This is a genomic window from Micromonospora sonneratiae, from assembly GCF_042679305.1.
GTDB classification, from domain to species: Bacteria; Actinomycetota; Actinomycetes; order Mycobacteriales; family Micromonosporaceae; genus Micromonospora_H; species Micromonospora_H sonneratiae.
Window position 1 is genome coordinate 1 of sequence record NZ_JBHTMP010000004.1, and the last position, 57,671, is coordinate 57,671.

General features: G+C 69.8%; 50 protein-coding genes (1 of these 50 running past the window's edge). 20 read left to right on the top strand and 30 right to left on the bottom strand.

The window, feature by feature from the left end; translation table 11 throughout:
• Positions 1 to 1,311: 1,311 nt before the first annotated feature.
• From ACFQ4H_RS03990 to ACFQ4H_RS04005, 4 genes are all read right to left on the bottom strand, one after another.
• Positions 1,312 to 2,490: an ankyrin repeat domain-containing protein gene (locus tag ACFQ4H_RS03990; RefSeq protein ID WP_377567057.1), complete on the bottom strand. Its 1,179-nt coding sequence runs from the start codon at positions 2,488 to 2,490 to the stop codon at positions 1,312 to 1,314.
• The gene (locus ACFQ4H_RS03995) at positions 2,474 to 3,208 is read right to left on the bottom strand and encodes a DedA family protein (protein ID WP_377567059.1); all 735 of its coding nucleotides are present in this window, start codon (positions 3,206 to 3,208) and stop codon (positions 2,474 to 2,476) included. Before ACFQ4H_RS03995 ends, ACFQ4H_RS03990 begins: the two co-directional genes overlap by 17 nt.
• A gap of 82 nt (positions 3,209 to 3,290) precedes the next feature.
• Positions 3,291 to 3,983 (bottom strand): response regulator, encoded by a 693-nt coding sequence (locus tag ACFQ4H_RS04000; RefSeq protein WP_377567061.1) that lies wholly within the window; start codon positions 3,981 to 3,983, stop codon positions 3,291 to 3,293.
• Positions 3,980 to 5,170: a sensor histidine kinase gene (locus tag ACFQ4H_RS04005; RefSeq protein WP_377567063.1), complete on the bottom strand. Its 1,191-nt coding sequence runs from the start codon at positions 5,168 to 5,170 to the stop codon at positions 3,980 to 3,982. The genes ACFQ4H_RS04000 and ACFQ4H_RS04005 overlap by 4 nt, the downstream gene beginning before the upstream one ends.
• A 131-nt stretch (positions 5,171 to 5,301) precedes the next feature.
• Here ACFQ4H_RS04005 and ACFQ4H_RS04010 point away from each other — a divergent pair, with 131 nt between their 5' ends.
• Entirely contained in the window at positions 5,302 to 5,916 is a 615-nt protein-coding gene (locus ACFQ4H_RS04010; protein ID WP_377567065.1) for a class I SAM-dependent methyltransferase, read from the top strand.
• A gap of 100 nt (positions 5,917 to 6,016) precedes the next feature.
• Positions 6,017 to 7,279: a glycoside hydrolase family protein gene (locus ACFQ4H_RS04015; RefSeq protein ID WP_377567067.1), complete on the top strand. Its 1,263-nt coding sequence runs from the start codon at positions 6,017 to 6,019 to the stop codon at positions 7,277 to 7,279.
• Positions 7,280 to 7,363: 84 nt separating this feature from the next.
• On the opposite strand, the gene ACFQ4H_RS04020 is transcribed toward ACFQ4H_RS04015, so the two are convergent.
• The 10 genes from ACFQ4H_RS04020 to recD2 form a co-directional block, all read right to left on the bottom strand.
• Positions 7,364 to 7,774 (bottom strand): VOC family protein, encoded by a 411-nt coding sequence (locus ACFQ4H_RS04020; protein ID WP_377567069.1) that lies wholly within the window; start codon positions 7,772 to 7,774, stop codon positions 7,364 to 7,366.
• A gap of 97 nt (positions 7,775 to 7,871) precedes the next feature.
• A complete protein-coding gene (locus ACFQ4H_RS04025; RefSeq protein ID WP_377567071.1) occupies positions 7,872 to 8,207 on the bottom strand; it encodes a hypothetical protein in 336 nt (111 codons plus the stop codon).
• Positions 8,208 to 8,214: 7 nt separating this feature from the next.
• The gene (locus ACFQ4H_RS04030; RefSeq protein ID WP_377567073.1) at positions 8,215 to 8,376 is read right to left on the bottom strand and encodes a hypothetical protein; all 162 of its coding nucleotides are present in this window, start codon (positions 8,374 to 8,376) and stop codon (positions 8,215 to 8,217) included.
• The gene (locus ACFQ4H_RS04035; protein WP_120783492.1) at positions 8,373 to 8,579 is read right to left on the bottom strand and encodes a helix-turn-helix domain-containing protein; all 207 of its coding nucleotides are present in this window, start codon (positions 8,577 to 8,579) and stop codon (positions 8,373 to 8,375) included. Before ACFQ4H_RS04035 ends, ACFQ4H_RS04030 begins: the two co-directional genes overlap by 4 nt.
• Positions 8,579 to 9,010: a DUF2975 domain-containing protein gene (locus ACFQ4H_RS04040; protein WP_377567074.1), complete on the bottom strand. Its 432-nt coding sequence runs from the start codon at positions 9,008 to 9,010 to the stop codon at positions 8,579 to 8,581. Before ACFQ4H_RS04040 ends, ACFQ4H_RS04035 begins: the two co-directional genes overlap by 1 nt.
• A gap of 420 nt (positions 9,011 to 9,430) precedes the next feature.
• Positions 9,431 to 9,883: a SitI3 family protein gene (locus tag ACFQ4H_RS04045; protein WP_377567076.1), complete on the bottom strand. Its 453-nt coding sequence runs from the start codon at positions 9,881 to 9,883 to the stop codon at positions 9,431 to 9,433.
• Positions 9,883 to 10,674 (bottom strand): CdiA C-terminal domain-containing protein, encoded by a 792-nt coding sequence (locus ACFQ4H_RS04050; protein WP_377567078.1) that lies wholly within the window; start codon positions 10,672 to 10,674, stop codon positions 9,883 to 9,885. Before ACFQ4H_RS04050 ends, ACFQ4H_RS04045 begins: the two co-directional genes overlap by 1 nt.
• 57 nt (positions 10,675 to 10,731) lie before the next feature.
• Positions 10,732 to 13,065, bottom strand: a complete 2,334-nt coding sequence (locus ACFQ4H_RS04055; protein ID WP_377567080.1) for an FdhF/YdeP family oxidoreductase — start codon at positions 13,063 to 13,065, stop codon at positions 10,732 to 10,734.
• A gap of 79 nt (positions 13,066 to 13,144) precedes the next feature.
• Positions 13,145 to 14,365 carry a hypothetical protein gene (locus ACFQ4H_RS04060; protein WP_377567082.1) on the bottom strand — a complete coding sequence of 407 codons (1,221 nt, stop codon included), beginning with the start codon at positions 14,363 to 14,365 and terminating at the stop codon, positions 13,145 to 13,147.
• Between the two features lie 210 nt (positions 14,366 to 14,575).
• Positions 14,576 to 16,798, bottom strand: a complete 2,223-nt coding sequence (recD2, locus tag ACFQ4H_RS04065) for an SF1B family DNA helicase RecD2 (RefSeq protein ID WP_449289016.1) — start codon at positions 16,796 to 16,798, stop codon at positions 14,576 to 14,578.
• A 268-nt stretch (positions 16,799 to 17,066) separates the two neighbouring features.
• Between recD2 and ACFQ4H_RS04070 the strand changes: the two genes are divergently transcribed.
• Entirely contained in the window at positions 17,067 to 19,148 is a 2,082-nt protein-coding gene (locus tag ACFQ4H_RS04070) for a multicopper oxidase family protein (RefSeq protein WP_377567086.1), read from the top strand.
• Positions 19,149 to 19,245: 97 nt separating this feature from the next.
• Here the strand turns inward: ACFQ4H_RS04070 and ACFQ4H_RS04075 are convergent, their stop codons facing one another.
• The gene (locus tag ACFQ4H_RS04075; protein ID WP_377567337.1) at positions 19,246 to 20,070 is read right to left on the bottom strand and encodes an AfsR/SARP family transcriptional regulator; all 825 of its coding nucleotides are present in this window, start codon (positions 20,068 to 20,070) and stop codon (positions 19,246 to 19,248) included.
• Between the two features lie 504 nt (positions 20,071 to 20,574).
• On the opposite strand from ACFQ4H_RS04075, the gene ACFQ4H_RS04080 reads away from it, so the two are divergent.
• The 10 genes from ACFQ4H_RS04080 to ACFQ4H_RS04125 all read left to right on the top strand — a co-directional run bounded on the left by ACFQ4H_RS04080 (position 20,575) and on the right by ACFQ4H_RS04125 (position 29,570).
• Positions 20,575 to 20,919 carry a TcmI family type II polyketide cyclase gene (locus ACFQ4H_RS04080; RefSeq protein ID WP_377567088.1) on the top strand — a complete coding sequence of 115 codons (345 nt, stop codon included), beginning with the start codon at positions 20,575 to 20,577 and terminating at the stop codon, positions 20,917 to 20,919.
• A complete protein-coding gene (locus ACFQ4H_RS04085) occupies positions 20,916 to 22,613 on the top strand; it encodes an acetyl-CoA carboxylase carboxyltransferase subunit alpha (protein ID WP_377567090.1) in 1,698 nt (565 codons plus the stop codon). Before ACFQ4H_RS04080 ends, ACFQ4H_RS04085 begins: the two co-directional genes overlap by 4 nt.
• On the top strand, positions 22,613 to 23,116 hold the full coding sequence (gene accB, locus ACFQ4H_RS04090) for an acetyl-CoA carboxylase biotin carboxyl carrier protein (protein ID WP_377567092.1): 504 nt from the start codon (positions 22,613 to 22,615) through the stop codon (positions 23,114 to 23,116). Before ACFQ4H_RS04085 ends, accB begins: the two co-directional genes overlap by 1 nt.
• Before the next feature lie 18 nt (positions 23,117 to 23,134).
• Complete coding sequence (gene accC, locus ACFQ4H_RS04095; RefSeq protein WP_377567094.1) at positions 23,135 to 24,514, top strand: acetyl-CoA carboxylase biotin carboxylase subunit; 1,380 nt, start codon at positions 23,135 to 23,137, stop codon at positions 24,512 to 24,514.
• A gap of 27 nt (positions 24,515 to 24,541) precedes the next feature.
• On the top strand, positions 24,542 to 25,294 hold the full coding sequence (locus ACFQ4H_RS04100) for an SRPBCC family protein (protein WP_377567096.1): 753 nt from the start codon (positions 24,542 to 24,544) through the stop codon (positions 25,292 to 25,294).
• Complete coding sequence (locus ACFQ4H_RS04105) at positions 25,287 to 25,760, top strand: cupin domain-containing protein (RefSeq protein WP_377567098.1); 474 nt, start codon at positions 25,287 to 25,289, stop codon at positions 25,758 to 25,760. The genes ACFQ4H_RS04100 and ACFQ4H_RS04105 overlap by 8 nt, the downstream gene beginning before the upstream one ends.
• Complete coding sequence (locus tag ACFQ4H_RS04110; RefSeq protein WP_377567100.1) at positions 25,757 to 27,028, top strand: beta-ketoacyl-[acyl-carrier-protein] synthase family protein; 1,272 nt, start codon at positions 25,757 to 25,759, stop codon at positions 27,026 to 27,028. Before ACFQ4H_RS04105 ends, ACFQ4H_RS04110 begins: the two co-directional genes overlap by 4 nt.
• Positions 27,025 to 28,281: a beta-ketoacyl synthase N-terminal-like domain-containing protein gene (locus tag ACFQ4H_RS04115; RefSeq protein WP_377567102.1), complete on the top strand. Its 1,257-nt coding sequence runs from the start codon at positions 27,025 to 27,027 to the stop codon at positions 28,279 to 28,281. Before ACFQ4H_RS04110 ends, ACFQ4H_RS04115 begins: the two co-directional genes overlap by 4 nt.
• 5 nt (positions 28,282 to 28,286) lie before the next feature.
• Entirely contained in the window at positions 28,287 to 28,646 is a 360-nt protein-coding gene (locus ACFQ4H_RS04120; RefSeq protein WP_377567104.1) for an antibiotic biosynthesis monooxygenase family protein, read from the top strand.
• A gap of 147 nt (positions 28,647 to 28,793) precedes the next feature.
• On the top strand, positions 28,794 to 29,570 hold the full coding sequence (locus ACFQ4H_RS04125; protein ID WP_377567106.1) for a DMP19 family protein: 777 nt from the start codon (positions 28,794 to 28,796) through the stop codon (positions 29,568 to 29,570).
• A gap of 74 nt (positions 29,571 to 29,644) precedes the next feature.
• Here the strand turns inward: ACFQ4H_RS04125 and ACFQ4H_RS04130 are convergent, their stop codons facing one another.
• Positions 29,645 to 30,463 (bottom strand): SGNH/GDSL hydrolase family protein, encoded by an 819-nt coding sequence (locus tag ACFQ4H_RS04130; RefSeq protein ID WP_377567108.1) that lies wholly within the window; start codon positions 30,461 to 30,463, stop codon positions 29,645 to 29,647.
• A gap of 378 nt (positions 30,464 to 30,841) precedes the next feature.
• Here ACFQ4H_RS04130 and ACFQ4H_RS04135 point away from each other — a divergent pair, with 378 nt between their 5' ends.
• The 5 genes from ACFQ4H_RS04135 (at position 30,842) to ACFQ4H_RS04155 (ending at position 38,921) form a co-directional block, all read left to right on the top strand.
• Complete coding sequence (locus ACFQ4H_RS04135; protein ID WP_377567110.1) at positions 30,842 to 31,765, top strand: MinD/ParA family ATP-binding protein; 924 nt, start codon at positions 30,842 to 30,844, stop codon at positions 31,763 to 31,765.
• Between the two features lie 212 nt (positions 31,766 to 31,977).
• Complete coding sequence (locus tag ACFQ4H_RS04140) at positions 31,978 to 34,620, top strand: fibronectin type III domain-containing protein (RefSeq protein WP_377567112.1); 2,643 nt, start codon at positions 31,978 to 31,980, stop codon at positions 34,618 to 34,620.
• A 64-nt stretch (positions 34,621 to 34,684) separates the two neighbouring features.
• Positions 34,685 to 35,656, top strand: coding sequence for an AAA family ATPase (locus ACFQ4H_RS04145; RefSeq protein ID WP_377567114.1), 972 nt, complete (start codon positions 34,685 to 34,687; stop codon positions 35,654 to 35,656).
• Entirely contained in the window at positions 35,653 to 36,792 is a 1,140-nt protein-coding gene (locus ACFQ4H_RS04150) for a DUF58 domain-containing protein (RefSeq protein WP_377567116.1), read from the top strand. The genes ACFQ4H_RS04145 and ACFQ4H_RS04150 overlap by 4 nt, the downstream gene beginning before the upstream one ends.
• Entirely contained in the window at positions 36,789 to 38,921 is a 2,133-nt protein-coding gene (locus ACFQ4H_RS04155) for a transglutaminaseTgpA domain-containing protein (protein ID WP_377567118.1), read from the top strand. The genes ACFQ4H_RS04150 and ACFQ4H_RS04155 overlap by 4 nt, the downstream gene beginning before the upstream one ends.
• Before the next feature lie 81 nt (positions 38,922 to 39,002).
• On the opposite strand, the gene ACFQ4H_RS04160 is transcribed toward ACFQ4H_RS04155, so the two are convergent.
• From ACFQ4H_RS04160 to ACFQ4H_RS04205, 10 genes are all read right to left on the bottom strand, one after another.
• Positions 39,003 to 40,835 carry a protein kinase domain-containing protein gene (locus tag ACFQ4H_RS04160; protein WP_377567120.1) on the bottom strand — a complete coding sequence of 611 codons (1,833 nt, stop codon included), beginning with the start codon at positions 40,833 to 40,835 and terminating at the stop codon, positions 39,003 to 39,005.
• A gap of 307 nt (positions 40,836 to 41,142) precedes the next feature.
• Positions 41,143 to 41,676 carry a hypothetical protein gene (locus ACFQ4H_RS04165; protein WP_377567122.1) on the bottom strand — a complete coding sequence of 178 codons (534 nt, stop codon included), beginning with the start codon at positions 41,674 to 41,676 and terminating at the stop codon, positions 41,143 to 41,145.
• 114 nt (positions 41,677 to 41,790) lie between these two features.
• Positions 41,791 to 43,587 carry an NACHT domain-containing protein gene (locus ACFQ4H_RS04170; RefSeq protein WP_377567124.1) on the bottom strand — a complete coding sequence of 599 codons (1,797 nt, stop codon included), beginning with the start codon at positions 43,585 to 43,587 and terminating at the stop codon, positions 41,791 to 41,793.
• On the bottom strand, positions 43,535 to 45,043 hold the full coding sequence (locus ACFQ4H_RS04175; RefSeq protein WP_377567126.1) for a VWA domain-containing protein: 1,509 nt from the start codon (positions 45,041 to 45,043) through the stop codon (positions 43,535 to 43,537). Before ACFQ4H_RS04175 ends, ACFQ4H_RS04170 begins: the two co-directional genes overlap by 53 nt.
• A 34-nt stretch (positions 45,044 to 45,077) precedes the next feature.
• Entirely contained in the window at positions 45,078 to 47,468 is a 2,391-nt protein-coding gene (locus ACFQ4H_RS04180) for a tetratricopeptide repeat protein (protein ID WP_377567128.1), read from the bottom strand.
• Positions 47,465 to 48,664: a hypothetical protein gene (locus ACFQ4H_RS04185; protein ID WP_377567130.1), complete on the bottom strand. Its 1,200-nt coding sequence runs from the start codon at positions 48,662 to 48,664 to the stop codon at positions 47,465 to 47,467. The genes ACFQ4H_RS04180 and ACFQ4H_RS04185 overlap by 4 nt, the downstream gene beginning before the upstream one ends.
• A gap of 2 nt (positions 48,665 to 48,666) precedes the next feature.
• On the bottom strand, positions 48,667 to 49,707 hold the full coding sequence (locus ACFQ4H_RS04190; RefSeq protein WP_377567132.1) for a transporter substrate-binding domain-containing protein: 1,041 nt from the start codon (positions 49,705 to 49,707) through the stop codon (positions 48,667 to 48,669).
• The gene (locus ACFQ4H_RS04195) at positions 49,704 to 51,020 is read right to left on the bottom strand and encodes a hypothetical protein (protein WP_377567134.1); all 1,317 of its coding nucleotides are present in this window, start codon (positions 51,018 to 51,020) and stop codon (positions 49,704 to 49,706) included. The genes ACFQ4H_RS04190 and ACFQ4H_RS04195 overlap by 4 nt, the downstream gene beginning before the upstream one ends.
• Before the next feature lie 322 nt (positions 51,021 to 51,342).
• On the bottom strand, positions 51,343 to 51,474 hold the full coding sequence (locus tag ACFQ4H_RS04200) for a hypothetical protein (RefSeq protein WP_377567136.1): 132 nt from the start codon (positions 51,472 to 51,474) through the stop codon (positions 51,343 to 51,345).
• A gap of 117 nt (positions 51,475 to 51,591) precedes the next feature.
• The gene (locus tag ACFQ4H_RS04205; protein ID WP_377567138.1) at positions 51,592 to 54,210 is read right to left on the bottom strand and encodes a hypothetical protein; all 2,619 of its coding nucleotides are present in this window, start codon (positions 54,208 to 54,210) and stop codon (positions 51,592 to 51,594) included.
• 82 nt (positions 54,211 to 54,292) lie between these two features.
• Between ACFQ4H_RS04205 and ACFQ4H_RS04210 the strand changes: the two genes are divergently transcribed.
• Positions 54,293 to 55,171, top strand: a complete 879-nt coding sequence (locus ACFQ4H_RS04210; protein WP_377567140.1) for a phosphotransferase family protein — start codon at positions 54,293 to 54,295, stop codon at positions 55,169 to 55,171.
• A gap of 16 nt (positions 55,172 to 55,187) precedes the next feature.
• Here ACFQ4H_RS04210 and ACFQ4H_RS04215 read toward each other — a convergent pair whose 3' ends face one another.
• On the bottom strand, positions 55,188 to 55,832 hold the full coding sequence (locus ACFQ4H_RS04215; RefSeq protein ID WP_377567142.1) for a response regulator transcription factor: 645 nt from the start codon (positions 55,830 to 55,832) through the stop codon (positions 55,188 to 55,190).
• 192 nt (positions 55,833 to 56,024) lie between these two features.
• Between ACFQ4H_RS04215 and ACFQ4H_RS04220 the strand changes: the two genes are divergently transcribed.
• On the top strand, positions 56,025 to 56,273 hold the full coding sequence (locus tag ACFQ4H_RS04220) for a hypothetical protein (RefSeq protein ID WP_377567144.1): 249 nt from the start codon (positions 56,025 to 56,027) through the stop codon (positions 56,271 to 56,273).
• Positions 56,274 to 56,302: 29 nt separating this feature from the next.
• Here ACFQ4H_RS04220 and ACFQ4H_RS04225 read toward each other — a convergent pair whose 3' ends face one another.
• The 3 genes in view from ACFQ4H_RS04225 to ACFQ4H_RS04235 are tightly spaced (at most 50 nt apart) and all read right to left on the bottom strand, a layout consistent with a single transcriptional unit that may run on beyond the window.
• On the bottom strand, positions 56,303 to 56,731 hold the full coding sequence (locus ACFQ4H_RS04225) for an ASCH domain-containing protein (RefSeq protein WP_377567146.1): 429 nt from the start codon (positions 56,729 to 56,731) through the stop codon (positions 56,303 to 56,305).
• A gap of 50 nt (positions 56,732 to 56,781) precedes the next feature.
• Positions 56,782 to 57,465, bottom strand: coding sequence for an HIT family protein (locus ACFQ4H_RS04230; protein WP_377567148.1), 684 nt, complete (start codon positions 57,463 to 57,465; stop codon positions 56,782 to 56,784).
• On the bottom strand, positions 57,443 to 57,671 hold the final stretch of the coding sequence (locus tag ACFQ4H_RS04235; RefSeq protein WP_377567150.1) for a hypothetical protein. Its footprint extends 434 nt past the window's final position; 229 of the gene's 663 nt are visible here — the last part of the coding sequence; its start codon lies beyond the right edge, outside the window — the gene reads right to left on this strand; it ends in the stop codon at positions 57,443 to 57,445. The genes ACFQ4H_RS04230 and ACFQ4H_RS04235 overlap by 23 nt, the downstream gene beginning before the upstream one ends.

A 57,671-nucleotide genomic window follows, 5' to 3' on the forward strand; every position in this document is an offset into this window, starting at 1 on the left:
GCCAACCCCCGACCCTTCACCTGGACCGCCACCGCAGACGACATCCTCGCCAAAGTCCAACTCGTTCAAACCAACATCAAGAAACTCGTGGCAAACAACTCAAAGTAAACCGATCAGGATCACGAAACACTAGTGGTAGGTGAGTGGTATTCGGGTAATGCTTTCAAGGATGCTGATGTCCACCGTGGATGGCTGATTGGTCATTTTATGCGACCGGCAGAGAGCGTTCGGGCAACCGGCGATCTCGAAGTAAAATGGGGCGTGCATCCTGCGGGGCAGATACGGTCTCAGTGGTCAACGGGTGAGCTGCGGACGACGTTGGTGATTCTGGTTAGTGGGGTGTTTAGAGTTGATCTTTCCATAAAGGCTGTCCTGCTTCAGAGGCAAGGTGATTACGTGGTCTGGGGGCCGGGCGTTGACCACTCCTGGCAGGCAGAAGAAGATTCGGTGGTGATTACGGTCAGGTGGCCATCTACTCCGGGCTGACGTGCTTGAATCATGACGCCCTATGTAGTTTGTGGTAAAGCTGCAAGCGTTCGGATGCCGGTATGTCCGGTGGGAAGGCGATCGACGAGGGGAACTGATAGGGGGCAGTCGTGTGGTAGGTGCCGGTAAGGGTGGATTCTTCGATGGAATGGGATCGATGGAAGATTATCGACGGTGACGCCCTCAATTTGTTTTGTGGAATGAGTGCCGTCTGTCCTTGCTGGAGTAGGGCTGGTCCAGAGGATTGATTTTGAAAGCCTCGCCAGTGAATTGAAGATCGGAGACTCTTGTGGTCGAACCGAAGGTGGTCGGTGGTGTTCCGCCCAACTATAGGCGGACGATCTTCTATCGGTTAACTGTCTGGTTCTTGCGCCTCATGCCCTTGGCTCTCGCTTGCTTCCCGATGTGGTCAGGTGGTTGGTTTCTCCTGCTTGTCGTAATTGTGTTTGGATTGATCGTTTCGTTACCGCTTCGGTATGTAGCCCATTTCGAATGGGGGATGTCGACGGGTGATTTGAACTGGGCGCTTCTTGGGGATGCGGTAAATATTCGTTACGGATGATATGCCAGAATGCCGTATTTTACTTGTCGTTGCTAACGAGAAGTTTGCGGACTCAGTGTGGATCCAGCAGACCTTGCCAGAATCTCATCGGCGGTGACGGTCCAGGTAAACGGCTTGGCGTCAGCGTTTCAGATGGTGACGTGGTGGGTGACGGCCCTGGTCAGGCGTATGGTCGGGGTGAATGTGGCACGTCGGACGGCCCGCCGGGTGATGATCCCGAACCAGACGACGCTGAACCGAACTGTGGCAGTGGCTACCTCGGCTTACCGGCCAAGTTGCCGGTTGACTTCTTCAAGAAGGTCGACGATCTCCAGTCGGTCGGTGCCGTCCGGCATCACGCGTGTGGTGCCGTACGCGAGTTCCACCAGGGCCGATCGTGCGGTGGCAATCTCGTCCACAGACGCGTCGAGTTGGTGCCAGGACGCGTTGTCCGCTGGGACGACCTCGTCGCGCAGCCGTACGGCGAAGCCCTGAGCGTCCTCGGCGGTCGTGCCGGTCCGGGTCTGCCACTCGTTGTCGCCGAGGTCGTCCAGGGCGATGTCGATGACACTCGCCAACAGTTGGAACATCTCCGGGTCGCCGGTGAGCCGGACGCTGGTTGGGGTGATGCGTACGGTGGTCCGGGTGATCGGCATATCGTCCAGGCCGACCTGGTTTTCGCCCAGCATGAACTGGATGTTCTGGCGCTGCCAGCCACGGGCCAGTCGTAGCGCTGTCATACCGTCGGAACTGACCATGTCGATTGCGGCACCAGCAAGCAGCAGGGCTGCGACTACCCGCCGTTCGTTGCGTTCGACCGCATGCATCAGCGCTGTTCGCCCCTGCGCGTCGCAGGCGTCGACGTCGGCGCCGGCCTGTAGGAGTACGTCCACCGTGGCGTGATCGCCTCGTCGGGCGGCCACGACGATCGCCGGTGTCCCGTCCGACCGTTGCTGGTTGGCGTCCGCGCCGTGGTCGAGAAGCAGACGCAGCACCACCGGCGCGACCGGTCGCATGACTGCGGTGATGAGCAGTGCCTCATCGGTCGGCCCAGGGACTGCGCCCGCCTCTAGCAGCACTCGTAACGTCTCGGTAGCCGCCGGTGTCGGGCGGAACGCGGTTTGGGACACCGCCTGCGTCAGCACGCTCGACCTGTTGGCCGGTTCCGCCGCGAGTGCCCCGTGGGCGACGAGCGACAGGACCACGTCGGGGTGTGCCTCGACAACAGCGGCCCGCAGTGGTGACGCATCGTAGGGATTGGCCGGTCCGACGTTGGCACCGGCGGTCAACAGCAGCCGTACGATGCCGGACCGGCCACTGCGCGCGGCCTCGGCCAACACGGTTCCACGGAATCGGCCAACCGGCACATTCGGGTCCGCGCCCCGGGCCAGCGCCTGCGCTACTGCGGCCTCGTTGCCGGCCGTTACCGCCTCGACGAGGCGCTGATCAATCTCGTGAACCATCAATCCTCACCATTGACATCGGCGAACGCTCGCAGGTGCAGCCGCCGTACCGCCCACTGGTCGACCGGCGGCGTGCCCGGACCGACCCCCTACAGGCCCGGCCGACCGGGCCCGGGCGGAGCGTCCGGCGCAGCCGGACCCGATGGCCGACATACCCGGCGGCGATCACCACGACCAGCACCCCTGCGGCGGTCGGCAGCATCGTCGTAGCCGAACCCAGCGCCCAGCCGAGCAGCACCGTCCCCGGTATCCAGACCGCCACCGCCAGCCCGTCGAAGAGTACGAACCGTCGGTACGGCAGTCCGGCCGCCCCGGCCACCCGGGGTACCAGTGTGCGGACGACGGCGGTCCAGCGGCCGAGCAGCACCGCCGGCCCGCCACGAGCCATGACGAGGGTCTCGGCCTGCCGCCAGCGCCGTTCCCCGATCCATCGGCCGAGTCGACCGCGCTGGAGCCGGGGCCCGAGCAGCCGCCCCTCCAGGTAGCCGAGCTGGTCCCCGGCGAACGCCGCAACGGTGGTGACGGCGAGCGTGACGCCCAGGTCGAGGTCACCGGCCCGGGCCAGCACACCGACCGTCAACATGGTGGTGGCGGCCGGCAGCACCACACCGGCCAGCAGGCCCACCTCGGCGGCGAGCACCGCCGCAGCAGTCAGCAGGACGTAGCCCGGCGGCAGGCTGCCGAGCCGGTCCAGCAGCAGGGAGTCCAGGGGAGTCACGTCTCCAGCGTGCCGCGCCAGGGGGTAGCGTCGCCGTCCTTCCGGTGGCCGGTCCGGGTCCTCCGGGTGGCCGACCGTCTCCCTAGGGTCTGCCCGCGTACGGCAAGGGGTTGAAGTCGTCGTCGACCAGGCCGAGCCGGTGGGCCAGCACCGCCGCCTGGACCCGGTTGCGCAGTTCCAGTTTCTCCATCGCGGCGGACACGTGGGTCTTGACGGTGGTTATCCCCAGGTGCAGTCGCGTGCCGATCTCCGCGTTCGACAGCCCGGCGCCGACCAGGGCCAGAACCTCCTGCTCCCGGGCGCTGAGTAGCCGCAGCGCCGCAGTCGGCCGGTCCGGCTCGCGTTCCCGGTCATGGGCGGCGAGCGCCCGGCGCAGGACGCGGGCCAGCACCGGTGGCGACAGCAGCGCCTCCCCCCGCGCTGCCCGGCGTACGGCATCCACCAGGTCCTCGGGTGCACTGTCCTTCACCAGGTAGCCGATCGCGCCCGCGCCGAGCGCGCCGTACACGTTGACGTCGTCGGCGAAGGTGGTCAGCACCAGCACCCGGGCGGACGGCTGCCCGTCCAGGATCCGCCGGGTCGCCTCGATGCCGTCCACCCGGGGCATCCGCAGATCCATGAGGATCACGTCGGGGCGCAGCCGCTCGGCGAGGCGTACGGCGTCGTGGCCGTCTCCCGCCTCGCCCACCACCTCGAAGTCACCGGCCGTCCGCAGCAGCAGACCGACGCCGGCCCGGACGAGCTTCTGGTCGTCGACCACGAGCACCCTGATCATGCGTTCTCCCTGATCGGCAGTTGGGCACGTACCCGCCACCCACCGTTGGCCGTGGCCGTCGCGGTGAGCCTGCCACCGAGCAGGCCGACCCGTTCCCGCATCCCGTCCAGCCCGTAACCGGATGCGGGCAGCACGGGACGCTCCTTCACCGGTCCGCTGTCCAGCACCTCCAGCAACAGTGCCCGGTCGACCACCCGGATGTCCACGGAGGCGATCGCCCCGGGGCCGGCGTGTTTGAGGGTGTTGGTCAGCGCCTCCTGCACCACCCGGGCGGCTGTCGTCCCCACCACCAGCGGCACCCGGGCCAGCGCGGACGGGACGCTCACCTGGACCGCGACGCCCGCCTCGCGTACGCGTCGGGCGGTGTCCCGGATCACCTGCTCCGGCTCCACCGGCGGCCCAGCCGACTCGACCGCCTCCGATTCGACGGCATCTGGGTCGCGGAGCACCTCCAGCAGTTCCCGCAGCTCGTCCAGCACCTGCCCGGCGGTGTCGCGCAGCTCACCGAGGGCGGACACCGCCACCTCGGTCTGGCCGGTGTGCTGGACGGCGTACCGCGCCGAGCCGGCGCGCAGGGCGATCGCTGCGATGTGGTGGGCCACGATGTCGTGCAGGTCCCGGGCGATGGCCGTACGCTCCGCGAGGCGGGCCGCCCGGGTCTCCACCGCGCGACGCTCCTTCACCTCCCGGGCACGCTCCTCAGCAGCTACCGCCGCAAGCCGCACGCCCCGCAGATATCGGCCGAACGCGACCGGTGCAGCGGTGATCCCGGCCAGCTCGATCAGGCTGACCATCCCCGCAATGTTCAAGATCGCGGCCAGCTCGACCTGCGTCAGGATGTTGGCCGACACTGCTCCGAGAAACAGGGCGTACGCTGCCCCCGTCGAGGCGCGACTGGACCGGTACGCGACGTATCCCAGCGCCACCGCTCCGGCGATCTGGGTGGTGCCTCCGGCGGCCGGGGTCACCAACCCGGCAACGAGCAACAGCGCCGACTCCGCGAGCAGGACCGGCCAGGGCCACCGCCGTACGGCCACCAGGGCGAGCCCGGTGAGAACCGCGAAGACCCCCGCCCACTCCTCGCCAGCTACCCCGGAACGGGCGAACCAGGTGCCGGTCAGCCCCAAGCCAGCCGTGACCAGCCCGAGCAGCAGGTACGGCCACCAGCTGCGTCGCCCCTCCGTCACCTGGCCAACCATACGGGGGGTTGGTGCCCCCAACGGCCCTCCCATCGGCCGCTGCGTCTCCTCCGGGTGGCCGGTACGCCGACCGCCGGCACGAAGGCATCCCCACTGTTGCGGGCCTAGCGTCGACGGACATGATCAGCGATGCCTCGACCTTCTTTGCGCAGTTCATCCGGCACCCGCTTGCCACCGGAGCGGTACTGCCCAGCGGGTCCACACTCGCCCGGGACATCACGGCGGCGGTGCCCCGGGTCGGGCATCCCCTGGTGGTCGAGCTCGGGCCCGGGACCGGGGTGTTCACCCGGGCGATCCAGCGACGGTTGGCCGGCCGGGGCCACCACCTGGCGGTCGAGGTCAACCCGAAGTTCGCCACCGACCTGGCCCGCCGGCACCCCACCGTCGAGGTGGTACGCGCCGACGCCACCAACCTCGGGCAGATGCTGGCGCAACGCCAGTTGGTCACCGCCGACGTGGTGATCAGCGGGCTGCCCTGGGCCGCCTTTCCCGCCGGACGGCAGCGGGCGATCCTCGATGCCGTGATCGGGGCGCTCGGCGCCGACGGAGTCTTCACCACCTTCGCGTACCGACACGCACTGCCGACCCGCCCGGCCCGGCGCTTCCACTCGCTGCTGACCGGGGCGTTCGACGAGGTGACCGTGGGCCGCACCGTCTGGACCAACCTGCCACCGGCCCTGGTCTACCACTGCCGTCGCCCGCTCAACCCCGACGCCGGGCCGTTGACCTCCTGATGGCGCGGACCAGGTGGCACCGGACCCACCGGTCTCCATTTGAACTTGCGGGACGCTGGCAGCATTGCGCGTGGCTCGGTCCGATCGTGAGGGGGAGATCGTGAGACTCATCCGCCGTCTGTCGGTAGTCGTCGCTGTGGTCCTCGTAGCGTCCACCCTTGCCCCGCTGCCGGCGTCCGCGTGGACAGCCACCGTCTCGTCGTCCGGGGTTCCGCTGCCCAACGGGGTGTATCCGGGGCAGGCCGGCTACCAGAGCGCCGGCTACTACCAGTACGCGCCATCCATCGTCCAGACCTCCAACACCCAGCGGATCATCTACTACTGCGCGAACCGGGTGGCGTACGACCGGAACGCCGGCAACGCGGTCGCCGCCACGCACGACCATGTCCTGTTCAACGTCGGCACCCGGCAGGCGAACGGGTCGTACAACTGGGGTCCGACCCAGGTGGCGCTGCGACCACGCCTGAACCCGGGCGACCCCAACTACCATCCGGCGACGCCTGGCTGGGCCGCGTACCACATCTGCGACCCGGAGGTCGTCGCCGGGCGCTTCACCTACACGATGCCGCAGACCGGGCAACAGACGTACACCTGGGCGATGTTCTTCACCGGCGCGGACAACGACGACGGCGGTGCCGACGGGCGGTTCAACGTCGTCGGTGTCGCCCTGGCCACCTCACCCCTGGGACCGTGGACCATCGTCGGCTCGCCCATCATCGACATCACCGAGCCCGACTACAACCCCGCCGGGTACGGAGTCGGCCAACCCAGTGTGACCAGCGTCGACGGTCAGGGAAACATGCTGCTGTTCTACAGCGGACTGGACTGCGCCGCCCTGGACACCCCGGATCCGTCCTGCAACGGTCTCGACCGGGGCACCGCCGTACGCACCCTGAACCTGAGCAACGCCAACGCGCCGGTCCTGGGGGCCAGGTCGTTCATCACCACGGCCGGACTGACACCCGAGCCGTTCCTGCCCAACTCGGGCCGGTTCCTACACAACGCCTCCTGGACCTACGACGCCAGCAGGGACGTTTTCTTCGTCTCCCGGGACACCGGAGCGCTCGACGGCAACGAGGTGCAGGCGAACATCGAGGTCGACCGGATCCCCGGAGTGCATGTCTGGACGGGCGGTGGCACCTGGACCGTCATCGGACAGATCACCAGTGCCCAGACCGGATACAGGTGGAACCACAACTCGGGCCTGGTACGTGACGCCTACGGTGGCCTGGCCTACCAGAGGCCGGGGGACTACTCCGGGGTGGACGTGTACTTCGCGACCGAGCCGGGCACCGGAAGCACACCACCGCCCTGGGACGGCTACTTCAGCTACCGTATGCAGCACTGCACCTCGCCCCTGTGAGAGTCGTCGGTGAATCCGTTGCCTGCCTTGCCGGGCTTCCGCACTTGGTCAGGTGGTGTATGAGCTGCACGTAGGGCAAGGGGATCAGGATGGCAGCGTTTCGGTGTTGACCATCCAGAGGTGGCCGTCGGGATCGGCGAACGTGCCGACGAAACCCCAGGGCTGCTGCTCAGGCTCACTGAGGACGCGCCCCCCAGCCCTCCGGGCCCGCTCGATGAACTCGACGACCGCCTCCCGGTCCGAGGCGTCGACGCTGACGACACACTCACTTTGACCGGGTGCCGCGACCTTGTGGTCCCCGATGACCCAACCGAACCCACCGGTGGGGATCAGCATGATTCGTACACCCTCGTTGAGGGCGAACTGTAGCGGCTCCGGATATCCGTCTCCGGCAACCTCGCCGACGGGTTCCAGCCCGAGCCCGTCGCGGTAGAACCGGTAGGAGGCTCCCCGGTCGGCGATGGGCAGACTGAGTACTACGGGCGAAAACCTCACTTTGGCAACCCCCAATGGCCAGTGCGGACGTCAGCGGCAGGCTATCCCGCCGCACCGACAGAGTGGCGGCAACTGGCTGGGGGTCTCCGGGCAGTGGTCAGCCGTCCAGTGCCAGGAGCTGCCGACGTCCCCGCAGGTAGGGCTCGACATCGGTGATCCGGTGCAGTCGCACCCCCGGCGGATCCACGCCGCGTACCCGAAGCACGACCTGATAGCCGTCAGTCGCAGTCTTTTTGGCTATCCATCCGCCCGGGTGTTCCCAGAGTTGGAAGGTGTGCGGCTGGTCGTCAACGGGGATGACGACCAGTTCTGGTGACTCCGTCCGTAGCTCCGCCTCGATCCGCCGGAAGGCCGCCTCGTCCCGGGGCGGCTCGATGCCGTACCGCCGCTCCCGCCGGACATCGAGCGCGACATCCCCGATGGAGGGTGACACCGGCAGCTTAGGGCGTCCTGCTGCGTCGGGCGGCCCGCACGCCGAACACGATCGCGCCGATGACGAGTAGGACGCCCAGGAGTTGGAGGCCCGGGGAGTCGTCGGCCCCTCCGTACACGATGCCGGCGACGCCGATCGCCAGGGCGAGGATGGCCAAGAAGTATCTCATTCATCGACCCATTCGAGCAGGTCACCGGGCTGGCATTCGAGCACCCGGCACATGGCTTCCAGGGTGCTGAACCGAACAGCTTTGGCGCGACCGTTCTTCAACACCGCTACGTTCGCTGGCGTGAGCCCGACCCGCTCGGCGAACTCGCCGACGCTCATCTTGCGTTTGGCCAGCTCGACGTCGATGCGTACGACGATGGGCATCAGATCACCGCTTCCATGTCGGTCCGCAGCGTAGTGGCCTGCCGCAGCAGGGCACGCATGACCACCATCAGGAGCCCCAGCACGGTGATAGCAACCAGGATCAGGAGCAGCAGCATCGGTAATCCGGGGTCGTCTGCGTTGAAGCCGACGTAGAGGAACGCGCTCAGGACTACCACCCACACGGCGAAGATCGCCCACACGATCGCATCCACCCACTTCAGGGAAGCCTCGGTGAAGATGCGGTCGTTCTTGACCAGGGTGAGCAGCTTCCAGGTGGCCACGATCACCACCTGGACGCACAGCACCAGGAACACCGCCACGGCGGTCGCCGGCCACCTCAGGTGCGCGTCGTTCGGGGATTCCTTGGCCATGTGCGCGAACTGTCCGGGCAGCGAGAGGGTCTGGAACACGACCAGGATTCCGAACAGCAATACGAGAAAGACTCTGAGAGGGGCTACGGCCCGATGCTCCTTCAACATGTATCGACTATCACTCGCTACCTATCGAAAGTCAATAGGCTGCTCGTGGCGGTCTCTGTGTCCGGGACAGGGTTTCCCAGGCTGTCGAGCTGGGCGCGTAAGCGGGGCGGGCGTCGTTGTGGTGGGGCGGGAGCGTCGTTGCGGTGGGGTGGGAGCGTCGTTGTGGTGGCGTGGGAGCGCAGACGAGGCAGCTCGACAGTCTCCATCGCCGGCCTTCCCGGCCGTTTCGAAGCGCAGACTCGTCCCGGCGGGGCCGGAGCCTCGGGCGGGAGCTAGGGGGTAGAGCTTCGGTCGGGCGCCAAGCCTGCCCGCCGCCTTGGTCGATCGTTCGGCCGCATCGTCGAAAGGGCGGTCTACCAGAGCGCGGCCCGGTCAGGCTCGCTTCGGAAGCGCACGCATCTCGTACGCCTCGACGATCGGTTGCAGTGCGGGCACCTCTTCCCAGCCGGGCCAGTCGCTGTTCAGTTGCAGGCTGGTGCCGACGCGGCGGAGCACGATCCAGGAGTCGAAGGTGAGTACGGCGTCACCGGGGTAGTGGTCCAGCAGGCCGAGTACGGCTCGGATGGCGGCCTGCAGATCGTCGTCGGCCTGCGCCAGGTCCAGCGACCGGATTCGGATCAGTCCGCTCAGTCGGGTGCCGGCGATGCCGAGTCCGAGTCCGCGCTCCACGTCGTCGGAGTCGGCGGCCAGTACGGACATGGTCAGCGTCTCGCCACGTAGCAGACCGATCTCGGTGCGCTGCGCGTCGAGTGCCGTTACGAGGAAGTCGATCGCCTCCTCGGGCGACGCCTCGACAGAACTGTAGAGAAAATATTCCTCAGCCATCAGCCGTCCTCGGGTCGGGGATGAACCTGAACTATTCGGCCGTTTTTGATAGCCAGCACCTCGTGCATATCGGTAATCTGTCGTCGGGTGAGGGCAGCCCGGATCTGTTCGACGTCGACGATGCAGTCGTCGAGGTTGACGATGAAGCGGTCCGCCTGCCCTTTCTTGGTCTTCTCGCTCAACTCCTTGCGAATCTCGTCCGGGTTCGTCGTACTCGGCGCGTAGCAGTCGAAGTACCGACCCTCGAGTAGGTAGTCGGGGTTGCGGCCGTTGGAACGAGTTGGCGGGTTTTGCTGAATCTGATAGCCATGCCGTGCCAATGTGATGGCTGACTCGTTTTCCCGCCGTTTGCCACGGTCCTTGTTCCGGGTTGGGTGCACCTCGGTCGGATTCCCGGACGGAAGACGGTTGTCGTCGGGCGGCAGCGAGGGTCTGGTCAGCGGGCCTGCTCGGGCCTGCTGCCGTCGGTCGGCCCGGGCACCCGCCGAGGAATCCGCCTGCTCCGGTGGCGCGCCGGAGGACGTCAGCGGGATGCCGAGCAACGCGGCGTATTTGATGATCGCTGATGCGGCTTCCGAGAGCAGATCGTCGGCGTTGTCCAGTCGGTCGCCGGTGGCCTGATGCTGGGCGAGCGCCCGGATCACCTGCGGGTGGGCGCTGCCGCGGGTCAGGCCACGCAGCAGCGTACGGGACTCGGCCAGTGCCTTGTTGGAGGCGGCAATCTCGTCCCGGGCAATGGCGAGCCGCTCGATCAGCCGCCGTAACTCCGCGCCGACCTCGCCGAGGCTCACCGATCCACTATGTCATCGACAAATGCAATTTAGAAGCGTCGATCAGGAAAGGAAGTGTCATTTTCCGGCAGGTGATCTTTCCGGTCCGGCGGGCTCGAGACGTACCACGACGGACTTGGAGGCCGGGGTGTTGCTGATTTCGGCGGTCGAGTCCAACGGCACGAGGACGTTCGCCTCGGGGAAGTACGCCGCCGCGCAACCCGGTGCGGTGGGATAGGCGACCACCCGGAAGCGCGGAGCGCGACGCTCCTGGACCCCACCCGCGCCATCCGGCCACTCGCTGACCAGATCGACGTACGCACCATCGGCGAAACCGCGTTCGGCGAGGTCGTCCGGGTTGACGAAGACCACCCGCCGACCGCCGGTCACGCCCCGGTAGCGGTCGTCCAATCCGTACACCGTGGTGTTGTACTGGTCGTGCGACCGTACGGTCTGCAGGATCAGCCGGCCCGGCGGCACCCGGAGTACGTCGAGGTGGTTGGCGGTGAACATGGCACGACCGGTGACGGTGCCGAAGGTACGGCTGTCCCGGGGGCCATGGGGGAGCTGGAACCCACCGGGCTGGCGTACCCGGGAGTTGAAGTCCGTGAACCCCGGAACCACCCGGGCGATCCGGTCCCGGATCAGGTCGTAGTCGCCGGCGAGTTCCCGCCACGGGACCGACACCCGATCACCCAGCACCCGTTCGGCCAGTTCGCACACGATCGAGACCTCGGAGCGCAGCGCCTCGTGCGCCGGGGCCAGCCGACCCCGGGACGCGTGCACCATGCTCATCGAATCCTCGACCGTGACGAACTGCTGTCCGCCGGCCTGTACGTCCCGCTCGGTACGTCCCAGCGTGGGCAGGATCAGCGCGGTCTCGCCGACGGCCGCGTGTGAGCCGTTGAGCTTGGTCGACACCTGCACGGTCAGCGCGCACCGGCGTAGTGCCGCCCGGGTCACGTCCGTGTCCGGGGTGGCCCGTACGAAGTTGCCCCCCACGGCGAAGAACACGGATGCCCGGCCGTCCCGCATCGCCCGGATCGCCTCGACCACGTCGTAGCCGTGCCCCCGGGGCGGGGCGAAACCGAACTCCCGCTCGATGGCGTCGAGGAACGCCGCGGGCGGCTTCTCGTTGATGCCCATCGTCCGGTCACCCTGGACGTTGCTGTGCCCCCGTACCGGACACACCCCCGCGCCGGGGCGGCCGATGTTGCCCCGGAGCAGCAGGAAGTTGACGATCTCCCGGATCGTCGGTACGGAGTTGCGGTGCTGGGTGAGCCCCATCGCCCAGCAGACGACGATGCGCCGGGAGCCGAGCACGAGCCGGTGCACCTGCTCGATCTCCTCGCGGGCCAGCCCGGTCGCCTCGGCGACATCGGCCCAGGACAGTTCGGCCAGGTGCGCGGCGTACGCCTCGAAGCCGTGGCAGTGCTCGGCGATGAACTCGTGGTCCAGCACCGTGCCGGGCGCGGCCTGCTCGGCGTCGAGCAGCAGCCGACCGAGCGCCTGGAAGAAGGCCAGGTCACCGTTGATCCGGATCTGGCAGTACCGGTCGGCCAGGGTCGTGCCCCGGCCCAGCAGACCGGAGGCCGTCTGCGGGTTGTTGAACCGGACCAGTCCCGCCTCGGGCAGTGGGTTGACCGCGACGATTCGTGCCCCGTTGCGCTTGGCCCGTTCCAGCGCCATCAACATCCGGGGGTGGTTGGTGCCCGGGTTCTGCCCGACCACCATGATCAGGTCGGCGGTGTGGATGTCGTCGAGGGAGACGCTGCCCTTGCCGATGCCGATCGTTTCGATCAGCGCCGAGCCGCTGGACTCGTGACACATGTTGGAGCAGTCCGGCAGGTTGTTGGTGCCGTACGCCCGAACCAGGAGTTGGTAGAGGAAGGCGGCCTCGTTGCTGGTCCGGCCCGAGGTGTAGAAGATCGCCTCGTCGGGGGAGTCGAGCCCGCGAAGCGCCTCGGCCACCAGGTCGTACGCCTCGTCCCAGTCGATCGGCTGGTAGTGGTCGCTACCGGGGCGCTTGACCACCGGCTCGGTGAGCCGCCCCTGCTGGCCCAGCCAGTAGTCACTCTTGGTGGCCAGTTCCGAGACCGGGTGTCGGGCGAAGAACTCCGGGGTCACCCGACGCAGGGTGGCCTCCTCCGCCACCGCCTTCGCGCCGTTCTCGCAGAACTCGGCGACGTGCCGTTGTCTGCCGTCCGGCTCGGGCCATGCGCAGCCGGGGCAGTCGAAGCCGTCGGCCTGGTTGACCCGCAGCAGGGTGAGCGCGGTCCGGGTGACCCCCATCTGCGCGACGCCGTGCCGGACCGAGGAGACCACCGCAGGAAGCCCGGCGGCCTGCCTCATTGGTGGTCCGACCTTGAGTTGGTCGTCCTGCGGGTCCTCGACCGGGGGCTTGCGCGTCATGTGGACAGTCTCCGACAGCCAGGGCCCTGAGCGCCACGGTCGGCGTGCCACGAGCTGCGTGGCCCGGCCGCTCCGGGGATCACCTCATGAAGCCCAGGGCGTCGCGCATGGCCGACGCCAGCGACTCCTGACTGGCCGGTCTGATCGGCAGCAGGCTGAGCACCGCCGGGACGACGAGGCTGAGCCGGACGGTGAACAGCGTGTCCGGTGGGAGGGCGAAGCCCGGCAGGTAGCCGATGCCGACAGCCATGCCCAGCAGCACCACCGGTACGCCGAACCGGCCGAGCCGGCGCAGCAGACTGGGTCGGCCCTGCGTGTCGATGCCGCCGTCGATCGTCGACCAGTCGCCCCGGCACAGCATCACCGTCTGCTCCCGCACCTCGGCCAGGAGTTCGGCGTACTGCGGGTGCAGGTCCATCCGCAGCAGGCGACTGCGGTGCTCGGTGATCGTACGGCCCAGGTGCCAGGCGAGGTCCGCTGCCCACCGCCGGTCCGCCGTACGGCCACCATTGGCGCGTACACATCTTTCCAGTCGTGTGGACGCCGAATGTGCCAGCCGGGCCAGGGCCTTCGACAGCTCTCGGCGGCCGGTCGGCGTACGCCAACGCCGTCGGTGGGCGACCAGCGTCTCCCACTCCTCCAGCAGCAGCAGTGCGGCGATGTGGTCGACGCCCAGCATGCCCAACTGGCGTCGCTTGCGGGCCTCGGCGAACGGGATGTCAGCGAGGAAGATGACGATGGTGACCAGGACGACCAACAGCGCCGAGAAGAGGCTCAGCAGGAACGTGGCCTGGTTGTCCAGGTAGAGCCAGAAGGTGGCCATGCCGATGGTGACGGCGGAAGCCGCGCTGAGCGCTATCGCGTACTGGAACCACCGGGGACGATCCTCGCCCAGGATGACCAGGCCGGAGACACCCGCGAACGCCGCCACGATGGAGACGACCAGGCACGGCAGGTAGAGCACGTAGAGCAGGGCCAGGTTGCCGATGGTGAGCGCGGCACCGCCGAGCAGCGCCAGAAGATAGGGCATGCCGAGCAGCAGAGCACCGATCGGCACCACGATCAGGATGTGCAGCTCGGTCGACATCGGATCCAGCACCTTCAGGACCGCCTCGCGTCGCAGTGGGGGCGTGAGCGCGGCCCGTTCCTCGGTGGTGGGACATAGGGCGTCGAGTCGTTTCCGGGCGACGTGCCATTCGCCGCGTGCCCGGGCCAACGCCGGGTACGGCGACTGGATCAGGGGTGCACCGGTGACCGGGTCGATCCGGAGCATTCCGGTGATCGGGTCGAGGTGGGGCATACCGGTGAATGGCCCAGGTACGGGCTGCGCCAATGGGATCAGCCCTTCGCCAGGAGGGACGGACGCGCCAATGCTAGACCGGTTCTGCACATCCGGTGGCTGCCCTACGCCTGGTACCTCCACATGCTGTCGAGCTGAGTCGTTGGTGTTGTCAACTCGACAGCGCGACACCGGACCCGAGGGCAGAGAGCCCGGAACCAGGCATCGACGTTAGCCGTGATCGGGGGTGAGGCGATGGGTGAGGGCGGTGTGTCGGCGCCCGGTTCCGGCGGTACGGACGGCGATGGCGATCGCCTTGCGGGAGCCGACCAGTACGACGAGTTTCTTCGCCCGGGTGACGGCGGTGTAGAGCAGGTTGCGTTGCAGCAACGTGTAGGAACTCATCGTCATCGGGATGACGACGGCCGGATACTCGCTGCCCTGTGAGCGGTGCACCGTGATGGCGTACGCGTGCTGCAACTCGTCGAGTTCGTCGAAGTCGTACGGGATGTCCTCGTCCTCGTCGGTGCGTACGGTGAGCTGCTGGTCGTCGGTGGACAGTGCGGTGACGACACCGACGGTGCCGTTGAAGACCCCGGCGACGCCCTTGTCGTAGTTGTTGCGGATCTGGATGACCTTGTCACCGACCCGGAAGACCCGGGCGCCCTGCCGTCGTTCGGGCATGCCCTCCCGGTGCGGGGCGAGCGCCTGTTGCAGGGTGATGTTGAGGTTGCCGGCCCCGGCCGGTCCCCGGTGCATGGGGGTGAGCACCTGGATGTCGCGCGGGTGCAGCTTGAACTTGCGGGGTACCCGCCGGGCGACGATGTCCACGACCAACTCGCTGGTGGCCTCGGGGTCGTCCACCGGGAACAGGAAGAAGTCGGGGTAGGTGCCGATCGCGGGGGCCTGGCCGGCGTTGATCCGGTGGGCGTTGACCACCACCCCGGACTCCTGCGCCTGCCGGAAGATCTTCGTCAGGCGTACCCGGGGAATGGTCTCGGCGGCGAGGACGTCACGCAGGACCTCGCCCGCGCCGACCGACGGCAGTTGGTCGACGTCCCCGACGAGCAGCAGGTGGGCCCCGGGGGCGACCGCCTTGATCAGCTTGTTGGCCAGGATCAGGTCGAGCATCGACGCCTCGTCGACCACGATCAGGTCGGCGTCGATCGGGTTGTCCCGGTCGTGGCTCGGGTCGCCGCCGGGGCGCAGCTTCAACAGTCGGTGTACGGTGGCCGCCGGATGCCCGGTCAGTTCGGTCATCCGCTTGGCGGCCCGACCGGTGGGCGCGGCCAGCACGATTTTCGCCTGTTTCGCCGCAGCCAGGGTGATGATGGACTTGACGGTGAACGACTTGCCGCAGCCGGGGCCGCCGGTGAGTACCGCGACCTTCGAGGTGAGCGCCAGCCGTACCGCCTGTTCCTGCTCGTCGGCCAGGTCCGCGCCGGTCCGGGTACGCAGCCAGGCCAACGCCCTGGTCCAGTCCACGTCGCCGAATGCCGGCATCCGGTCCTGACTGGACTTCAGCAGTCGGAGCAGGCTGCCGGCCAGCGAACATTCGGCCCGATGGAACGGTACGAGATAGACCGCCGGGATGACCCCGCCCTCGGTGCTGGCGTTGGGGACCTGCTCACGTACCACTCCTTCGGCGGCGACGAGTTCCGTCAGGCAGGTCTGGACCAGTTCCTTGGGTACCTTGAGGATCTCGGCGGCGTCGGCGAGGAGGTTCGGTTCGGGCAGGTAGCAGTGACCGTTGTCGGCGGCCTCGGACAGGGTGTACTGGATGCCGGCCTGTACGCGCTGTGGACTGTCGTGCGGGATGCCCACCGCCTGGGCGATGGTGTCGGCGGTCTTGAAGCCGATGCCCCACACGTCCGACGCCAGTCGGTACGGCTCGTTCCTGACGATCGAGATGGAGCCGTCGCCGTACTTCTTGTAGATCCGTACCGCCAGTGAGGTGGAGACGCCGACGCCCTGGAGGAAGACCATCACCTCCTTGATGGCCTTCTGCTCCTCCCAGGCCACGGCGATCATCTTGGTACGTTTCGGCCCCAGTCCCGGCACCTCGACCAGGCGGTCGGCCTGCTCCTCGATCACCTGGAGGGTGTCGGTGCCGAAGTGCTCCACGATCCGGGCGGCCATCTTCGGGCCGATGCCCTTGATCAGCCCGGAGCCGAGGTAGCGCTCGATGCCCTGGATGGTCGCCGGCAGCACGGTGGTGTACGAGAACACCTCGAACTGTCGGCCGTACCTGGGGTGGGAGCCCCAGCGGCCGATCAGCCGTACGCTCTCGCCGGGTTGTACGCCGAGCAGCGAGCCGACGACGGTGAGCAGGTCCGTGCCGCTGCGGTCGGTGGCGACGCGGGCGATCGTGTAGCCGGTCTCCTCGTTGGCGTAGGTGATTCGTTCCAGTACCGCCTCCAGCACTGCGCCGGGTGGACGGCCCACGGGAGCCACGGAAGATCCTGTCGCGGTCACTGCAACATCATGCAGCAGCCGTCGCCGAGGCCGGGCCGGCAGGCTGCCGGCTGGAAGCCCGGTTGTGGTCGGCCCGACCACTTCGTGGCTGGATTCAGGCTATCGGGGCAATTAGTCGCCAACGGGAGTGCCTGCGAGTTTTCCTCGGTTAGTGTCAACCCGAAAAATTCGCCCAACTCGGGCAAGACGCGCGTGAGCTAGGTCGACTGCACCAAATATGCCTATCAGCGGCAGAAGGTGGGAAGAGATGATTGCGCGGAGGAAACTGCTCGTGGCGGGCGCCGTCGGCGGTGCCGTCCTGCTGCTGCCACCGGGTAGCCAGCGGGCACCGGCGTCGTCGAGGGGCGTCGCCCGCCTGGACCCCCGGTCCATCCCGAAGTACGTCACCGAACTGATGATTCCGCCGGTGATGCCGCAGGTCAGGAAGGCGTCCCGGCAGGCCGTCGACGAATACGCGATCAGCGTGCGGCAGTTCCGGCAGCAGGTGCTCCCGCCCGGCTGTCCGAGCACGACCGTCTGGGGGTACGGCTCGCCGGACCACCCCTGGACCTTCAGCTATCCCGCCTGCACCGTCGAGGCCCGGGTGGATCGTCCCGTACGGATCACCTGGGCGAACGAACTCGTCGACGCCAACGGCCGGTTCCTGCCCCACCTGCTGCCGGTCGACCCCACCCTGCACTGGGCGAATCCGGGTGGCGGGACAGTCGGCCGGGATCGTCACGTGGCCTACACCTCGACACCCGGCCGGTACACCGGCCCGGTGCCGATCGTCACCCACCTGCACGGCGCACACGTCGAAGAGGAGGCCGACGGCTATCCGGAGGCGTGGTACCTGCCGGTCGCGAAGAACCTCCCCCGGGGATGCGCCACCGTCGGCTCGTACTACGACGAGTTCGGGGCCAAGTGCGAGCGGCGGCACGGCCTGAAGTGGCAGCCCGGCTCGGCGACCTACCAGTACGACAACCGGCAGCGGGCGACGGCGCTGTGGTACCACGACCACGCCCTCGGCCTGACCAGGCTGAACGTCTACGCCGGGCCGATCGGGTTCTACCTGCTGCGCGGCGGATCGTCCGACCTGCCGGCCGGTGTGCTGCCCGCACCCGCGTCGGACCCGGACGGTCGGCACTACGAGATTCCGATGATCATCCAGGACCGTACGTTCAACGCCGACGGCTCCCTGTACTACCCGGATCGGGCCGAGATCCCCGGGTTCGACGGCCCGTACATCCCGGACAGCGACGTACCCCCGGTGTGGAACTCGATGTACGTGGGCGACACGATGCTGGTCAACGGTCGTACCTGGCCGGTGCTCAAGGTCGAGCCCCGCCGGTACCGACTGCGCATCCTCAACGGCTGCAACTCCCGGTTCCTGTCCCTGAAGATCACCGCGAACCCGACCGCCCGCCGGGCCGGCATGGCCCTGTCGCTGTGGCAGATCGGCAGTGACGGTGGCTTCCTGCCCGAACCGGTCCAGCACTCGCGGCTGCCGGTCGCCAACGGCGAGCGGGTCGACGTCATCGTCGACTTCACCGGGATACCGGAGGGCACCGAGCTGTATCTGGTCAACGAGGGACCGGACGGGCACTACGGCGGGGGCGAGCCGGGCGAGGACTACGACCCGGCCGACCGGGGCACCACCGGTCAGGTGATGAAGTTCCTGGTCGGGCCCTGGGAACAGGAGGACACCACCGTCCCGCCCGACCAGCTCGAACTGCCGGACTTCGTCCCACTCGGCCCGGCCGAGTCCATCCGTCGACTGTCGATCAACGTGGTGCGGTCAGAGGTTCCCGGCGCCGGGATAGTCAGGCACCTGCTCGGTCAGGTGGACGTGAACGACGTGCGGGTGCCGAGGCGGTGGGGCGATACCGTCACCGAGACCCCGGCCGTGGGGGCGACCGAGATCTGGGAGTTCCGCAACTTCAGCCCGGATGCCCATCCGATCCACATCCACCAGGTGCAGTTCCAGGTGATCGGCCGGGGACGTGACGGTCGACAGCCCCCGGAGAGCTGGGAGAGCGGCTTCAAGGACGTGGTGGTGGCCCTGCCCGGTGAACGTACCCGGGTGAAGGTCAGGTTCGACCTGCCGGGCCGGTCCGTCTGGCACTGCCACATCCTCGAACACGAGGACAACGAGATGATGCTGCCGTACGTCGTGGGTAGCCCACCCATTGGCGGGGTCCCGACCGGGGACGGCGGCGCGCGCGCCGACGGTTCCCCGTCGCTCGGTGTGGTGGGCGCGGGACTGTTGGCGACGGCCGCGCTCGGTGGGGTCGTCCTGACCAGGCGGGAACGGATCATCGCGGAACGGGTCCGACCCGACGAACGTTGATGACCTGACGAACGTTGATGACCCGATGAGCGCTGATGACCTGATGAGCGCTGATGACCTGATGAGCGCTGAACCCGATGAGCGCTGGTCGGGCCGGTCAGCGCTGACGGGGAGTTGTCGGCAGTGGGGGACGGGGCGGCGGCTCGCGGCCGATCGACCGCCGGGGAGCCGGTCGGCCGATCGGCGCGAGGATGTGATCCAGCAGGGCGCACATCGCGTTCGACGGTTCGAGTTGCAGGTCGCGCAGGATCAGGTCGCGGTAGACGTAGAAGGCATGGAGCGCCTCGTACGCGTTGCCCTCGGCGAGGTGTACCTCGACGATCAGCCGGTGTGGCGTCTCCCGTAGCGGCTCGGCCCGCATGGCCTCGATGGCCGCCTGTAGCGCCTCACCGTGCTGACCGGCCCGCAGATAGCCACGGGCGATCTCCTCCAGCGTGTGCAACCGTAGCTGGCGCAGCCGCTCCCGCTCCAGCAGCACCCAGTCGTCGTACCAGCCCGGCAACAGGTCGTGCCGGCCGGCGGCCAGCATCCCGTCGGCCTGGCGAGGGTCGCCACCACCTCGTACCCAGGCCGCGGTACGCACCAACTCGTCGACGTCCACAGTGACCCCGGGGTCGAGGCGTACGGTGTCCCCGGCGGTCAGGACCGAGCAGTAACCGGACCGTCGAAGACGCCACAGCGCGGTACGCAGACACGACAGCGCCCGGTCCTCCGACGCGTCCGGCCAGAGCAGGCCGGCCAGGTGGGTACGGGTGGCGTCCGGGCGTAGTCCGATCAATGCGATGACCCGTTGCAGACCGCGCGGTACGGTCACCGGCTCGTCGTCCCGCAGCAGCCGGAAGCCATCGAGGAGGAAGAGTTGACGACTCGGCCCGTCGGCCGGCCCGCCGGGGGACGGCCGGTGCGTTCCGGGAGCCGGCATACTGCTCTCAGAGGTCACGGTCGAACCCCCTGCACCGGAACGTTGTCCCGAACTCTCTGTCCCGAAACCGGCGTTTCAGGAGGCTGTTCTGGCGGGGCGCATACCACCCGGAAGTGTGACGAAGAGTAGCAATTTTCGTTACGCTAAGTCAATGCATGGCGGGTGTCCATTTGTCTGAAGCGTTGGATTTTGCCGATAGTCGGCGGTAGACCTGCTGGTCAATCTATGTGGCACAAGATCGGACGGTCGTTCCGGTCGAGTCGGGCGGCGGTCCCGTCGCCCCGGCCGTCGCTTACTCTGCGTGGTCGTCTGTCACTCGCCCGTCACCTGGTCGTCACGACCGAGGGGGTCATCGTGGCCGATCGGTGACAGCGTGGTGACACCCCCACGAGGATCGTGGCCTTCACTCGTTCGGGTGGGTCGACGGTGGCGTCAGCCTGGAACAGCCCTGGCGCCGGGCATCGACCGGAGCTGGTGTGCGCACCGGCCGTAGGGAGGTCACGCATGCATCGCTCACTGATCGTCGCCAAGGTCGTCCCCGGCGCCGAACAGCAGGTAGCACAGATCTTCGCCGAGTCGGACGAGACGGAGCTGCCCGGCATCGTCGGCGTCCGGCACCGGTCGCTGTATCGCCTGCACGACCTGTACGTCCACCTGATCGAGACCGAGGAACCGACCTCGGCGGCGCTGGAGAGCGCCCGTACCCATCCGGAGTTCGTCCGGATCAGCCAGCGCCTGCTGCCCTACATCTCCCCGTACCTGCCGACCTGGCGTTCACCCCAGGACGCCGTGGCCCAGTGCTTCTACCACTGGGACGCCCCGGTCGTGACCACCGGAGGTCAGCGATGACGACCCGGCCCACCGTGGACACCCAGTCCTGGCTGCGCTGCGGATCCTGCGCGACGCTGCTCTACCGGAAGCGGCTGCGCCGCAATCTGGACGTCTGCCCGGAGTGTGGAGACCACCAACGCCTCGATGCCCGGGAGCGGATCCGCCAACTCGTCGACCCGGACACCTTCCAGCCGCTGCCGGACGAGGTCGCACAGGTCGACCCGGTCGGTTTCGTCGACTCGGTGCCCTATCCACAGCGTCTGGCCACGGCCCGGTCCGACACCGGTCTGGCCGAGGCGGTGCTGTGCGGTGAGGCCGACATCGGCGGGTACGAGGTCGTCCTCGCGGTGATGGACTTCCGGTTCCTCGGCGGCAGCCTGGGTTCGGCCGTCGGAGAGCTGATCATCCGGGCTGCGGAGCGGGCGTTGGCACGTAGTCGTCCGCTGATCCTGGTCACCGCCTCCGGCGGGGCCCGGATGCAGGAGGGCGCACTGGCCCTGATGCAGATGGCGGCCGTCAGCCAGGCGATCGCGGCGCTGCGCGAGGCGGGGGTCCTCACCATCAGCGTGATCACCGATCCGACCTACGGCGGGGTGGCCGCCTCGTTCGCCACCAACACCGACATCGTGCTGGCCGAGAGCGGGGCCCGGATGGGCTTCGCCGGTCCCCGGGTGATCCGCCAGACCATCCGTCAGCCGTTGCCGGAGGGGTTCCAGACCGCTGAGTTCCTGCTACGGCACGGGCAGGTGGACATGGTGGTGGAACGGCGGAGTCTGCGGGCACGACTCGCGCCCCTGCTGTCCGCCGCGTACGCCGGGCGGCGTGGGCCGGCCGTACCGACCCCGGACAGCGCCCAACCGGTGCTGATCAGAGACCCGGACCGGATTCCCGAGCGGGACGCCTGGCAGGGTGTCCAGTCCGCGCGGGACACCGACCGGCCGACCACGCTCGACTACCTGTTCACCGCCTTCGACGAGTTCAGCGAACTGCACGGCGACCGCCTCGGCGGGGACTGCCCGGCGATCGTCGCCGGCCTCGCCCGGCTCGGGGAGCAGCACGTGGCGGTGATCGGACATCAGAAGGGCCACCACACCAAGGACCTGCTGGCCCGCAACTTCGGCATGCCCGCGCCGGCCGGCTACCGCAAGGCACAACGGGTCATGCGGCTGGCCGTCCGACTCGGACTCCCGGTGGTGACGCTGATCGACACGCCTGGCGCGTACCCCGGGATCGAGGCGGAGAAGCACGGTCAGGCAGCCGCCATCGCCGACAGCATCCTCACCATGACCGGCCTGGCCACCCCCGTCGTCGCGGTGGTGACCGGCGAGGGGGGCAGCGGCGGTGCCCTCGCGCTGGCGGTGGCCGACCGGGTGCTGATGTTGCAGAACGCCGTCTACTCGGTGATCAGCCCGGAGGGCTGCGCGGCCATCCTGTGGAACGATCCGACGGCGACCCCCCGGGCGGCGCGGGCGTTGCGGGTCACCGCACCCGAACTGCTGCGGCTCGGCGTCGCCGACGCCGTGGTTCCGGAGCCGCCGACCGGGGCGCACCGGGACCCGATCGCCGCAGCCGAGCTACTGCGCAGCGCCCTCGTGGAGGCGCTGACCCCGTTGCTGGCGGTGCCGTCGGACACCCTGGTACGCCAGCGCCGGCAGCGGTTCCGTCGCTATGGCGCATCGACCCGACCGGTGCCGATCGGGGCGAGGTCGTGATGGACCAGGCTGGACAGGGGACACCGGTCGAGCCGGTCGAGCCGGTCGACGGCGGTGACGTCCTGGTCCAGTTGCGTCGGCAGGCACGGCAGTTGGTGGCCGAGGTCGCCGGGCCGTTGCGCCGGGTCAGCATGCGTAGCGGCGACGCGGTCCTGGAGATCGAGTGGCATGACACCCAGGTCACGGCCGCACCGCCGGTGGGGGTGCCGTTCGCCGTACCGGCCCAGCCGGCTGCTGCGGAGCCGGTGGCCGACCGCGAGGACCGGGCCACCGTCTCCTCCCCGATCGTCGGCACCTTCTACCGGGCTCCCGAGCCTGGCGCGGCACCGTTCGTCGAGGTGGGTGACCTGATCGAGCCGGGACAGGTGGTCGGCATCGTCGAGGCGATGAAGTTGATGAACCAGATCACCGCCGAGCAGGCCGGCAAGGTAGCCGAGGTGCTCGTCGCTGACGGAGCGCCGGTCGAGTTCGAGCAGCCGTTGATCGTTCTGGTACCGGCCTGAGGCACGAGGACACTGGCCATGTTTGAGAAGGTGCTGATCGCCAACCGGGGTGAGATCGCGCTCCGAGTGGCCCGGGCCTGCCGTGAACTGGGCATCCGTACGGTAGCCGTGCACTCCACCGTGGACGACGACTCGGCCGTGGTCCGGTTCGCCGACGAGACGGTACGCATCGGCCCGCCGGCTGGCCGGCACAGCTACCAGAATGCCGCCGCCATCGTCGAGGCGGCCCGACTCACCGGAGCGCAGGCCATCCACCCCGGCTACGGCTTCCTGTCCGAGGACGCCGACTTCGCCGAGATCTGTGCGGACAACGGGCTGGTCTTCATCGGTCCCAGGCCCGAGGTGATGGCGGCCCTGGGAGACAAGGCGAGCGCCCGACGGCTCATGCGCGACGCCGGGTTGCCGTTGCTGCCCGGCAGTGTCGAGCCACTGGCGTCGGTGGAGGAGGGGAAGGCCGTCGCCGACGAGATCGGCTATCCGGTGATCATCAAGGCGGCGGCCGGTGGCGGTGGACGGGGGATGTCGGTGGTCCGGTCCGGGGCCGACTTCGCCGAGGCGTACGTCCGTAGCCGGGCGGTCGGCCGGGCGGTCTTCGGCGACGACCGGGTCTACGTCGAGCGCTACCTGGCCCAGGCCCGACACGTCGAGGTGCAGGTGCTCTGCGACGGGCACGGCAACGGCGTGCACCTGGGCACCCGGGACTGCTCCGTGCAGCGCCGCTACCAGAAGCTGGTGGAGGAGGGGCCGGCACCGAGTCTGTCGGCCGCCACCCTCGAGTCGATGTCCACCGTGGCGGTACGCGGTGCGCTCTCCGCCGGTTACAGCGGTGCCGGAACCTTCGAGTTCCTGGTCGACGAGGCGGAACGCTTCTACTTCATGGAGATCAACTGTCGGATCCAGGTGGAGCACCCGGTGACCGAGATGATCACCGGTGTCGACCTGGTGCACGAGCAGTTGCACGTCGCCAGTGGGGTGCCCCTGCGGATCAGCCAGGACGACGTGCAGCTACGCGGCGTAGCTGTCGAGTGCCGGGTCAACGCCGAGGACCCGGGCCGGGACTTCGTACCGACACCGGGCCGGCTGGAACGGTTCAACCCGCCCGGCGGCCCGTTCATCCGGGTGGACACCCACGGCTACCCGGGTTACGTGATCGGGCCGTACTACGACTCGCTGCTGGCCAAGGTCGTCGTCTGGGCACCGGAACGGGACCTGGCGCTCGATCGGATGGAACGGGCACTCGACGAGTTCGACATCGCCGGGCCCGGAGTGCGTACCACCATCCCCTTCGTCCGACGCGTCCTCGACGACGCGAGGTTCCGCAAGGGGCAGTACTCGACCGGGTTGGTCGACCGCCTACTGCACGGGTCCGGGACACCGGAACAGCGGTCCGGCAGCTGACCGACCCCGACGTTCAAGGAGGACCAGATGACCATCAATCAGGAGGACCAGCAGCTGGCGACGGCCGGCGAGATCACCACGATCCTCGTACGCAACTGCGGCCTCAACGCCGAGGCGGCAGCCGCCACGCCGACGGCGTCCCTGGAGGAACTCGGCATGGACTCGCTGGCCCTGCTCGAACTCCACGCCGTTGTCGCCGACCGTTACCAGGTGCAGCTTCCGGAGGAGTCCCGGCAGCTCAGCATCGGCGCGATCGCCGACCTCATCGACCGCAAGTCCGGCCAGGTCGACCCGCCGGGCCACACCGAGAACAGCGTCGAGATCGCCGCCCCGCTGCGCCTGGTCTGGGAGATCACCAACGATGTCACCCGCTGGACCAGGCTGTTCACCGAGTACCAGTCGGTGGAGCTGTTGGAGCAGAACGGCTACACGGTGCTGTTCCGGCTGACCCTGTTCCCCGACGAGAACGGCATCGCGTGGAGCTGGGTCAGCCAGCGCACCATGGATCCGGAACGGTACGAGGTCAACGCCCACCGGGTGGAGACCGGTCCGTTCGAGTACATGCGGATCCACTGGCGTTACGAGGAGGTGCCCGGCGGCACCCGGATGACCTGGGTCCAGGACTTCGCCATGCGTCCCACGGCACCGGTCAACAACGCGCAGATGACCGAACGGATCAACACCAACAGCCGGATCCAGATGGACGTCATCCGGGACCGGATCGAACAGATCGCCCGCGAGCGGGCGGTTGAGACACCCACAGGAGTTGGCCGTGACTGATCGGATCCGGACCCGGGTGTCGGCCCGGGAGATCGCGCCCGACCGGCGCCGCGGCGGCGAACTGCGGGTGCTGCTCGGCCCGCGTACCGTCGGCAGCAACTCGGGCTTCATGGGAGTGGCCACCCTGGCCCCGGGCGAACGCATCGCCGAGCACTACCACCCGTACAGCGAGGAGTTCCTCTACGTCGTACGGGGCTCGCTCATCGTCGACCTCGACGACGAGCCGGTGCCGGTGGCCGCCGGAGAGTCCCTCTACGTGGCGGTGAACACCCGTCACCGGCTGCGCAACGTCGGTGTCGAGCCCGCCGAGGTGGTCTTCCACCTTGGACCGTTGGCGCCCCGGCCGGAGCTGGGCCACGTCGACACCGAGGAGCCTGCGAGGAGCGAGCCGGTCCCGCGGGCCCCGCAGTCGCGCAGCGAGGACGAACCCACCGCCCAGGACAGCCGTCCGGAGTTCGCGTCATGAGTGCCCGACGTACGGTGGTGACCGGGATCGGGGTGGTGGCTCCGGGTGGGGTGACCCGCAAGCAGTTCTGGACCACCATCACCGAGGGGCAGACGGCCACCCGCCGGATCACGTTCTTCGACCCGTCGCCGTTCCGCTCCCAGGTCGCCGCCGAGTGCGACTTCGACCCGGTGGCCGCCGGGCTGACCCCCCGCGAACGCCGGCGGGCCGACCGGTACGTGCAGTTCGCGTTGGCCGGCTCCACCGAGGCGCTGGCCGACAGCGGCCTCGACCTGGCCGAGGAGATCCGCCAGCACACCGGGGTGGTACTCGGTACGGCCGTCGGCGGCACCATGGCGTTGGAACAGGAGTACGTCGTGGCCAGCGACTCGGGTGCCGAGTGGCTGGTCGACCCGGACTGCACCGGTCCGTACCTCTACCAGGCGCTGGTGCCCAGCAGCCTGGCCGCCGACGTGGCCTGCCGGCACGGGCTGCACGGACCGGCCCAGGTGATCTCCACCGGCTGCACCTCGGGCATCGACGCGATCGGCTACGCGCACCAGCTGATCCAGGACGGGGAGGCGGACGTGATCGTCGCGGGTGCCTCGGACTCGCCGATCTCACCGGTGACGGTCGCCTCGTTCGACGCGATCAAGGCCACGACGCCGGACAACGACGATCCCGCCCACGCCTCCCGGCCGTTCGACGCGAACCGGCACGGGTTCGTGCTGGCCGAGGGGGCGGCGGTGCTGGTGCTGGAGGAGTTGACCCATGCCCGGCGGCGGGGTGCCCGGATCTACTGCGAGATCGTCGGGTACGCCAACCGGGCCAACGGCTACCACATGACCGGGCTGCGCCCGGACGGGGCGGAGATGGCGTTGGCGATCGAGGATGCCATGCGACAGGGCCGGATCGACCCGGGCGACGTGTCGTACATCAGCGCGCACGGCTCGGCCACCCGGCAGAACGACCGGCACGAGACGGCCGCGTTCAAACGGGCCCTCGGTCCGGCCGCGTACCAGGTCCCGATCAGCTCCATCAAGTCGATGATCGGGCATTCGCTGGGGGCGATCGGCGCCATCGAGATGGCGGCCTGTGCGCTGGCCATCGAGTACGGGGTGGTGCCACCGACGGCGAACTGGGCGACCCGGGATCCCGAATGCGACCTGGACTACATCCCGAACGTGGCGCGTGACCTGCCGGTCGACGTGGCGCTCTCGGTGGGCAGCGGGTTCGGTGGGTTCCAGTCCGCGATGATCTTCAAGCGACTGACAGAGTTGGACCGATGACCGTCCGGGCGGTGGTGACCGGGATCGGCGTGGTCGCGCCGAGCGGGATCGGCGCGGATGCCCACTGGAAGTGTGTGCTGGCCGGGGAGAACCGGCTCGGTCGGATCACGCTGTTCGACCCGGACCGTTACGACACCACACTGGCCGGCGAGGTCTCCGACTTCGACGCCGGACGCTATGCGGACAACCGGCGGACGGTGCAGACCGACCGGTGGACCCACCTGGGGTTCGCCGCCGTCCGGTTGGCGCTGGCCGACGCCGGACTGCCGGAGACCGCCGAGTCGCCGTACGACCATGCCGTGGCGCTGGCCAGTTCCTCCGGTGGCAACCTGTTCGGGCAGCGGGAACTTCAACGGCTGTGGAGTCGACCGGCCCGTACGGTCGGGGCGTACCAGTCGATCGCCTGGTTCTACGCGGCCAGCGTCGGCCAGGTCTCCATCCACCACCAGTTCAAGGGCCCGTGCGGGGTGCTGGTCGCGGAGGCTGCCGGTGGGCTGGACAGCGTGGCGCACGCCGTACGCACGATCCGCCGGGGCACACCGGTGGCCCTGGCCGGGGCGACCGAGTGCGCGCTCAGCCCGTACGCCCTGGCCTGCCAGTTGCGCAGCGGGCTGTTGAGTACGGCCACCGACCCGGACCGGGCGTACCGGCCGTTCGACGCCGAGGCGGCCGGCTACGTGCCGGGGGAGGGCGGCGCGGTCTTCGTCGTCGAGGACCTCGACCACGCCCTGGACCGGGGTGCCCCGGTCATCTACGGCGAGGTGACCGGTTGGGCCGCCACCCACGACGCGCGGCACAGCGGCCGGGACGGCGGCGACCCCGGACAGTACGCCCGGGCGATGCGGCTGGCGCTGGAGCGGGCCGGGACCGGGCCGGACGAGGTGGACGTGGTGTTTCCCGACGCGCTCGGCGTGCCCAGGTACGACCGGACCGAGGCGGCGGCGCTGCGTACGGCGTTCGGGCCGGAGCCACCGCCGGTCACCACGCAGAAGCCGCTGGTCGGCCGGGCGCATCAGGGCGGCTCGGCGTTGGACGTGGCGAACGCGCTGCTGGCAGTGCGGAACGGTCTGCTGCCGCCGACAGCCGGGCTGGACCAGCCGGCCGCCGGGTGCGAGTTGGACTTCGTGCGTGTCCCACGACAGCGGTCGGTCAACGTTGCGATGGTCAATGCCCGTGGGTTCGATGGTTTCAACAGTTCCGTGATCATTCGTGGGTTCCCGGAAGATGCTCGCGGCGAGGCAGGAAAGGGGTAGATCGGATGACCGAACCGGAGAAAGCTCGGGTGGTGTTCCTGATCCGGGTACCCGTCGAACGCGCCGACGAGTTCCTTCAGGCGTACGAGCGGATTCGCTACCAGGTTGCCGGGGGAGTGCCCGGACATCTGGTGGATCAGGTGTGCCGTTCGGTGACCGATCCCGAGCAATGGTTGATTACCAGTGAGTGGCTGTCGGTGGCGCATTTCGAGGCCTGGGAACGCAGCCCTGAGCATCGGGAACTCGTCCGGCCGATGCGCGACTGCATGACCGAGGCCCGGTCGATGCGGTTCACGGTCCACACGCAGACGAGCAGTTCCGAGCGGGTGCGGGTGGGGGAGCCCGATCCGATGGCGACGAGATAGCACATTCCACCCGGGTACGGAGTGTCGTCGAGATGGGAAAACCGTCGGTTGTCGGGAAGTGCGATGATCGCGGCTGACTGACGAGCCGAGTACCCGGAGCCGAGATTGAATGTGGAAGTCCGACCCGTTGTCGTGTCGAGTGAGTCCGTGCAGGAGGGCGCGGCCGCCGTTGTCGCCTCGAATGTGAGCGTTGTCAACGCCATGTTCGATGATCTTCTCCATGAGGACGAGATCGCACCTGAGGCGTTGATGAGCTATTGCGTCGACTACTACTACGCGCAGGTGCTCAACGGAGGTTTCGCACAGTTCGTGGCAAACTCCGGCTGGGTGGAGGACGTCAACGCGCGGGTCGGTTCCGGCCTGGCGGAAATGGGAGCGACACGGCACCTGGAGATCTGGGACCGGTCGGTACGAGCCTTCGAGAGCCTCACGGCACGGCAGCGTGAGCGGTACGCGTACGACTACGCGCTCGACGGTGTCGACGAGGCGACGGCAGACGTCCTGAACTCCCTCGACGACGAGTTCTACTCCGTGGACCGGGCAGCCGGTCTCACCGACCTCAACGCCGCCTGGTTGCTCCAGCGGCCCAACCTGCACCAGGTGCCCCGGGCCGGGCTGGCGGAGTACATCGCCGGTCGGATCGCCCGTATCGCCGATCTGGCGCAGCGTCGTGCGGCGGCGGAGCGGGCGTACGAGGAGAACATGCCGGATTTCGAGCGGGGCATCCGCGCTCTGTGTGCCGAACTCGGGGAGACCCTCGATCGGATCACCGCAGGTGACCCGACGTTCGTCTACGAGGGCAGCAGTGTCGTGGCGTGGAGTTTCCTCACCGATCGTGGGCACCGGAGGTTCGTCGAGGTCGACGGTCGACGCGTCGCCCTCGACGGAAACTCCGGTACGGTGCTGGCGGAACTGGTCGGCTGAGTGGACCGCCGGTCAGTCCGGTCGACTGGCTGGTCGGTTCGGTCGACTGGCTGGTCCGACCGCCGACCGGCTGGTCAGCCCCTTCGTCCGGTGGCCCGGGCCGCCGGACTGCGGAGCGCGGTCTCGACGAGGCCGGTGTATCCGACCTGGCCGGCACGGTTGGGGTGGTAGGACTCGTTGAGCGGCCAGGACGTGCCGTTGATCCATTCGACGTCGTCACAGACGGCGTGTCCGGTGAACGGCCCCCGGGCGTCGACGAAGCCGAACCGGTGCGCGGCGGCCCGTGCCTGGATGGTGGTTGCCAGCAGGTCGGCCGCCGCGTTGAGTTCGGCCTGTTCACCGGGGGAGATCCGGGCGATCAGGTTGCACTCCTCGCCGTTGAACAGCCTGGGATAGCCGACCACGACCACCCGGGCGGTGGGTGCCAGTTCGCGGATGCGGGTGTAGAGCTGGTCGAGGCGGCCGGGCAGGACCGTACGGATCTGGTTCTCCGCGTTGTCGATCTCGCCCCAGCAGGTGTACGGCCAGGGCTTGGCGCACTGGGTGATCACCGATCCCCAGCCGATGTCGTTTCCTCCGGCGGAGACGGTGACGTAGTTGGTCGCGGCGTTGAGACTGGCGAGCTGTCCGGTGAGCACACCGTTGACCCGGGCACCGGAACAGGCGGCGAAGGTCAGGGCGGCACCGAGCCGTGCGGCGGTGAGCACCGGATAGGCGTGCTTGGAGCGCAGGCAGTCGCCACTGTCGGGGTAGTACTCGCGGGTGCCGGTACCGGAGGAGTAGGAGTCGCCGAGGGCGGTGTAGGTGAGCGGCTCGGCGTGGGCCGGCGGGGCGAGGGCGAGTACCGCCCCGAGGGTGGTGACGAGGGCGATGGCGAGGCGACGGAGAAACATGACGATCTCCTGGCATTGGAGCCGGTGGATGTCAGGTTGGCAGAAATATTCGTCGCCGGGAAGTGGCTCTGTCGAGATCCTTCAATTGATGCCAGGCGACCCGGCCTGGACGCCGGCAGCACCCGTAGCCGTGGATGCTCAGGCACCGGAATCCGACTAGGCTCCGCTGGTGTCCGAGGATCGGTCGTCCGTCGAAGAGGGAACGTCCCGCGTTCCGTCCGGCGCTGCGTCGACCGGACCCGCCCCCGACCATCACCCTGGCGGGCCACCGTTTCCGCCGGCTACGCCGACCAGCTCGGGCGCCCACCCACCGGCCCGGACGGTCCGGGCCGGTGTGGCCGTACCAGGCACGTCGAACGAGCGCAGGAAGGGCGTCGAATGACCGAGCCGGGAACGTCGTGGCGGCGGCCGGCCGTCCGGTCCAGGGGCGTCGCGCGGATCGGACCCGTCGCCGGCGACCGGGAGGTCGGGGCTTCCGCAGCGTCGACCGGGGTCGGCGGGGAAACCGGGCCGGGCCGCCCGCGTCAGCCCGGCATCGGCCGGCTCGGCCGGGAACGGGCGCTGTCCGCCACCGTGCTCGGGTTCACCGGTCCACCCCGCGTCGTGGCGTTCGTCAGCGGCAAGGGCGGTGTCGGGACCACCAGCACCGCCGCCGCGGTCGCAGCGACGCTGGCCGTCCTGGTGCCGGGGACGGTGGCGCTGGCCGACGTCCACAGTGGTGCCGCGTCGTTGGCGCAACGTCTCGGGGGTGTTCCGGGAACCGACGCGACGACGTTCGCCACCGGCACCGTCGACCCGGCCCGGGCGGCCGGGGTCGCGGTCGTGGACGGTACGCCGTGGGACACCCCGCTGCTGCGTCCGGCTCTCGTCCGTCTCGTCATGGACCTGCGCGAGGACCACCGGTACACACTGTTGGACATCGGTGACGACGCCAGCGACGTCGGCCACGCCGCGTTGGCCCGGGCGGACCGCGTGGTCGTGGTCACCACCGGCGCGGCGGACGCGGTCGCTGCCACCGTGCGGACGCTGGACCGGTTGCGTGGGATCGATCCGGACCGGGCGGAGACCGCCACCGTCGTGGTCGTCGGTGCCCGGCGGTTCGGCCGTCGGGAGGGGACCGGTCGGCCCATCCTGCCCGTGGCCCGGGAGCGGATCGTGATGGTGCCCTGGGACCCGGCGTTGCGGGACGGGGCCCTGATCGACCTGGAGCGGCTGAGGCGCAGCAGTCGGGCGGCGTACCTGCCGGTGGCCGCCCCGGTCAGCGCCGACCAGCCGCAGAGCGGCGACCCGGCCCGAGGCTGACGGCCCGAGGCTGACGGCCCGACCGGGCGACCGGGCGACCGGGCCGGGACCGGGACAGCCGGGCAGGCCACAGTGGATTTTCATGCTCCTGTGCGGGAGCCGTTGGGTGACGAGTGAACCTCACGTACTCTGTGGCCAAGTCTCGTCCGAAGTTTCGCGGCGGCCTGGCGAAAATCCCTGTTGGTTACCGTCGTGGTCCGGAGGTCCGGCTCGTGAGATGGATCCGTGTGATCGGTGCCCGCATACGCCGTGGGTTCTCCGGCGTGATGGTGATCGCGGTGGCCGGGGCCCTGGTCGGCACGGTCTTCGGCCTGGGCGCGATGGGGCAGGCCCCGGAGATCTTCGATGGCAGTGCCTGGCTGTGGAGCCGTTCGGCGGGGGAGGTCTCCCGGGTCAACGCCAGCTCGGGGCAGATCGACCTGCGTCAGCCGGTCGTCGACTCGCGCGGCCACCGGGTGCGCATCACCCAGAACGACCAGTACCTGATCCTCCAGGACCTGGACACCGGTCGGATCACCTCGGTCGACCTGACCCGGATGGGTTTCTCCGGTGCACTCGGGACCGAACAGAACAACGACGTCGCGGTGCTGCTGTCGAAGAGCGACGCGGTGCTGGTCGACCGCACCCGGGGGCTGGTCCGGACCGTCGATCCGGCCAGCCTCCAGGTCAGGGGCGAGCCGCTTCAGTTGCCCGCGCCGCTGGTCGGTGGTGCCTTCGACACCTCTGGTGTGTTGTGGCTGGGACTGCCCAGCCAGGGCACGGTGGTGGGAGTCTCGGTGACGAGCGCCGAGGTCGACGTGCTGCGTACCGTGCCGGTCGCCCCACCCGGCAACGATCTGGCCCTCACCGTGCTCGACAAGGGCGCGCTGGCGGTCGATCGCACGACCGACCAGATGGTCGCGGTGGTCGACGACAAGGTTCGCCGGATCACCGCCCCGACCCGACTCCACAGTGCGCTGGTGCCGGACCGCACGGTGGGTCCGCTGGCGGCCGTCACCGTCCCGCAGGCCCGGGTGGTCGTCACCGTCGAGGACATCGGCCGGGGCGGTCCGGTGCACAGTGTCCCGCTGCCGGCGGGCGAGCCGGTCGAACAGCCGGCGTTGCCCTTCGCCGGACGGATCTACGTTCCCGACCACGAGAAGAGCCGTGTACGGGTCTACACCGCGTCCGGCGGTGAACTACCCGAGGTGCGGGTGACCAGGGCCAACGGTGATCTGGAACTCCAGGTACGCGAACAGCACCTCTTCATCAACGCCCCGGACGCCCCGGTCGCCGCCGTCGTCGACAGCGCCGGTCAGGTCCGGGTCGTCGACAAGTACGGCCCGGAGGCTTCGGTGCCGGAGCCGACCAGTGGCCCGGTCGACGGGGCGTCGCCGACGCCGGACCCGACCACCAGGCCGGGCGACGAGGGTGCCCCCACCGCCGGCCCGGGCACCGGCCCCGACCCCGGTCAACAGCCGGACGACACCCCGCAGCGACCGGCGGGCAACTCCCGCCCACCGGGGCCACCGGTGCCGGTGACCGTCCTCGCCGGTGACAACCAGGTGACCCTGAACTGGGGACGTGCCGCCTCCGGTGGGGCTGCGGTGGACCGTTACACCATCTCCTGGGACGGCGGGGAGACCCGGGTCGGCGGGCGTACGCTCTCGACCGTGGTGCGCGGTCTGCGCAACGGCCGTACCTACCAGTTCCGGGTGACCGCCCACAACCGCTACGGCGACGGACCACCGGCGCTCTCCGAACCGGTGGTGCCGGTCGACCGAACCCCGCCCGCGCCCGGCGCCCCGACAGCGCGACTCGAGGGGGGACGGGTCGTCGTGAGTTGGGCGGCGGTCAGTGGCGCAGTCGAGTACGTGGTCACCCCGCTGCGGGGCGGGCGCTCCGGTGACGACCCGCCACGTACCGTCCGGGGCACCTCCACCGAGTTCGCCGGCCTCACCTACGGCGCGTCGTACACCTTCGTCGTGGTGGCCCGTAACGACGCCGGTGGCGCGGGGCCGGCCAGCCCGCCCAGCAACGCCGTGACGCCCTATAGCGTGCCGGGGCAGCCGGGCAAGGTGTCGGGTCGACAGAGCGGCACCAACAGCTACCTCATCACCTGGACGGCGGCGAACCCCAACGGTCGGCCGGTGCAGTCCTACCTGGTACGGGACGGCAACGGCCAGCAACTCGGCCGGGTCGGCGGCGCTGTCCGCCAACTCACCGTCACCGCCACCGGGCTGACCCGGGTCTCGGTCAGCGCGGTCAACGAGGCCGGCGAAGGCCGGGCCCGGACCGCGAACGTGACCCAGGCCAGCGCGCCGCAGGTACGGATCACCGGGGTGTCGGCGACCTCGACCTCGGCCCGGGTGTCCTTCACCGTGGCGGCCAGCGGCCTGCCACCGTCCTGTGTGACCCGGGTCGGCGACAGGCCCGCGGTTTCCGGCTGTGGTGGGTCGACCACGGTGTCCGGACTGTCGCCCAACCGGCGGTACGTGATCACCGTCGAGGTCACCACCGCTGCCGGTACCAACCGGGCCACCGGCGAGGTGACCACGCCGTGGCCCACGATCGGTGGAACCGTCAGCTGCCAGGACAGGCCCTCCAACCCGGACCCGCTCTACTGCACCGAGACCGGTGGGATCCGGGTCTTCGCCACCCCGAACTACCGGCCGGGCACCGAGGTCGGTCGGGTCCGGGCCGGCTCCGGTATCACCGTCAACTGCCGGGTCACCGGCAGCAACGTCAAGGCCGGGCCGTACAACAACGACAAGCAGAGCAACCAGTGGTTGCGGATGCCCAACGGCAACTACATTGCCTGGGCCTGGGTGACGCTGAGCGGGGGCGACAACATCAACTCCGTTCCCAGTTGCTGACCTGTCCGGTCCCGACCACGCCGGCGATTGCCGTACCCGTTCGCTGCCTACTGAAGGAACCAGTGTGTCCCCGCTGACCCCCGACGAGACCGCCGACTACGCGACAACCTTCGAGAACCTGGCCGAGGCGGTCTCCACCGTGGTGCTCGGCAAGCCGGACGTCGTCCGGATGGCCCTGACCGCCCTCTGCACGCAGGGTCACCTGCTGTTGGAGGATGTGCCCGGGGTCGGCAAGACCACCCTGGCCCGGGCCATCGCCGCGGTCGTACGCGGACAGTGGCGGCGCATCCAGTTCACCCCCGACCTGCTGCCCGCCGACGTGGTCGGGGTGACCATCTTCAACCAGGCCACCCGGGGCTTCGAGTTCCACCCGGGGCCGATCTTCGCCAACATCGTCATCGCCGACGAGATCAACCGGGCCTCGCCGAAGACCCAGTCGGCGCTGCTGGAGGTGATGGAGGAACGTACCGTCACCGTCGACGGCACCCGCCACCCGGTGCCGCAGCCGTTCCTCGTCGTGGCCACGCAGAACCCGGTCGAGATGGACGGCACCTACCGGCTGCCCGAGGCGCAACTCGACCGGTTCCTGATGAAACTCTCCGTCGGCTACCCCGACGAGGAAGCCGAGTTGGAGGTGATGCGCGGCGCCGCCCAGCGCTCACCAAACCGGCTCCAGCCGGTGGCCGACACCACGGACATCGCGAGGATGATCGGCATCGCCGAGCGGGCGGTCGTACACGACGAGATCTACAGCTACATCCGGCGGATCGCGGTGGCCACCCGCCGCCATCCCGAGATCCGGCTGGGGCTCTCCCCACGTGGCTGTGTCGCGCTGGCCCGGGCCGCCCGGGCCTACGCCCTGAGCTTCGGCCGTCCCTACGTGCTGCCGGAGGACGTCAAGTCGCTGGCCCCGGCCGTGTGCGCACACCGCCTGATCCTCGCCCCGGACGCAGCGCTGCGTGGACTGTCCGGTGGCGACGTCGTCACCCAGGTACTGGCCGAGGTCGCCGCACCGCACGTGGGTGCCGCCCGTTGAGACCGACCGCGCGTGGCTGGACCGTACTGGCCAGCGGCGCGGCGCTGCTGGCGTTGGGGCTGATCGGCGGTTACCGGGAACTCGTCGTCCTGGGTGGTGTCGGTCTGCTGGCCGGGTGCCTGGCCGCCGCCTGGGTCGGTTGGCCGGCCCGGATCGCCGTCGACCGCACCGTCCAACCCGACCGGGTACGCCGGGGCGAGTCCTGCCAGGCGATCATCGAGATCCACTCGGCCGCCGGTCGTACCCGACTGCTGCACGTCACCGACTTCGTCCGAGGACCGACCGGGGAACGCCCGGTACCCGTACCCCCGATCCGGGTCCGGGGCGGCATTCCGACCCGGACCGGCTACGCCCTGCCGACCGACCGGCGTGGGGTGCTGACCGTCGGCCCGGTACGGGTGGGACGACGAGACCCACTCGGGTTGTTCGACGCCCGCCGTCGGGTCGGCGCGACGAGCCGGCTCGTCGTACGACCGCACTGGCACCGGCTGCGTGGGCTGCCGGTCGGCACCACCCCCAGCTTCGACGGGCTGGTCGACGGGGCCCGGCACGGCAGCATCGCCTTCCACTCACTGCGGGCCTACCGACCCGGCGACGAACTGCGCCACGTGCACTGGCGGACCAGCGCCAAGGTGGGCGAACTGATGGTGCGGGAGCACGTCGACACCGCCCTGCCCCGGGTGGTGCTGCTGCTCGACGACCGCGTCGAGGCGTACCCGCCGGACCTGGACGCTTTCGAGGAGGCGGTCGAGGCGGCGGCATCGGTACTGGTCACCACCGCCGGCACGGAACTGCCGGTCATGCTGCGGCCGGTGTCCTGGCGGTGGCTGGCCGAGGGGACGGCCGCCGGACTGGACCTGCTGGCCGAGGTGCAGCCGGTCACCGGAGCGGACCTCGCGGCGGCGGTGCACCGCCTGCGTCGGGACCAGCCCGCAGACACCCTCGTCGTGGTCACCGGCCCGGAGGCGGATCTCGCGCCGGCCGCGGCCCTGGCCGCTGGCGATGGCAGCGGGACGGTGCTGGTGGCGGTGCTCGGTCGCAGTTCGGCCGGGCGGGTCGCACCGTCCGGCCTGACGGTGGTCACCGCCGAGACGGCGGCCGAGTTCGTAGCGCGCTGGGACAGGACGGTTCGATGAGGGTACGGACGGGCCTCGCCGGTACGGCGGTGGTGGTCGCCACCGTCGCGGCGGTGCTGCCGGTGACCGGCATGTACGCGTCCGGCCCGCTACCGCTGCTGCTGGCCGTCGCGGCGACCGGCGGGGCCCTGTCCGGCGCGGGACTGCGTGGGCTGCGGTTGTCCTCCGGCACGACGTTCCTCGGCGGGCTGCTGGCACTGGTCGGGGCGTTGCTGGTGGTGGCCGCCGTGGCGGTGCCCCGGTCGGACGCAGCGCTGCCCGGTGCCGTGTGGGCGGCGGTACGGCACGCGGGAGCACATGTCCTCACCGGCGCGGCGCCGCTCCCGGTCACCCTGGACACCGTCGCGTTGCCGTTCTGCGCCGCCTGGCTGACCGCCCTGGCGGCTGCCCTTCCGCTCCGGGCACGCCGCCCCACGTACGCGGCCCTGCCACCGGTGCTGCTCTTCGTCGCGACCCTCGTCCTGGTCGGCCCCACGACGACCCCGGCGTACGTGCACACCGCCGTGCTGGTGGCCGCGCTCGCCGTACTGCTCGGCGTGCTCGGGACGGACGGCGGCGGCCGGCGGCGCGGAGCAGCGGTCGCGGTGCTCACCGTCGGGCTGGCCGTCGTGGCGGTCGGGGCCGGTCCGGTCCTCACCGGAGGACTCGACCGCCAGCCGCCCGACGTACGCGCCCACGTGGTGCCGCCGTACCAGAATCCCGAGCAGCTCAACCCACTGAGCCTGCTGTCGGGCTGGGCGACCGACCCGGCACGCCCCCTGTTGGAGGTACGCGGTGACCAGCCGGTTCGGCTGCGCTGGGTCACCCTGCCGGAGTTCAACGGCGTCACCTGGCTGCCGGCGCGTGACTACCGGGCGGCTGGCGCGCTCCTGCCCGTGGCCGAGTTGCCCGGACGGACCACCTCCGTGCGTCACGAGGTGACCGTGACCGGGCTGACCGGCGGCTGGTTGCCGGTCCCGGAAGGCGTCCGCGAGGTGCGTGGCGTCACGGTAGCGGTGGACCGGGACACGGCCACGCTGGCGGTCCCGGGCGGACTGCGGCCCGCGACCCGGTACACGGTGGCTGCCGGGGTGCCGGTGCGCGAACCGGAACGACTCGCCGCAGCGGTACTGCCCGTCGAGGCATCGTTCGACCGTTACCGGATGCTGCCCCCGGGTGGGCCACCGCAACTGTACGAACTGGCCCGTGCCGCCGCTGGCGGTGCCAGCAGCGGCCCGTACCAGCAGGCCAGCCGACTGGCCGAGTACCTGCGTCGGGAATATCGGTTTGACCCCCGGGCGCCGGGCGGCAACGGCTATCCGAGCCTGGACCGGTTCCTCAGTCAACCGACCGTGGCCGGTGGCGGTCGCGGTACGTCGGAGCAGTTCGCCACGGCGTTCGTGGTGCTGGCCCGGGCGCTGGGCATACCGGCCCGGGTGGTGGTCGGATTCCGGGCCGGTCAGCCGGTCGGCGACGGGCGCTACCTCGTACGGACCGGTGACGCGGTCGCCTGGCCGGAGGTGTACCTCGCTGACGTCGGCTGGGTCGAGTTCGATCCGACGCCGGCACCGGCTGAGCAGGTGGACCGACCCACCGCTGCCCGGCCCGCGCTGACCCCGACGCCCGGCCCCGAGGTACGCCCCGACGACGGTTCAGGTGTCGGTGACGAGTTCGAACCGCTGGCCGGGCCACGGGACGGTGACGGTGGTGAGCCGTTCTCCTCCCGGCTGGGCGGCCTGGCCGCCGTACCGGCCGTGCTGCTGGCCCTCGTCGTCGCCGTGGTCGTGCTGCGGTTGCGGCGCAGCGCCGTCCGCCTCCGTCGGCGTGACCCGGCCGGACGGGTGCTCGGCGCCTGGGCGGAGCTGCGTGACGGACTGCGACTGACCGGTCGTACGCCCGACGATGCGCTGGTCGTCGCGGAGGTGGCCGGGCTCGCGGCCGACGCGGTCGGTGCCCCGGTGGCAGAGCGCGTCCGGTCGGTCGCCGCGCTGGTGAACGGGATCGCGTACGGCGGTGTCGAACCGGACCGCGACGCGGCCGAGCGGGTGGCGGTGGACGTGCGTGCCTGCCTGCGGGCGTTGCGCCGGGGCGCTGGCCGTAGCCGACGGTGGACCTGGTGGGCCGACCCTCGGCCGCTGTGGTGGCGGTGACCACGCCGGGCAGGTCCACGGCGGAGGGTCGGTAGCGTTGCCCGTTCGATCCACGGCGGAGGGTCGGTACGCCCCGCCCGCTCAGTCCGTGGGGCTCGGCGTCGGACCGGTGGTCGCGGTCACCGAACGCCGGGTGCAGATCTCACCGGAGTGGGCGACCTCGTCCACGGAGAGCACCGCGACGACGATGAAACAGTATTCGACGGTCGGGTTGAGACCGTTCACCCGTACCGAGGTCGCGCCCCGGGGCGCATTGGCCAGGTTGTCCGGCTCCCGACCGGCCGGTCCGCCGACCACGTAGAACGCGGCCTGTCCGCCGCTGGGGTCGCGCCAGGTGAGGGTGACGGCGATCCGTTCGTCGTCGAGGCGTACGTCCTGAGGGGCGGCCAGGGTGACGACCGTGGCGGCCGGCGGCGGGGGAGTCGGGGTGGCGGCCGGCGACTGCCCGTCCGGTCGGAGCAGCGCGGTGAGGAACACCGAGGACATGCCGATGACCGCTGCCGTGACGCCGATCGCGACGAGTCGCAGCGGGCGACGGCCGGTAGGTGCTGCCGATCCGGCTGGTACCGACGGGGCCGGTTCGGATGCCACCGCGGGTCCGAAACCCGGGACCGGGTGGGGGGCCGGCTCGACCGCCGGTTCGGGCGGGTCAATGTCGGGGTGGTGCTGGGCGTCCGGTGGACCGTCGGGGGCGGTGACCGGACGTGCCCAACGTTCGTCCGGCTCCGGACCGGCCACGGCTGCGGTTGGTGGTTGAGTGGGTGACGGGTGTACCGGGGCGGGGTCGACCACCTCGGTGTGCTTCCCCTCGGCACCCGGTACCGACTGCGCGTCAGTGGCTGTAGGTGGCGATCCGGCGGTTGCCGCCGTTGACGCATCCGGCGATCCGGCGGTGGTCGGCCGGTCCGCGGCGCGGGGTGCGCTGCCGGACGGTCGGACGCCTGCACCGTCGGTGGTGCCTCCGGTCGGGGCACTACCCGGGGCCGGAATCTCGATGACCAGCCCGGTGGTCGGATCGTCGCGGTGCGGGCTGTCCGATCCGGCCGACTGCGGCCGGGCCGGCTGACCGGTGGGTGACGAGCCCTCGCCGGGCCAGGGCTCGCTGCGGTCGAGTAACGCCGCGCCGAAGTCCGAGGCGTTCGGGTACCGCCCGGCCGGCTCCTTGGTCAGTGCCCGGAGCAACGCCGCCTGCAACCATCCCGGCACGTCCTCGCGGGGCACCGAGGGGGCAGGCAGGTGCAGGGCGTCGTCCCGGTACGCGAACGGGTCGGGCGACGGGTCACCGGGCGCGGCGAACGGAGGATGTCCGGCCAGCAGTGTCCACAGGGTGGAGGCCAGCCCGTAGATGTCGGATCGGGCGTCCTGCGGTTGCCGTAGCAGCGCCTCCGGTGACGCGTGCGGCGGAGTGAGCCGGTCGAGAGCGACGGTTCCGGCCAGTTCGTCAGGTACCGCCGCGATGCCGAAGTCGGTCAGCACGGGACCGTCCGGGCCACGCAGGATGTTGCCCGGAGTCACGTCGCGGTGGATGACGCCGGCGTCGTGGGTGGCCTGTAGTGCTGAGGCCACGGCGATCCCGACCCGTACCGCCTCGGCGACGGACACCGGGCCGCCACCGGCCAGCAGTTCGGCGTAGGAGCCGTCCGGGTAGTAGGGCATCGCGAGGAACGGCCGCCCGTCGTCGGTACGCCCCGTGTCGAGCACCTGCACGATGTGCGGATGACGCGGCAGGTGCCGGAGTCGACCGAGTTCCGTGCTGAGGCCGACGGTGGGCTCCACCCGTAGCACCTTGAGCGCCACCGGGGTCTCGTCGGCTTCCCGGATTGCGTGGTACACCGTCGCCTCCGGTCCGCGCCGGATCCGGTCGAGGATCCGGTAACCGGTCAGGGACGGCCCGGTGGGCGGCGACGCGGGCATCAGCGGACTCCAGCAGGAGCGTGGACGACGGAACCATCGGCGTGGACGACGGATCCGAACGCCGGTTGGCGTCGCCGCTCATTGGACATGCCACACTTCCAGTCGGTCACAGGAGCGTGCCCAGCACCGAACGGTCACGGACGCGACCGGCCGGGTCTGATCGTAGCCGCTACGGACCGTGTTTCAACATCATGTCGAACCGCCGTCGAGCCACCCGATGCTCGATTGTGGACCAACACCACCAGGCGGGTGACAAACTGAACGCCGGACCCGTCGGGCCCGGCGTTCAGTCCGATCACGTACGGAGTCAGTCGGTGGATTCGTCCGACAGCGGGAATCCGTACCGGCTGGCGTGGTCGGGATCGGTCGGGTCGATCTGACGGATCCCCTCGTCGGCCAGCCGCTTGTTGATTTCGTCGAGGTTGTCGCGGACGAGCTGCGCCTCCTCGTCGGTGATCTTGCCCCGGTGCGGCTTGCCGGCGTGCTCCAGCGTCGCGTAGTCGAGCTTCTCGGCGGCCTTACGGGTGGCCTTCGGTGGACGGATCCGCTCGGCGGTACGCAGCAGCTGTGCCATCGGCACGTCGGTGGCCAGCGTGTCGAACTCACTGGCGGTCAGGGTGACCCGGCGAGGTTCACCGCCCCCGTGACTGTCGTAGATCTCCACCACCGCGACGTCCAGGGCGGCGTCGTCGATGCTCTCGATCTCGATCGGCCTGGCTTCCAACTGCACGGGGCCGGCGACGAGGTCCGGGTGCTCCAGGACGACCACGCGTACCACCGCGTCGTCGGGCTGGAGAACCTTGCCGCTGAAGTCGGAGACGTGAACGGTCTTTCTACCCATGCTTGGGACTTCTCCTGTCGGATGGTGCTGCCAAAACCAGGAGACGAAATTACCCGACAGGTGTGCGAATGATGGCTCTAGGGGCTCCGGCTGCGAGTGTCGCCGTCGACCAGGTCAGTCGTCAGCCGGACGCTGCCGCAGGGTCGGCACGGCGATGAACGTCGTAGCGGCTCCGCGTACCTGCCGGGGCCACCGGGGGTCGGTGGCGATGTCGTAGACGGCCTGCCGCACCGAGTCGTTGGCCGCGAGCGTGGCCAGCACCGACAGACACTCGGCAGCGACCGGGCCGGTGCCCTCGTACCACTGGCGTAGCAGGGCGGCGAGCACCCCGTCGCGTACCTCCGGGGGAGCCGGCACGCCGACGGAGAGCAACTGGCCAGCGGCCACCACCCGGTTCCCGTCGCCGCCGGCCAGTTCGGTGAGGAACGGGCCGATCTCCACGTTCGCCCGGGCCAGCACGAGCCCGGCCATCCCACGGGTGGCCGGATCGGCCAGCAGTGCCAGCCACTGTCCCTCGGGCCAGGACCTGGCCAGCGGGCCCGCCGCGAGGTACTCCACTACGCTGCGGGCCACCGGCTCGACGTCGACCCCTCGGGGTACGAAGAGACCGGTACCGACGAGCAGCGAGGCGATCCGGCTGGACCAGTCCGGCAGCAGGCTCGACGGTGCCACCGGCGCCCGGGTGTCGGCCCACGAAATCACCGACGGTACCGCCTGCCCGGTGCGCAACCACCCGTCGGCGGCGGTCTCGAACAGCTCGCCGAGCTGCTCGTGCAGCCAGGTCGCGACCATCGCCCCGGTCCTGCCCCGATGGCGGAGCGCGCTGCTCACCTCGTTGACCGCTGTGCCCCCACCGTCGAACAGATGGGCGACAAACCGGTCCAACAGCACGGCGCGGTCCGGCGCGCGGTCCGGCGCGCGTTCCCAGACCAGCGCGGCGAGTGTGACCAGCAGCGGGTTGTAGGCCAACTGCCCCAACCGGGCCCGGTTCAGGTCCGCGCAGAACCGGTCCCGGTCGCCTACCGCCCGGGTGGCGTCCGGCACCCGCGCGGCGAACCACTGCCCGGCGAAGGCCGACCGGTCGGACTCGTCGAACGGCAGCAGCAGATGCTCCGCGAAGTATGCCCGTAACGCGGTGGTTTCCTGCTCGGCCAGGGGACGGGTGGTCAGCAGCAGCCGGTACGGGTGGTCCGTGCGCCCGGCCCACTCCCTGAGTTGGCCGATCACCCGGGACCGGGCGTTGGCGTCGATGATCTGGTCGAGCCCGTCGATCAGCACCAACCAGCGGGCCTGCCGCTGCGGGGCCCGGTGGGGCAGCCACGGCGGCAGTTCGTCGCGGTACGTCTCCACGATGGCCTCGGGCAGCGACCGGCCGACCAACGTGGTCGCCGAGATGGCCAGTCCCGCCTCAGCCGGCTGACCGCCACGGACCCGGGGCCGGGCCGTCCCGTTGCCGGACCTGGAGCCGGGCCTGGACCAGCGTCGGGCCTGTTCCCGTAGGGCGTGACTGATGAAGGAGGTCTTGCCACTACCGGCCATTCCGACCAGCAGCACGTGCCGATCCGAGCGCAGCAGTTCCTCGGCGGCCAGCGGCGGTCCGGATCCGGAGTCGGTGCGACCGGTGACCCGCTGGGGTACGTAGATCGCGGCCAGTGGCGAGACGCTGCCGTCGAGGAAGCGGTACGCGTGGGTCAGCACCCCACCGAGTTGCCGGTTCAGCAGACCGCGCACCGAGTCGGCCGCCTCGGTGCGGCTGGCCTTCCTGCGCCGCCAGGCGGCGATGCCACCGAGCAGGGCGAGCAGCAGTGCCAGGGACGTACCGACGATCGAGGCGATGCTGTCGGCGTCGCTGAGCACGTCAGCGTCCACCGGTGGCGGCGCCGCTGACGAAGTCGTACCGGCACCGCTCACAGAACCTTCCCCGCCGCCGGGTCTGGCAGTTGGGGCATGGTTCGTCGGGTACCGGTGCCTCCGGCTCGGCTGGCACGGGAACCACACCCCTGGACATCCCGGCGACGTCGGCTGGTCCGGCGGTACCCCAGGCCTGGGTGTGATGTCCGGTCACGGTCGGCACCTGCCAGTGCCCCGCGTCCACGTCGGGGCGTAGCCGGACCTGGCCGGCAGCGGCGTCCCTGATCTCCACCACCCGGGCGAAGACGGCCAACTTGTCGTGCGCGCCCGCCTGATAGGCCAGGGCCACCGCCCGGCCCATCAGTGTCTCGGCCTCGGCCAGTCGGCGCTGGTCGAACGCTTCCCAGGCGGCCCGGATCGCCCCGGCCAACTCGTGCTGGCGGGTGTAGTGGGCGACCGTGGGATTGATCCCGGTGTACCGGGCGATGTCCTCGGTCCATTCGACCGACACGGCCGACTGCCCCACCTCGTCCGCCGCGTCGGTGCCGGCTTCGCCCGATCGGGGTACCAGCAGACTCAGCCAACCGACCCGACGGGTCTCACCAGCCGCCATCGGCTGCACGGACAGCCCGACGTGGTAGTCGCGGTGGCCGTCGCCCCAGGCCCCGATCGGATAGTCCGTGGTCTGCTCGTCCACCCGTTGGGCCAGGTCACCGAGGTCGGCGATGGTCGGGTGCACCTGCTTGACGAAACGCACCGTGGCCAGCGCCGAGGTGCGTACCCGCAGCCGTACGTCGCCCACCCGTTGGTTCATGGCCGTGCTGATGATGTCGGTGAACTCGCTGGCCAGGCGGTCGAGATCCGCCACCGGCACCACCGGGTTCGCGCCGAGCGCGTCGGCGATGCGCAGCAGTTCCGTGCCACGCCAGGTATCCACTCCGGGGCGGTCGGAAATGGCCCGGCAGTCGACCGTGTACCGGCCGGCGCACTCGGCCAGCGCCTCCTCGAGCGTCGCCAGTGGCTCGCTCTCGTTCTTGCCGTCGGTGAGCAGGATGGCGTGCCGGATCGCGTCGGCCCGGTCGGTGAAGAGCCGGCGGGCGAGTTGGAGCCAGGTACTCATCGCGGTGCCGCCGCCCGCGCCGATCCGGCGCAACGCCTGTTTGGCGGCCTCCCGCCGGCGGGCGTCGGCGGCGACCAGGCGGATCTCGTTCGGGTAGATCATCTCGGCCCGGTGGGTGCCGGCGACCACCGCGAAGTGCACCCCGTCGCGTAGCGCGTCGATCGCCGAGGCAGCCGCCCGGCGGGCCTGGAACAGTTTGGTCGCCGGCGCGCCCATCGAGCCCGAGCAGTCCAGCATGATCACTTCGGCCAGTTGGGGTCCGGCCGCGTCCGGTTGGTCGCCCGGGCCCGCCGACCGGCTGCCCCGTACGGTGGCGATGACGTCGACCAGGCTGCCCTCGGTCGGCAGGTACCTCTCGTAGTGCGGGGTGATGTCGAAGCTCGGACGAGTGCTCACCGGCCTACCCTCCCTGGAATCCGTCGACCGAGCCTCACGTCAGGGTCCATGGTCGTACCTCGTTCGCCCGGTCCACCAGCGCGATTCGTTCCTGTCGGTGCATGCTCTGCCGGGCCAGCGACCGGTACGCCCGCTCCAACCGCGCACGCAGTGGCCGCTCCCTGAGCGGGACGCCGAAGACCTGGCCGGAAGCGTCGCGTTGCCGGGGGAGTACCCAGGCCAGCGCGCCCTCCAGCACCTCTGCGGTCAGGGTGTCGCGAGTGGAGCCGGTCAACGGCAGGGCCTCCACCGACTCGGCCGCCTCCACCAGATCCGCCTCCGCCGGCCCGGTTGACAGGCCGGTGCCGAGCAGGACACGGATCTTGGCGATCTGCGCCGGTGTCCGATGGCTGACCGTGTCCGGTACCTGGTCGAGGGCTTCGGTCGCCCCTCGTCGGTCGCCCTGCCGTAGCCGGGTCCGGGCCAGCCCGAACACCGCGCTGATCGAGGATCGACCGGTGGCCCAGACGGCGGCGTAGTGCCGGGCCGCCGTCATCAGTTCACCGTCCAGTTCACAGGCTGCCGCGTAGCCGAGCCGGGCCGCCAGCTCGCCGGGCAGCAGCCCGTACACCGCGTCGAAGTGCCCGCGGGCGGCCGGGACGTCACCGACCGCGAGCGCGATTAGCCCTCGATGCCAGCGCAGCCGCCAGTCCTCGGCATCGACGTCGGCGCGGGCCGCCGCCTCGGCCAGCGCCTCGGTGGCGGCTTCCGGATGCTCGGCGTCGAGATGCGCCCGCACCAACCGGAGCAGCACGTCCCGGGTGCGCTCGGGGGCCCGACCCAGCATGGCGATCAGTTCCGCCGGGCGGGCCGCCCCGATCGAGCCGAGGAAACCGGCACCCGGGTCCGTCAGGTCGACCAGCGGGGCCGGCAGGGCCGTCGCGACCGTCGCCGCCGGCACCGGCTCGGCGAGATTGTCGTACGCACCGAACGGCCGGGGGGCGATGCCGAACAGCGCGGAGGCCTCCGGCGGTGGTTCCTTGCCCCGCTCGGCCAGCACCTGGCGCAACACACCACGCACCTGGATGTGCATCTCGACGGCACTGCCGAACCGGCGGGCCGGATCCGGGTCGGTGGCCCGGGCCAACAGCCGGTGGTAGGACTCGTGCTCGACCAGCAGCTGCGGCGTTTTCTCCGGCAGTTGACCGTCCGGAAACCGGCTGACGTACTGCCCGGTGCTGGCGGCGAGGCTCAACGCACCGAGGGTACGGCCCACGGTGTACAGGTCGGAGCGGACCGAGGCGGCCCGGGCACCCTGGGTACGGATCTCGGGTGCCTCGAATCCCCGCGTCCCCAGCAGCGGGCTGTCCAGGTCACCGATCCGTCGGGCGGCCCCCAGGTCGAGCAGCTTGAGACGGTGGCCGACGTGCATGACGTTGTCCGGTTTGAGGTCACAGTAGAGCCAGCCCTGGTCGTGCAGGTGCTCGAAGGCGTCCAGGATGACCATCCCGTACGCCAGCACCTGCTCCAGCGGCAACGGGCCGGAGACGCCCCAGCCGACCGGCCGGGGGCGCATCTCGTCCAGTGACCGGCCACCGACGAACTCCATCACGATGTACGGCGTACCGTCGGCCGCGTCGGGCCGGACGAAGTCGTAGATCTTGACGATGTTGGGGTGGTCCAGCGCGATGAGCGCCTTCCGTTCGCCGACGAACGCCTCGGCCGACGCGGCGTCCTCGGCGGCCCGCTGCCGCTTGAGCACCCGCCAACTGCCGTCCATGTCCTCGTCGCGAGCAGCGAAGATCCACCCCATGCCGCCGTAGCCGATGCAGCCCTCGATCAGGTAGCGCTGCTTGATGACGTCACCCTGGTTCAGCGGCGGTACGAAGGAGAACGGTGTGCCGCACCGGGGACAGAATCCCTCGGTGAGGCCGGCATGGCCGCCCTCGGTACGCCCGACCGGTCGTCGGCAGGTGGACTTGCCGCAGATCCGGGCGGGCTCCGGTACCGCGTGGTCGGTACGGATCGCGGCCAGCGGGTCACGGGGTGGCACGACCGGCATCTCCACCAGCCCGAACCAGGGTCGGGTGGCGCCGGTGGACACCGAAGCCGATCCACCCGCACCACCGCCGGCCAGTGGGTACGGCGGCCCCGGCGATCCGGTCGATCCGGCGCCGCTCCATCCGCCGGCGCCACCGGCGACGCCACCACCTGAACCGACGCCTCCGCCGGTGCCACCACCGCTTGGACCACCACCGCTTGGACCACCACCTGAACCGACGCCGCCGCCCGGCCCGGTGCCGCCACCGACTGCTCCACCACCGCTGCCGATGTCGGTGCTGCCAGCCCCGCCACCGGCCTGGTTGGCGCAGTGATGTCCCCACTTCAGGCAGAAGCCGTCCACGTCGACGATGCCCGGACAGTCCCGGGCGAGACAGGTCGTCACGGCTGTGTCTCCTCGTTGACCGCGCTCTGATAGCGCCACACCGCCTGGTCCGCGGCCGAGGCATCGAGTGGCTCGGCCCGCAGCAGCCGTCTGGCGTCGTCGTACAGGTCGGTGAGCGTCAGGTCCTCGGACCGGCCGAGGCTGATCGCCTTGTGCCGGAAGGCCTCCAGGCGTCCGCGTAGTTCGACGCGGAACTCGGCCAACCGGCGTCGGTGGGTCGTCGCCGCCTGCCGGGTCTGCGCCGCGCCCGCCATCGCCGCCGCCACGTCGGCTCTGAGTGCCGCTGGGAGATCCGCCTCGTCCGCTGCGGCCCACCATTCGGCTCGCCGACAGCGCAGTTCGAGCCCGCGAAGCCGAGCCCGCAGCGACCCGGCGCGCGGTTCGGGCGGGCCGGCGGCCGACTCACCGGGGACGGTGGTGAGACCGCGCCACGCCAGACGGGCCTCGGCCTCCTCGGCGTCGAGCCGGCCGATCAGCATCCGGAGTTCGTCGACGAGGTCCGGCAGCCGGTCTCGAAGCTGCTCGGCCTCGACCAGTTGGGCGTCGACCCGTTCGAGTCGGGTCGCCAGTCGGTCGCGGTGCTGGCTCCAGGCCGAGCCGGGCACGGCACCCAGTGGATCCCGTTCGGCCTCGGTCTGTAGTACGGCGAGATCGGTCCGCAGGCCGCTGAGCACGGTCTCGGGTACGACCACCGCACCCGATCGGCCACCGAGGTCGGCTATCCGGGTGCTGATCCCGGCGAGCTGACCGATCGCCGAGGCGCGGGCCGCCGAGACCGACTCGGTGACCGCCATGACCGTTGCGTGGTGTTCCCTGGCCGAGGCGATGACCTCCGGCAGCGGCATCCGGATCACCTCGGGCGGTGCGCCGGTGAGTGAGGTCAGCACCACCTCACAGGGCCCTCGCAACAGTTCGTCCAGTTCGGTCGGATCCGCTGGCCGGGTGGGCTGCCGCTGGCGTACCAGGCTGGCCCGGTCGAGCAGATGCTGGGCGGCGGCGAGGTGCGCGGCCAGGGCGTTGATCTGCCACTGGATGTCCTGCCAGGCCCGGGCGGTCTCCCCGGTGGCGTCGTGCCGGTCGATGTGGCGGTAGCCGTCGTCGGCGGGTACGACCAGCGCCTGCGCCAACCGGGCGCACTCGGCCCGCAGCCGGTCCAACTCCGTACCCGGGTGATCCTGTTCCAGGGTCATGGTCACGCTCACATACCCGGTGGCCATACGGGGTTGGGACCGTAGCGTGCCGGTGGCGGTCCGGTGTCGGGATGCTCCGGCAACCAGGTGCGGTGCATTTCGGCCCAGCGGCCGTTGTCGCGGAGCTTCTGCAGGACGTGGTTGACGAACTTGACGAACTCGGTGTCCTCCTGGCGGAAGGCGATGGCGTGCGGCTCGTCGCTGAACCAGGTGCACTCCGACCTCGACTCGTCGTACCACTCGCAGGACGTGTCGCCGGAAGGGCGGGACGGCGGCGGCTGCGTGACCAGCCGGGTGGAGGGATCCAGGTCCTTGAGCCCCAGCAGCACGTTGTGGTCGGTGGAGATCGCCTCGACCTGTCGCTGCTGGAGCATGACCAGACAGTCGGTCCAGTTGGGCACCGCCACCGGCACCGGCTTCTCCGGCCGGTCGATGAGGTGCCCGATCGAGGTGGTGCCGGTGGCCGCGCAGACCGGCTTGCCGCCCAGGTCACCGATTCCCTGGTACGGCGAGTCACCCCGGACCAGCACGGTCTGCCCGGAGTCCAGATAGTTGGTGGAGAACGCCACCTCGGTGGCCCGTTCACAGGTGGCGGTCATCGAGTCGGCGACGATGTCCACAGTGCCGTCCCGCAGCCGGTTCTGCCGCTCGCCGGAGGTGACCACGACGAACCGGATGGTGTCGCGGGGGTCGCGTCCGGGAAACAACTCCTTGGCGATCTCGACCAGCAGGTCGATGTCGAAGCCCTTGAACTCCCCGGTCGCCGGGTCCCGGTGGGTCATCCGGGTCATGGTCTGGTCCACCCCAGCACGGATGTAGCCCTGGTCGACGAACTTCCGGGGTGGAGTCGGATCGGCGGCCAGGCTTCGGCGGGCGTCACACTCCGGCACCTTCTTCGGGGGTCGGGGGGACGCGGGTTGCTGCGCCCCGGCCGGTCGGGGTGAGGCCACCGGCGGCGGCTGGTATCCGTTACCGCAGCCGGCGGTGCCGAGTAGCGTCGTGATCAGCAGCCCGGCGGTGACCCGGCGGGTGGCCGGCACATTCGTCACTGGTACTCCCTCACTCGCACCCAGATACCCACGGTCACACCCGCCGTCGCGATCAGACACAGCACCAGGACGACCGAGCCCATCGAGTCCGGCGCGTGGGGTGTGCGGGCCAGTTCCCGGAAGATAATCTCCTCGCGCTCGTCGATCTTGCGGGTCAGTTCGGCGTCGTACCGTTCGAACGCTGTCGCGACGCTGCCCTGGGGCAAGGCAGCGGCGATCGCCGCCGCGTGCTCGCCGACGAGTTCCTTCTGGTGGATGTCCGCCTTCTGCGCGGTACACCAGGCGGTGATCAGGCCGCTCATCGGCGCGGTGTCCGGATTGTCGAGATCGGTGCAGCCAGCGTTGTCCTCGAACCGCTTCTGCAGATCCTCCAGGCCGAACTCGTTGCTGTTGCCACCGAGCCGCAGGTGGTCGTCCGAGCGGGCCTGGAGGGCGGAACGTTGCACCCGGATCAGCTCCCAGTGCTCGTCCATCTTCGGGCCGGTCACCGACAACCGCTGGTTGGCCTGTGGCCAGTGCCGCCACGATGCGACCAGCCAACCCACCGTGCCGAGCATGGCGGCGGTGGCCAGCACCAGGCCGAGGCTGATCCGGCGCTTGGTCCGGGTGCGCAGGTAGCGCTGGCTCCACCAGAGCGCTCCGATCACCAGCACCGGTACGCCGATCGACGCGAACAGCGCCAGCTGGCCGTCCTGGCGGGCCTCGCGCAGCCGGGCGGTCTCCTCGTCCCAGAGCCGTTCGGCCGCCGGTAGCAGGATGCTGCGCAGGTATCCGGACGCCTGCCGGAGGTAGGCCGCACCGAGCAGCGCGTTCTTCGGCTCAGCTCGTGGATCCCGGGCCAGGTGTTGGGCCTTTTCGATCAGCCCGACGTAGACCGGCAGCTGGTTGGCGATCCGGGCCAGACCCGCCGAGCGGTCGGGATCGGCACCCACGTAGCCGGCCGACTCGCCGAGTAGCCGGCGTACCTCGGACAGCGCCTGCTGGTAACGGTCCTCCAGTTCGCCGCGCTGGCTGGAGTCGGGCGGAGCCAGGAACCGGCCGGTGGCCGCCGCATCCGCCTCGGCGAGTGAACGGTAGAGGGCCTGGGCGTTCCCGCTCATCCGGGCGGCGCTGGTCACACTGTCCCGACCGGCGTCGGCCGCAGCCTGCGCCGCGAGTCCGCCGACGATCGCGGTGACGCCGAAGAGCAGGGTCAGGCCCAGCCCGATGAGCAGCATGCGGTTGGGGGTCGGCGTGACCAACCGGCGCAGGCGACCACGACGGCCCGACCGGGTCGCCGGTCCCGAGGTTGTGGCCAAGGTCGCCCCGGCCATGGTCAGCAGCTCGCGGCTGTGCCGTCAGGCTGGTGCCCGCGGCACCATTTATGGCGGAGATTCACGCACGCAATGCTACTGAGAACAAGCGACCGGTAAGGATCCCGCGACACGCCTCTGACCGGTATTTCCCGGTCAGGGTGGCGGATACGGCGGCCTGGCGGTGGTTTTGACCCTGAATCGTACGGGTGCGGGCGCGGCGGTCCGGGCCGAGAAACCTGCCGTAACGGCGGTCGGCTGCGAAGGTTACGCGCCCGTCATCCCGTGTTGTCGGAAGTGAGTAGATGTGGCTATTTGCGTAGATTGCCACAGTGTCGGCTGGTCAGGAGCGGGATGACCGGCCACTCCGGGCGGTCTTCTTCTTCTCGGCCCGACGCCGCTGTCGGGGCGTCAACCGCTTTCGACCGGACTGCTTCAGATAGTTGTCGACTCGTCGTTCGTCGCTGATGGACATGAAAGGACGCCTTCCGTACGGGTGGCCGGGCGTAACCGGCTGGCCACGTTGAACCACGCGGACTACCCGAATCGGGGGACGATACGCGTCAGGTGGCAGGATTCGCCGTGACGCCGACTATGGTGCCGGCGGCGTGCCCGACGTCCCCGCCGAGGCGGCCTGTTCGGCGAGACGTTCGGCCCGGGCGGTCAGGTCGGCGGCCCGTTCGCCCACCGCCAGCGGCTCGAACGAGAACCCCTCCCGGCGCAGCGAACCGGTGATGGCGTCCATGGGCACGTCCTGCGGCACGGCACCGACGAAACGGGTCCGGGTCGGGCTGATGCGTACGGTTGTCGGGACGCCGTCGACCAGGATCTGGGCCGGCACCTCGTCGAGATGCGCGGCGACCTCGGCCCCATCGCCGACGCTCGGCGAGAGTCGTTCGACGTCCCGGCGTACCTGACCGCCGAGCTCAGCCTGGGTTATCGCACGCCGAAGCCTCCGGTCGGCCGTCACGGCCTCGATGGCAGCCTCGGACAACTGCCTTCCCCCGGCAGCCACCTGCTGGGCCTCCCCGGGCAGGCCGGCGTCCCGCAGGGCGCGTACGACGCCGCTCCGGTTCTCCTCGATCATGAACCGGGCGAACTCCTCCGGATCGCCGATGCCGTGGCTCGTGGTCCGCAGACCCTGCGCGGCGCTGCGACCCGCCTTTGCCTCGAGCACCGTGACGATCTCCATCGACCCGTCCGCCAGCCGGCGCACGATCATGCCATCGGTCAACTGTCGACCGGCCAGGTCGGTGATGCGATGGCCGTGCACCAGTTCGAGCCCGGCGGTTTCCGCCACGCCGAGTACGTCCGCGCCGCCCGAGGCCAGTCGACGGGCGACATCGGCGTGCATGACCTCCTCGAACAGCTGTCCCTTGAGCTGGTTGACGTCGCTGCCCTTGGCGAGGACACGGACGATGGCGTCGTCGGAGAGGTCGAGCCCGGCCAGTACCTGCCGGGCCTGTGCCAACTGCTGCTCGGCGACCTGCAGCCCGGCCGTTTCGATGCCGTGTCGCGTGGCCGCCCGACGGGTCAACGCCTCGGCGGTGTCCTCGCCGAAGTGGGTGACCGCGCTGCGGCGGAACGACTGGAGCGCCAGGGCGTTGGGTGTCGCGGTCAGCAGTCGCGCCGCCGGCCGCAGGGCACGGGCGACGGTCCCCAGGTCGAGGGCGAGGAACAGCGCGTCGATCAGTACCCAGGTGAGCGTCGGCTCGTTGAGTGACAGATCCGCGACCGCCGGGTCCAGCGCGATGTTCTCGGCGGCCGACTCGTTGAGGTACGTGTCGATGGAGCTGAGTAGTCCTGCCGTACCCCAGGCTGCCGCCACCGCCGCCCCGGCCGCCGGGGTGAACAGCATCCCGGCCAGGACCGTGGTGCTGATGGCCAGCGCGGCGGTCACCCAGGCCATGAACGACTCGTCCCGCTGGACCGAGGCGATCCGGGCCTCGACGGCGGACCGGAGAACGGGGTGGCGTACGCCGAGCCGTTCCTCGGTGATGCGCAGGACGTCGCGCATGTTCCAGACCTTGAGCTCGTCGTCGTTGATCGCGTCCCGGACCCGGGCGATGTTCTCGAGTATCTCGGTGACCGGCTCGGCCACCAGCCGGCCGAGTTGCTCCGGCGGGGCCCCGGCGAACGTCCCGGGACGGTAGCCGCTGCTGAGCAGGATCGGAAACTGGCGACCGTATGCGTACCGGGCGGCGTTGTAGACGCTGCGTTGCTGTTCCAGCCGGGCGCGGTTGCGGTCGAGATTGGCGATGTCGACCATGACGGACTGCTCGTTCGCCGGAATCGCCGCAGCGAGTTCCTCGGCGCTCGGCACGCCGGCGCTCGGTTGGTACCTGGACAACGCTGTCTCGGCCGCGCGGATGGAGTGCTCGATCGAGGTCGGGTACAGCTCGGCCAGCGTCCGGTCCGCAGCCAGCAGGCCGTCGACGTCGGGCGAGCACACCTGGGCCGAGTAGCGGTCCAACTCGCCCCGGGCCTCGGCCTCGTTGTGACCGAGCATGTCCAGCGCGACCTGCTTGGCCTCGGCGAGGAACCGGGTCGGGAAGCGGTCGTTGACGAGACGAAGCAGCTCGTTCTCGTCGGCCACCCCGAGTTCGGCCAGTTGTGCGTCGATGCGGCCGGTGAGCTGGCGTTCGACGCTCGACAACCGTTCGTAGTCGCGAACGGCCGTACCCTCGGACATGTCGCCCCGGCCGGTGTCCATGGCCCGTTCGATCTCGGCCATCTGCAGGCGGGTCGCGTCCCGCCGCTGGATCGTCTCGACGATGTCGGCACCACCGGCGACCTGGTGCAGCATCCGCCGGTCGGACTCGTTGAGGCTGGGCGTGACGATGCCGGCGTACCGGCCGGGAATTCCGGGCGTGGGTGCCGCACCGTCCTCGGGGTCACGGGCGACCACCAACCCGCTGCCGCCCGCCCGCTGGACCGGGACGGTCGGCGCATGGGCCGGCCGCCCACCCACCGATCGCTGGTACGCCGTCGGGCGTCGACCGGCATCCGACGGTGCTGCCGGGTCAGGGGTCCGGGTTCCCTGGAGCAACTGGACGACCAGTGCGTTTCCGCCGGTCGCCTGTAGCCGGAGCAGGTCGCTGGTCAGCCAGGGGGCCGGGACCGTGGCGGCAGCGAGTTCGCCGGGAGGTAGCGGTCCAGGTGTCCCACGTACCGGGGATCTCTTGTACGCGTCGGAGCGTCCGCTGGCCATGCCTCATGTTGGCAAGCAGACGCAAAGTGCCCCGACCGTCCACTGCCGACCCCGACTGGTACGGGGCCGGTAGGGTCGGGGAATGGGTAGCCACCCCAGCGTCGCAGACCTACTCGGTGTCGTGGCCGGGCACCTGCCCGACTACCCGGTCGACTCCGTGGTGCGGATCGGCGCTGGCCTGGACAACACTGCGTACGAGGTCAACGGCGAACTGGTCGTGCGGTTCAGCCGGAAGCCCGATCCGGACCGGGTCGACGACGAAGCCCGGCTGCTGACCGTACTCGGCGAGGTCTCGCCGCTGCCCGTCCCCGTACTGGTCTTCGCGGACCCGGCGCAGAGCTGTCTGGCGTACACCAGGCTTGCCGGCCTGCCGCTGTTGGAGGTTCCCCGCCAGCAGCGCTCCGGTCACGGCGAGTCGGTTGCCACGGCGCTCGGTGGACTCCTCTCCGCGTTGCACTCGTTGCCGCTCGACCGGCTGGCCGGTCTGGTGGACACCGACGACCATCCGCTGGGGGAGTGGCGACGCGAGGCAGCGGAGAACTACCGGGCGGTCGCCACGCACGTACCGGCGGCGTACCACCGGTCCGTCGAGGCCTTCCTGGCCGCCGCACCGCCGGACCGCGCGGACACCGCGGTGTTCTCCCACGGTGACCTGGGCATCGAGCACGTCCTCGTCGATCCGGACACCGGCGCGGTGACCGGGGTGATCGACTGGAGCGATGCCGCCATCGTCGATCCCGCCTACGACTTCGGGCTGGTCTACCGCGACCTCGGCCCGGCTGCCCTCCGTGCCGCCCTGGTCGCCTATCGGACCGGGGCCGACGTCGCGGCCCTGTGCCAGCGGGCCACCTTCTACGCCAGGTGCAACCTCTTCGAGGATCTGTTGTACGGCATCGAAACGGACCAGGAGCGGTACGTCGACAAGTCCCTCGCGGCGTTGGACTGGCTGTTCCCGGCGTAGCCGACGCTTCGCCGCCTCAGGAACTGTAGGCCTCGGCCTCGACCGCGAAGGACATCGCTACCCGGGTCAGGCCGGCCTTGTTGGCCGCGCCGGTCTTCTGTCGTACCCGGTGGGCATAGGTGTCGACCGTCGACTTGGAGAGGCTGAGCCGGCTGGCGATCTGTTTGTGGGTCAACCCCTCCGCGACGAGTCGCAGCACGTCCCGTTCGCGGGCGGTCAGCGAGACCGGCGGAACGTCGATGCGACCGGGACCACCACCGAGGCAGCGGCCGGGGTCCGGCAGCAGGGCGTCCCGGGCCGCCATGGTGAGGTAGACGTCGCCGCGCCCCGCGGCGACGACCGCCCTCAGCAGGGTGGCCGGGTCGACGTCCCAGTCGAGGTAGGCGCGTACGCCGGCGCGCAGCGCGGCGCGTACCTGGCCGACGTCGATCGTCGGCGACATGACGAGCAGCGTCGAGTGGTGGAGCGACTGCAGGTCGGCCACCGACTTCGCGCAGAAGGTGTTGGTGACGATGACCCGTGGTGCGACCCCCAGTTCGGCCACCGACTCCAGGTAGGGCAGTACGCCGACCACGGTCACCTCGGGTGCCGCTCGGAGAACGTCGATGACGCCCCGGAAGGTCAACGAACCATCGTCCACGACAACGACGGTGATGGTCATCATCAATCCTTTTATGGTCCTTTTCGACGGTCCACCACACCGTACGGTGACCCGGGTACAGGCTGCGCATAGTCGGAGTACAGGCGCCCGTCGCCGGTCGACGCGTCCACCCAACAGATGATGGACAACGATCTATCTATCTGTCAGGCTCAGCTCCGCTGAACTTCGGAAAGCCGGCCCTGGGAGGACTCAGTGCGTACCACCATCATCCGCGTCTTCACCACGGCGGCGTTGGCTGCGGCCCTCGTTGCCGGAGCGATGACCCTGACCGGACAGCGGGTCGACCCCACCAACGGTGCCTGGCCGCCGGGTTGGCAGGTGTGGGGCACGTTCGCCACGGCCGAGGAATGCTCCGCGGTGGGTGCTGCCATGGCGGCGGAGGAGGGCTGGGCGGCCTGGGCGTGCAGCGGCGGAAGGACGCTCGTCTACACCTACCGGTGACCGGACCACCCGACTGGCGGTCGCGCCGGTCAGGCGTCTTCGGTGGCCTGCACCAGTCGGAAGCGCTCGGTCAGCACCAGCGTGTCGTCGTCGACGGTGAAGCTGGGGTCGTCCAGTTCCGCCCGCATCTCCGTACTGTGCCAGAACCGCTCATGTCCGGCCCGCCACTGCGCCACGGTCTCGTAGCCCTCGCCCTCGTCGATGGCGTGCTGTAGATCCACGTCGGCCAGTCGTACCACCCGTACCTCGGTGAGTTCGATCGCCGCGACGCGCCGGTCCTCGGAGTCCACGACCGCGAACCGCTGCCCAGTTCGGGGCAGCGGATCGTTCTCACGCTCGTACTCCAGCACCAGACCGGAGGTCGAGGTCTTCGTGCCGGCCAGGATCGCCGCCACCAGCTGGTCCCGCAACGGCCCGGGGAACGCGAACTCGACCGGCGGCAGGTCGTTGAGGTCCATGTCGTCCGAGGGTACGGGAGCCCGCCGACGCGAGGGCGGACGACCCGACGTCATCGCCGGTCGAAGATCCTTCTTACCGCCTGTAGTTCACGCCTCAGCGCGTGGCGGTCGCCGAGGATCAGTCGATCGCTCCAGTGCCAGTGGTCCCGACCGAGTTCCTCGGATATCAACCGGCGGAAGTACTGGCTTGTCGCCGTGGCGGGGTAGTAGACGTGCGTCCTGTTCCGGTCGGAAAGCAGAAGGTAGTCCTGCCGTGGGGCAATCTCGATGACCGATCGGATGCTGCTGATCTCCTCCGCCGGGAAGGTCGGGTCGACGGTCAGGCGGCAGGTGTCGGGTAGCGGGACGAGATGCAGGTGGGCGTGGTCGATGCCGCATGCGCTGACGCCGGAACAGACTCCGTGTTCGAAGAGCGTCACGCGACCGCCCAGTTTCTCCACCAGGATTCGAGTGACATCGTTTCGGAGTTCCTCCAGTTCCTCCGTCATTCCCGGTGACAGCGTTGCCAGTGCCCGCAGATGGATCCTGGGTACGATCAGCACGTGTCCAACCGCGATGGGCGCGAGGTCCGGCAGGACGCAGAACCGCTGCGTTTCAAGGAGGACCTCGGACGGATACTCCGCTGGCGAGAAGATGCTCCGGATGTGGGCGTCCGGGGATGTGGCCATCGCATCGCACAACGCACACCCGTCCGGGTCGTCCCGGCCCGGGCTACCGGTCTCGTCGGGCGTCATCGTTCGCAGCGACCCTGCGTAGATAGGGCGACCTGAGGAAGAACGTCAGTTCGGTGGCGGCCAGCAGTACGGCGAGGGCCAGCGCGGCCACCATCCTGGGGTGTACGGGGACGGCCAGCATCAGGTAGCCGGTCAGGGCGAGGCTGAGGCTGATCAGGTAGCCGTAACCGAGCTCGACGAGCATCTTCACGAACACGTCGGACCGC

Coding starts and splice junctions, on each gene's coding strand:
- ACFQ4H_RS03990 (WP_377567057.1), bottom strand. CDS start 2,490: ATGGTTCACGAGATTGATCAGCGCCTCGTCGAGGCGGTAACGGCCGGC.
- ACFQ4H_RS04000 (WP_377567061.1), bottom strand. CDS start 3,983: ATGATCAGGGTGCTCGTGGTCGACGACCAGAAGCTCGTCCGGGCCGGC.
- ACFQ4H_RS04010 (WP_377567065.1), top strand. CDS start 5,302: ATGATCAGCGATGCCTCGACCTTCTTTGCGCAGTTCATCCGGCACCCG.
- ACFQ4H_RS04030 (WP_377567073.1), bottom strand. CDS start 8,376: ATGAGATACTTCTTGGCCATCCTCGCCCTGGCGATCGGCGTCGCCGGC.
- ACFQ4H_RS04035 (WP_120783492.1), bottom strand. CDS start 8,579: ATGCCCATCGTCGTACGCATCGACGTCGAGCTGGCCAAACGCAAGATG.
- ACFQ4H_RS04045 (WP_377567076.1), bottom strand. CDS start 9,883: ATGGCTGAGGAATATTTTCTCTACAGTTCTGTCGAGGCGTCGCCCGAG.
- ACFQ4H_RS04055 (WP_377567080.1), bottom strand. CDS start 13,065: ATGACGCGCAAGCCCCCGGTCGAGGACCCGCAGGACGACCAACTCAAG.
- ACFQ4H_RS04060 (WP_377567082.1), bottom strand. CDS start 14,365: ATGCCCCACCTCGACCCGATCACCGGAATGCTCCGGATCGACCCGGTC.
- ACFQ4H_RS04070 (WP_377567086.1), top strand. CDS start 17,067: ATGATTGCGCGGAGGAAACTGCTCGTGGCGGGCGCCGTCGGCGGTGCC.
- ACFQ4H_RS04075 (WP_377567337.1), bottom strand. CDS start 20,070: ATGCCGGCTCCCGGAACGCACCGGCCGTCCCCCGGCGGGCCGGCCGAC.
- ACFQ4H_RS04080 (WP_377567088.1), top strand. CDS start 20,575: ATGCATCGCTCACTGATCGTCGCCAAGGTCGTCCCCGGCGCCGAACAG.
- ACFQ4H_RS04085 (WP_377567090.1), top strand. CDS start 20,916: ATGACGACCCGGCCCACCGTGGACACCCAGTCCTGGCTGCGCTGCGGA.
- accB (WP_377567092.1), top strand. CDS start 22,613: ATGGACCAGGCTGGACAGGGGACACCGGTCGAGCCGGTCGAGCCGGTC.
- accC (WP_377567094.1), top strand. CDS start 23,135: ATGTTTGAGAAGGTGCTGATCGCCAACCGGGGTGAGATCGCGCTCCGA.
- ACFQ4H_RS04100 (WP_377567096.1), top strand. CDS start 24,542: ATGACCATCAATCAGGAGGACCAGCAGCTGGCGACGGCCGGCGAGATC.
- ACFQ4H_RS04110 (WP_377567100.1), top strand. CDS start 25,757: ATGAGTGCCCGACGTACGGTGGTGACCGGGATCGGGGTGGTGGCTCCG.
- ACFQ4H_RS04115 (WP_377567102.1), top strand. CDS start 27,025: ATGACCGTCCGGGCGGTGGTGACCGGGATCGGCGTGGTCGCGCCGAGC.
- ACFQ4H_RS04120 (WP_377567104.1), top strand. CDS start 28,287: ATGACCGAACCGGAGAAAGCTCGGGTGGTGTTCCTGATCCGGGTACCC.
- ACFQ4H_RS04130 (WP_377567108.1), bottom strand. CDS start 30,463: ATGTTTCTCCGTCGCCTCGCCATCGCCCTCGTCACCACCCTCGGGGCG.
- ACFQ4H_RS04135 (WP_377567110.1), top strand. CDS start 30,842: ATGACCGAGCCGGGAACGTCGTGGCGGCGGCCGGCCGTCCGGTCCAGG.
- ACFQ4H_RS04155 (WP_377567118.1), top strand. CDS start 36,789: ATGAGGGTACGGACGGGCCTCGCCGGTACGGCGGTGGTGGTCGCCACC.
- ACFQ4H_RS04160 (WP_377567120.1), bottom strand. CDS start 40,835: ATGCCCGCGTCGCCGCCCACCGGGCCGTCCCTGACCGGTTACCGGATC.
- ACFQ4H_RS04165 (WP_377567122.1), bottom strand. CDS start 41,676: ATGGGTAGAAAGACCGTTCACGTCTCCGACTTCAGCGGCAAGGTTCTC.
- ACFQ4H_RS04195 (WP_377567134.1), bottom strand. CDS start 51,020: ATGGCCGGGGCGACCTTGGCCACAACCTCGGGACCGGCGACCCGGTCG.
- ACFQ4H_RS04200 (WP_377567136.1), bottom strand. CDS start 51,474: ATGTCCATCAGCGACGAACGACGAGTCGACAACTATCTGAAGCAGTCC.
- ACFQ4H_RS04205 (WP_377567138.1), bottom strand. CDS start 54,210: ATGGCCAGCGGACGCTCCGACGCGTACAAGAGATCCCCGGTACGTGGG.
- ACFQ4H_RS04210 (WP_377567140.1), top strand. CDS start 54,293: ATGGGTAGCCACCCCAGCGTCGCAGACCTACTCGGTGTCGTGGCCGGG.
- ACFQ4H_RS04215 (WP_377567142.1), bottom strand. CDS start 55,832: ATGACCATCACCGTCGTTGTCGTGGACGATGGTTCGTTGACCTTCCGG.
- ACFQ4H_RS04225 (WP_377567146.1), bottom strand. CDS start 56,731: ATGGACCTCAACGACCTGCCGCCGGTCGAGTTCGCGTTCCCCGGGCCG.
- ACFQ4H_RS04230 (WP_377567148.1), bottom strand. CDS start 57,465: ATGACGCCCGACGAGACCGGTAGCCCGGGCCGGGACGACCCGGACGGG.